The organism is Oscillospiraceae bacterium (assembly GCA_015068645.1).
In the GTDB taxonomy this organism is placed as follows: Bacteria; Bacillota; Clostridia; order UMGS1840; family UMGS1840; genus SIG452.
Map to the genome: position 1 here is coordinate 1 of SVKD01000014.1, position 57,671 is coordinate 57,671.

Annotated in this window: 39 protein-coding genes; 12 read left to right on the plus strand and 27 right to left on the minus strand. The window is 42.9% G+C overall.

The window, feature by feature from the left end:
- Both E7413_07255 and E7413_07260 read right to left on the minus strand, forming a co-directional pair.
- On the minus strand, positions 1 to 1,177 hold a 1,177-nt coding region (locus E7413_07255; protein ID MBE7019654.1), incomplete at its 3' end, for a hypothetical protein.
- Positions 1,178 to 1,233: 56 nt separating this feature from the next.
- Positions 1,234 to 1,470, minus strand: a complete 237-nt coding sequence (locus E7413_07260) for a hypothetical protein (protein ID MBE7019655.1) — start codon at positions 1,468 to 1,470, stop codon at positions 1,234 to 1,236.
- A 143-nt stretch (positions 1,471 to 1,613) separates the two neighbouring features.
- Here E7413_07260 and E7413_07265 point away from each other — a divergent pair, with 143 nt between their 5' ends.
- Entirely contained in the window at positions 1,614 to 2,381 is a 768-nt protein-coding gene (locus E7413_07265) for a MerR family transcriptional regulator (GenBank protein ID MBE7019656.1), read from the plus strand.
- A gap of 110 nt (positions 2,382 to 2,491) precedes the next feature.
- Here E7413_07265 and E7413_07270 read toward each other — a convergent pair whose 3' ends face one another.
- The 4 genes from E7413_07270 to E7413_07285 all read right to left on the minus strand — a co-directional run bounded on the left by E7413_07270 (position 2,492) and on the right by E7413_07285 (position 10,096).
- A complete protein-coding gene (locus E7413_07270) occupies positions 2,492 to 4,663 on the minus strand; it encodes an S-layer homology domain-containing protein (GenBank protein ID MBE7019657.1) in 2,172 nt (723 codons plus the stop codon).
- A gap of 22 nt (positions 4,664 to 4,685) precedes the next feature.
- Positions 4,686 to 8,348 (minus strand): hypothetical protein, encoded by a 3,663-nt coding sequence (locus E7413_07275; protein MBE7019658.1) that lies wholly within the window; start codon positions 8,346 to 8,348, stop codon positions 4,686 to 4,688.
- A gap of 301 nt (positions 8,349 to 8,649) precedes the next feature.
- Positions 8,650 to 9,222, minus strand: a complete 573-nt coding sequence (locus tag E7413_07280) for a dipicolinate synthase subunit B (GenBank protein MBE7019659.1) — start codon at positions 9,220 to 9,222, stop codon at positions 8,650 to 8,652.
- A 7-nt stretch (positions 9,223 to 9,229) separates the two neighbouring features.
- Positions 9,230 to 10,096 (minus strand): dipicolinate synthase, encoded by an 867-nt coding sequence (locus E7413_07285; GenBank protein MBE7019660.1) that lies wholly within the window; start codon positions 10,094 to 10,096, stop codon positions 9,230 to 9,232.
- Between the two features lie 265 nt (positions 10,097 to 10,361).
- Between E7413_07285 and E7413_07290 the strand changes: the two genes are divergently transcribed.
- Together E7413_07290 and E7413_07295 are read left to right on the plus strand one after the other, a co-directional pair.
- Positions 10,362 to 10,709 carry a 50S ribosomal protein L19 gene (locus tag E7413_07290; protein ID MBE7019661.1) on the plus strand — a complete coding sequence of 116 codons (348 nt, stop codon included), beginning with the start codon at positions 10,362 to 10,364 and terminating at the stop codon, positions 10,707 to 10,709.
- 205 nt (positions 10,710 to 10,914) lie between these two features.
- A complete protein-coding gene (locus tag E7413_07295; GenBank protein MBE7019662.1) occupies positions 10,915 to 11,502 on the plus strand; it encodes a copper amine oxidase N-terminal domain-containing protein in 588 nt (195 codons plus the stop codon).
- A gap of 304 nt (positions 11,503 to 11,806) precedes the next feature.
- On the opposite strand, the gene E7413_07300 is transcribed toward E7413_07295, so the two are convergent.
- From E7413_07300 to typA, 5 genes are all read right to left on the minus strand, one after another.
- Positions 11,807 to 14,929: a DUF4981 domain-containing protein gene (locus tag E7413_07300; GenBank protein MBE7019663.1), complete on the minus strand. Its 3,123-nt coding sequence runs from the start codon at positions 14,927 to 14,929 to the stop codon at positions 11,807 to 11,809.
- Positions 14,930 to 14,954: 25 nt separating this feature from the next.
- Positions 14,955 to 17,489, minus strand: a complete 2,535-nt coding sequence (locus E7413_07305; protein MBE7019664.1) for an AMP-dependent synthetase — start codon at positions 17,487 to 17,489, stop codon at positions 14,955 to 14,957.
- A gap of 294 nt (positions 17,490 to 17,783) precedes the next feature.
- On the minus strand, positions 17,784 to 18,662 hold the full coding sequence (gene argB / locus E7413_07310) for an acetylglutamate kinase (protein ID MBE7019665.1): 879 nt from the start codon (positions 18,660 to 18,662) through the stop codon (positions 17,784 to 17,786).
- An 18-nt stretch (positions 18,663 to 18,680) separates the two neighbouring features.
- The gene (locus E7413_07315; GenBank protein ID MBE7019666.1) at positions 18,681 to 19,721 is read right to left on the minus strand and encodes an N-acetyl-gamma-glutamyl-phosphate reductase; all 1,041 of its coding nucleotides are present in this window, start codon (positions 19,719 to 19,721) and stop codon (positions 18,681 to 18,683) included.
- A 13-nt stretch (positions 19,722 to 19,734) separates the two neighbouring features.
- Positions 19,735 to 21,552, minus strand: coding sequence for a translational GTPase TypA (gene typA, locus E7413_07320; protein MBE7019667.1), 1,818 nt, complete (start codon positions 21,550 to 21,552; stop codon positions 19,735 to 19,737).
- A gap of 279 nt (positions 21,553 to 21,831) precedes the next feature.
- Between typA and E7413_07325 the strand changes: the two genes are divergently transcribed.
- Positions 21,832 to 23,238: an MATE family efflux transporter gene (locus E7413_07325; protein ID MBE7019668.1), complete on the plus strand. Its 1,407-nt coding sequence runs from the start codon at positions 21,832 to 21,834 to the stop codon at positions 23,236 to 23,238.
- Between the two features lie 39 nt (positions 23,239 to 23,277).
- On the opposite strand, the gene E7413_07330 is transcribed toward E7413_07325, so the two are convergent.
- On the minus strand, positions 23,278 to 23,499 hold the full coding sequence (locus E7413_07330) for a hypothetical protein (protein MBE7019669.1): 222 nt from the start codon (positions 23,497 to 23,499) through the stop codon (positions 23,278 to 23,280).
- A gap of 340 nt (positions 23,500 to 23,839) precedes the next feature.
- On the opposite strand from E7413_07330, the gene E7413_07335 reads away from it, so the two are divergent.
- Positions 23,840 to 24,328 (plus strand): hypothetical protein, encoded by a 489-nt coding sequence (locus tag E7413_07335; GenBank protein MBE7019670.1) that lies wholly within the window; start codon positions 23,840 to 23,842, stop codon positions 24,326 to 24,328.
- A 330-nt stretch (positions 24,329 to 24,658) separates the two neighbouring features.
- Here the strand turns inward: E7413_07335 and tuf are convergent, their stop codons facing one another.
- From tuf to rpoB, 7 genes are all read right to left on the minus strand, one after another.
- Positions 24,659 to 25,861 (minus strand): elongation factor Tu, encoded by a 1,203-nt coding sequence (gene tuf / locus E7413_07340; protein ID MBE7019671.1) that lies wholly within the window; start codon positions 25,859 to 25,861, stop codon positions 24,659 to 24,661.
- Positions 25,862 to 25,933: 72 nt separating this feature from the next.
- Positions 25,934 to 28,024, minus strand: a complete 2,091-nt coding sequence (gene fusA / locus E7413_07345; GenBank protein MBE7019672.1) for an elongation factor G — start codon at positions 28,022 to 28,024, stop codon at positions 25,934 to 25,936.
- 85 nt (positions 28,025 to 28,109) lie between these two features.
- Positions 28,110 to 28,580, minus strand: a complete 471-nt coding sequence (gene rpsG, locus E7413_07350; protein ID MBE7019673.1) for a 30S ribosomal protein S7 — start codon at positions 28,578 to 28,580, stop codon at positions 28,110 to 28,112.
- A gap of 207 nt (positions 28,581 to 28,787) precedes the next feature.
- On the minus strand, positions 28,788 to 29,210 hold the full coding sequence (locus tag E7413_07355) for a 30S ribosomal protein S12 (GenBank protein MBE7019674.1): 423 nt from the start codon (positions 29,208 to 29,210) through the stop codon (positions 28,788 to 28,790).
- A gap of 163 nt (positions 29,211 to 29,373) precedes the next feature.
- Positions 29,374 to 29,619 (minus strand): 50S ribosomal protein L7ae-like protein, encoded by a 246-nt coding sequence (locus tag E7413_07360; GenBank protein MBE7019675.1) that lies wholly within the window; start codon positions 29,617 to 29,619, stop codon positions 29,374 to 29,376.
- Positions 29,620 to 29,777: 158 nt separating this feature from the next.
- Complete coding sequence (rpoC, locus tag E7413_07365; GenBank protein MBE7019676.1) at positions 29,778 to 33,359, minus strand: DNA-directed RNA polymerase subunit beta'; 3,582 nt, start codon at positions 33,357 to 33,359, stop codon at positions 29,778 to 29,780.
- A gap of 102 nt (positions 33,360 to 33,461) precedes the next feature.
- Positions 33,462 to 37,358, minus strand: coding sequence for a DNA-directed RNA polymerase subunit beta (gene rpoB / locus E7413_07370; protein MBE7019677.1), 3,897 nt, complete (start codon positions 37,356 to 37,358; stop codon positions 33,462 to 33,464).
- A gap of 575 nt (positions 37,359 to 37,933) precedes the next feature.
- On the opposite strand from rpoB, the gene E7413_07375 reads away from it, so the two are divergent.
- Positions 37,934 to 40,006, plus strand: coding sequence for an elongation factor G (locus tag E7413_07375; GenBank protein ID MBE7019678.1), 2,073 nt, complete (start codon positions 37,934 to 37,936; stop codon positions 40,004 to 40,006).
- Between the two features lie 414 nt (positions 40,007 to 40,420).
- On the opposite strand, the gene E7413_07380 is transcribed toward E7413_07375, so the two are convergent.
- The 5 genes from E7413_07380 to pgk form a co-directional block, all read right to left on the minus strand.
- Positions 40,421 to 41,845: an amidophosphoribosyltransferase gene (locus E7413_07380; protein MBE7019679.1), complete on the minus strand. Its 1,425-nt coding sequence runs from the start codon at positions 41,843 to 41,845 to the stop codon at positions 40,421 to 40,423.
- Positions 41,846 to 42,288: 443 nt separating this feature from the next.
- Entirely contained in the window at positions 42,289 to 42,684 is a 396-nt protein-coding gene (locus tag E7413_07385; GenBank protein ID MBE7019680.1) for a GtrA family protein, read from the minus strand.
- 1 nt (position 42,685) lies between these two features.
- A complete protein-coding gene (locus tag E7413_07390) occupies positions 42,686 to 44,200 on the minus strand; it encodes a 2,3-bisphosphoglycerate-independent phosphoglycerate mutase (protein MBE7019681.1) in 1,515 nt (504 codons plus the stop codon).
- A 275-nt stretch (positions 44,201 to 44,475) separates the two neighbouring features.
- On the minus strand, positions 44,476 to 45,228 hold the full coding sequence (locus E7413_07395; protein ID MBE7019682.1) for a triose-phosphate isomerase: 753 nt from the start codon (positions 45,226 to 45,228) through the stop codon (positions 44,476 to 44,478).
- Between the two features lie 61 nt (positions 45,229 to 45,289).
- Positions 45,290 to 46,471: a phosphoglycerate kinase gene (pgk, locus tag E7413_07400; protein ID MBE7019683.1), complete on the minus strand. Its 1,182-nt coding sequence runs from the start codon at positions 46,469 to 46,471 to the stop codon at positions 45,290 to 45,292.
- 283 nt (positions 46,472 to 46,754) lie between these two features.
- On the opposite strand from pgk, the gene E7413_07405 reads away from it, so the two are divergent.
- The 5 genes from E7413_07405 to E7413_07425 all read left to right on the plus strand — a co-directional run bounded on the left by E7413_07405 (position 46,755) and on the right by E7413_07425 (position 53,325).
- The gene (locus E7413_07405; GenBank protein ID MBE7019684.1) at positions 46,755 to 47,729 is read left to right on the plus strand and encodes an RluA family pseudouridine synthase; all 975 of its coding nucleotides are present in this window, start codon (positions 46,755 to 46,757) and stop codon (positions 47,727 to 47,729) included.
- Between the two features lie 132 nt (positions 47,730 to 47,861).
- Positions 47,862 to 48,566 (plus strand): 16S rRNA (guanine(527)-N(7))-methyltransferase RsmG, encoded by a 705-nt coding sequence (gene rsmG / locus E7413_07410; protein MBE7019685.1) that lies wholly within the window; start codon positions 47,862 to 47,864, stop codon positions 48,564 to 48,566.
- Positions 48,567 to 48,581: 15 nt separating this feature from the next.
- Positions 48,582 to 50,063, plus strand: a complete 1,482-nt coding sequence (locus tag E7413_07415; GenBank protein ID MBE7019686.1) for a hypothetical protein — start codon at positions 48,582 to 48,584, stop codon at positions 50,061 to 50,063.
- 46 nt (positions 50,064 to 50,109) lie between these two features.
- On the plus strand, positions 50,110 to 51,591 hold the full coding sequence (locus E7413_07420) for a hypothetical protein (protein MBE7019687.1): 1,482 nt from the start codon (positions 50,110 to 50,112) through the stop codon (positions 51,589 to 51,591).
- A 21-nt stretch (positions 51,592 to 51,612) separates the two neighbouring features.
- Positions 51,613 to 53,325: a hypothetical protein gene (locus E7413_07425; protein MBE7019688.1), complete on the plus strand. Its 1,713-nt coding sequence runs from the start codon at positions 51,613 to 51,615 to the stop codon at positions 53,323 to 53,325.
- Positions 53,326 to 53,394: 69 nt separating this feature from the next.
- Here E7413_07425 and E7413_07430 read toward each other — a convergent pair whose 3' ends face one another.
- The 3 genes from E7413_07430 to E7413_07440 form a co-directional block, all read right to left on the minus strand.
- Positions 53,395 to 54,234 carry a DegV family protein gene (locus tag E7413_07430; GenBank protein ID MBE7019689.1) on the minus strand — a complete coding sequence of 280 codons (840 nt, stop codon included), beginning with the start codon at positions 54,232 to 54,234 and terminating at the stop codon, positions 53,395 to 53,397.
- A gap of 16 nt (positions 54,235 to 54,250) precedes the next feature.
- A complete protein-coding gene (locus E7413_07435; protein ID MBE7019690.1) occupies positions 54,251 to 54,697 on the minus strand; it encodes a winged helix-turn-helix transcriptional regulator in 447 nt (148 codons plus the stop codon).
- 123 nt (positions 54,698 to 54,820) lie between these two features.
- Positions 54,821 to 55,255 (minus strand): hypothetical protein, encoded by a 435-nt coding sequence (locus E7413_07440; GenBank protein MBE7019691.1) that lies wholly within the window; start codon positions 55,253 to 55,255, stop codon positions 54,821 to 54,823.
- 244 nt (positions 55,256 to 55,499) lie between these two features.
- Between E7413_07440 and E7413_07445 the strand changes: the two genes are divergently transcribed.
- Entirely contained in the window at positions 55,500 to 57,125 is a 1,626-nt protein-coding gene (locus E7413_07445) for a hypothetical protein (protein ID MBE7019692.1), read from the plus strand.
- Positions 57,126 to 57,671: the final 546 nt, after the last annotated feature.

The following is a 57,671-nucleotide window of genomic DNA, read 5'->3' on the forward strand; positions in this document are numbered from 1 at the left end:
CCGTCATTGTAAATGTGCTTTGTGTCCATACACCTGCACCGTGTTGTGCGAAGTTTTTGATGATATTACCACCGGTCATATAGAAGTTTTTACCCTGATTCCATAGACCACCGCCACATTTCGATGCAATGTTTTCTCTGATTTCTCCGCCTTGCATTTCTATATTACCATTATCATTATTCCACACACCTGCACCATAGGCAGCCTCATTTTTCTTAATGCTTCCGCCGAAGATAATCATTTTAGCATCGCCGCTGTTTGCGTTCCAGATACCACCGCCGTAGCTGGCTTTGTTATGGCATATTGTTCCGCCATACATAGCAAAATTGTAGTTGTTCCACAAGCCGGCGCCGTAACCACCTCCGTTATCAATAATCTTTCCGCCATACATAACGAATGTACCGCCATTATGAATACCCGCTCCCTGTTCGTGTGAGCCTCCGGTTATCATACCCGTTTGCATTGCAGAGCAGTCACAAAGACGAAGCTTTCCGCCCGATGAGATATTTATCACTCTGCCATTGCCCGTTTTTTTGATGCTGTTACCATTAAGGCAAATAGTGAGAGTTTTATCTCCTGCAACATTTAATGTTTCTGTTCTTGAAACATCTCCGATAAGATATACATACGCAACATTATCTACATAAGGGATAGCACTTGTGCCATCCCACGGCTGAAATTGCTGCGGTTTATGACTTTGGTGTTCACCAAGAAGAATATCCCCGCCGCAAATGCAATGATTCTGATGGGGCATACCGAGGTTTTCATACTTGAATGTGATTGTACCCTCAATAAGTGAATCGCCTTTATATGCAAAAGTTCCCACTTTCCCATTTATAAAGATGGTTCCATCGGCATACCAGTTATCAATTGTTTTGTTCAATCCGGGGTTAATTGCAACTCCAACTGTTACAGTATAAGATCCACCGGCTTTAAAACATCCGTTTTCATCAAAATCTCCGTCCCAGCTTATACCTGTAATATAGGTACTTGCACCTTCACGCATTGTTCCTGTGGTTGCAGGAGTATCTCCGACCGCAGGCTCTTTTATAGTAACATATATTGAATATATAACCGCTGAATCTGTAGCTGCCGTATTCTCCTCAGCCTGTACGCTGACAGACACAAGGGAAAATATCATACATAGGCATATAATAGAGCTTAAAAATTTTTTCATTTTCTCTCCTTCTTTCCCTGTTTAAATTTATTTTACAAACGGATAAGTAACAGGAGCTAAATTATTTTCCCATATGTAACCTTTCCGGACTCATCAAGTTCCCCGTTCCATTCAACCTTGGATACATAGGTACTTGCAGTTTCGGGAACAGATGCTTCATAAGAAAGTGCTTCTCCGGTTTTAGGTTCTTTTACGGTAACATTAAAAATGGTAATGTTGGTCGCAAATACATCTGTCGGCAGTATGCAAAGAAGCATACATAAGCACAAAAGCAAACTGAATATTTTTTTCATAAAACCCCTTCTTTCTGACAAAATTCTTGCAATTTTGGAATTATTATGCTATACTGATTATACATCGTATCCTAATGGTCGATGCAATAGTTTTTTGAAATTTTTGTAATTTTTTTGATTTTAGAAAGCTTGAGGACATTTTTATGGAGCAAAAATACTTATTTTCTATCGGAGAAGTGGCAAAAGCCGTAGGAATTACCCGAAAAACAATTTTAAATTATGAAACCAAAGGGCTCATTAAGCCCGACAAAAAAGAGGGTGCCACCGCCAACAGATACTACACCATTGACACCTTTACCCAAATTCGTACCATTCGTGTATTTCAGAATCTGGGCCTTTCTCTCGATGAAATTCGTACATATTTTAACGAATCTGCCGATTTGCATCCGATGATCAACCGACTGGAAAAAATGAGAGATGAACTGAATCTCACCATAGAAAAACTCAAAGAACGCACCAATACACACGGCAACATCATCAAGGAAATTACCATTGAACCCCAAGCCATCTATCAACGTACTTATCACGCCGGTAGCATAGCAGATAAAACCAACCTGCTTCGGGATACAGCATTAGAGGCATTCCGACAATACGGAACAGATACCACCAAACGAATGTATTTTACAGAGCATACCCTAAAGTCTCCCGATGAGGTTGCCTACTGTGTTGCTGTTCCGCCGGAAAGCAAGGGAGAATTCATTCAATATCTTCCTACCTTAAAAGCAATTTCCTTCTTTCATCACGGTGCCTATGAGGAAATTCCAAAAGCCAGACAGAGTCTGATTGTCTACGCAGAAGAAAACAACCTGAAGCTGTCAGGAGTATTCCGTAATCTTTATTTAGAAGGACCACCCCAGCATAAAGACCCAAACAAATTTATCACCCAAATTATCGCTATATTAGAAGATTAACCTAAAAGAAACTCTCGTCTGAAAATCAGACGAGAGTTTTCTTATTGTGAATACAACAAGGTTCCGGGGTACCCGACCGCAATCTTTGATTGCGTCATCGGGTCGGGTTCTTATGATTTGAACGCTCTGTATAAGAAGGTTACAATCTGTGCTCTGGTGCAACTATCATCGGGAGAGAAAGTGACGGGAGTTGTACCGGTGGTGATACCGGTTTCCAATGCCCAGGCAACTGCATCTCGGTAGTTTGCATCCTCGGGAATATCGGTAAAGGGAAGACCCTTTCTGTTCACCTGAGGGCTACCTGCCGCAATCCACATATAGCGGATGGCTGCAGCACGACTGCAATAGTGATTGGGAGAAAAGGCAGCTGTCCGTTCCATTTTTAGTTCCCATGCCCAACGGGTTGCATCATAGAAATAATCGGAGGGCTTGGTATCTGCAAAATAGAAGCCGTCGGTTTCGGGGCTTCCGTGCATACGGTAAAGGAAGGTTACCACCTGCCCTCTTAAACATTTTTCATCGGGAGAGAAGGTAACGTCGGTGGTACCGGTGGTAATTCCCTTTTCCACCGCCCATTTCACGGGTTCTAAGTAATACGCATCTGCCGCAACATCAATAAACTTGGTGGGCATTGCGGCATTTTGGTTTACCACACCGCCTTCTTCCACCGCAATATCGGCATATTCCTCTGCCTGATTTAAAATGATTTCGGCTGCGCCTTCCATATTGAGAATCCCTTTTACATAAGCACCGGCACCCACGGAACCGTAGTTAGAAACAATGCCGGCGTTCCCGGAAAGTCTGGCAGTACCGGGTCCTACCATTTTGTCTTCATACTGGATATAGATGCCGGCACCGCCTACCGCTTCGTTTTCTGCGATAACACCGCTTGACATCACGAATTCACTGCCGTCGTTGACCCAAACGCCACCGCCAACGTAGGAACGGTTAAAGGTGATTTCGCCGCCCGACATATGAAACAGACCGCCGTTATTCCACACACCGCCGGCGTAGCCATCCAGTTCATAGGGGTCGGAGCTTCCGATATTTTTGGAAATGTTGCCGCTCTTTAAGAAAAATGTGCCGCCGTTATTCCAAACGCCACCACCGTTACGGGAAATATTCTCTAACAACATCGCACCGTCAATCTCTAAAGTGCCGCCGTTGTTCCAGATACCACCGCCGGCGGTGGAAGCAATATTTTGCTGGATTACCCCACCTTTTAAGGTGAGAACGGCATTGTCATTATTCCAGATACCGCCACCGCATACCGCAGTATTTAAGGTGATAGTGCCTTCATACATCTCAAAATTCCAATTGGAATCGTTGGCATTCCAAACACCGCCGCCATAGAGTGCTTCGTTGTCATAAATGTCGCCGCCGTACATATAGAAGTTGGCATGGTTATACACACCGCCACCGTATCCGCCTTTGTTTTTGGTGATAACGCCACCGTACATATAAACGGTTCCGTAGCTGTGAATCCCTGCACCATATTCTTCCCAACCGCCGGTGATTTGACCGCCGGCATCACGGGTACAGTTACAAAGATACAGCTTACCGCCGGTTTTCACATTGATAACGCTACCTGCTTCCGATCCTTTTTTCAGAGCGTGACCATTTAAGCAAAGATACAATGTTTTGTTGCCGCCGATATTTAAGGTATCTGCGAGAACGATGTCTTCGGTCAAATACACATACGCAACATTCTGAGTATAGGTGATTTTCGTATCCGCTGCACTGATGGGCGAATAGGTAACCTCAGTGTGTGAGGTATGGTCACCGATATTGATATAACCGCCGCAGTAACAATGTTTATGCTTTAATGCTTCTTCCTCTGCCGCAGTAATCATTTCTCCCGTGGCATCGGTTTTTACGATGAAATGCAGTTTTACGTTTTTACGAATTACAGACTGCAAATTCAATCTGCTTACCTTGTCCAAATTGGTGGTTTGCACATCTTCAACACCAAAATCCTCGGAAAAATTGGCATCCACTCCGCTTTTCACCTTCACCGTTACAAAAAGGTTATATTCCTTTTTCGCATAAAAGGTATCCTGAGCGGTTTTTGTGCCAACCCAGCTTACCTCCGAAATTTCCAAACGGTCATCGGAAACGCTGAAGGTAACATCTTCCTCGGTTACGCCGCTATGAAAACCGTTCATGGTGATGCCAAAGGTTTCAATGGTTTCTGCAGCTTCTCCCAAGGCAGCAAAGGTCGCTGTGGGAAATGCCGCCATTAACATACAAAAACATAACAAAAGACCAATTAGTTTTTTCATATTTTATGCACTCCGTTTTTTATTATTTGGTGAATGCTCGGTATAAGAAGGTTGCAATCTGACCTCTGGTGCAGGTTGCATCGGGAGAGAATGTGGTGTCGGAGGTACCGGAGGTAACACCCATATATAACGCCCATTCTACTGCTGCCGCACATTCGGAATCCTTGGAAACGTCTGCAAATTTTCCGTCATAAGAGAATGCGGGGCAAAATGCGTTCTTCCACATATAAATAACGGTTTCCGAACGGGTACAGGGAGTGTTTCCTGCAAAAACAGGTCCTTTCACCATATCCATACCGTATGCCCAAAGTGCCGCATCATAATAGTAATCGGATTGAGACACATCACTAAAGGGATTGGCAATATTCTCCTTGGGGCTTCCTGCCGCACGCCAGAGGAAGGTTAAAATCTGTGCACGGGTACAGGTTGCATCGGGACTAAAGGTGGTTGCAGAAGTACCTGTGGTGATTTTTTTCTTTACAGCCCATTCCACCGCATTGGCATACCAGGTATCTGTTTTTACGTCCGTAAAGGAACCAACATTGCCTGCCACAAAATGGTAAGGTCCGTTTGGCATATTGTCTTCAGGAATTGCAGCAAGCACTTTTCTTCCCAAAGCGGAAGAATTTTTCCACATAGAGCCGGAAACGGCGTTACCGTTGGAGGAGCAGTTTCTGATATATTCCGTTCCGTATTGACTTACTGCCGCAAGAGAAGACACGGTTTCTGCCGTGGTGGGATAGCCGGTGCTTGCGTCATACTGATTTCCGTGGATTGTTCCCACATTATAACAGTTTTCAATATGAATATCCGATGCAGAGAACATGAAAATACCTGCTGCGGCTCTTCCCGTAATATTACCGGAGTTATAACAATTCTGAATGAAGGATGCACCTTCCGGCGGTTTGTGATAAATACCGGGAATTTCAGGGATAGCGGCGTAGGAGCAAATACCGGCTGCCAACGATTCGTGCCAGGAGCCTTCGAGGTCTCCTTCTCTCACGGGCAGAGTAATATCCCCGCTGTTAAAGCATTCGTGAATGTGGGTGGTGTCGATGGAACCCATAATACCTGCCACATAAAGGAAGTAATTCGCTTCGTTCACATTTACGGTGATATCCGAATCGTTGAAGCATTTTTCAATGTGCAGATAGGTATGTTTGGGATTACCCGGACCGCCAAACACACCGCCACCGGAGGAACAGATACCGCCGGCATTGATATTCACACTACCGGGTCCGCTAATATTAAATTTGATGTTTCCGCCTTTGGAATAACAGTTATAAATATCCATACCGTTATTCATACCGCCGCAAATAGCACCGGCATAAAGGTCAAGTTGTTTTTTAATATTGTGATAAGTTACATCAATATTGAAATCCACAACACCAAGATTCTTAATTCTGTTAGTGTCGGGACTGGTTGCTAAGTTTGCAAATAATCCGTATGCTCTCCAGTTACCCGTTTCGGTTAAAAACGGAGTTTCTTCGTTAATCACAATCTGCATACCGGAGATCACATGTCCGTTTCCGTCGAAGGAACCGAGGAAGGAGCAAGCGCCCACTTCCGCCTTATTGTAACCGCCGCCCATAAAGCCGTAGGCAGGAGTTCCGCCGATGGGAACCCAGTTACCCCAATTGGAAAGGTCAATATCGGCAATCAATTTATAGTGCATGGTCATACCGAAGCGAACGGCATTTAACTGGTCTGCGGTTTCAATTAAGAAGGGGTCTTCCAAGGTACCGCTACCACCTGCAAAGGCGTACTGCATATTTTTCCAATGTCCGGGTGCACCCGGCATATAAGTATCTAAGTATTCAATTTCACCGATAAATGCCGCCGGCATATAGCGAACGGTAGGGCTGATTTCGGAATTGGAAACCGCATACCACTGTCCGTCTAAGCCGGGAACTTTATAGCTTACGGCTTCATCGTGGATATACACTTCTTCCCCGGGGTCGATTGCACTTGAACCCATGTGCGGATACTCATACATCTTGGCATTTCCGCCCATAGAATTCACTTTTGCCTTTGCATAACCGCGGTTAATGGGACCTGCCGCTATTTTTTCGGTTGCTCTCATCAGCTCGGATGAGGGTCTTGCGTCATTCTTGTCACCATTGCCGGTAAATGCAGTATAACGAACTACCGCACGGTCTTCGGTAACGCTTAAAATTTCACCGTTTTTTGCTTCCATGTCGTTTGCAAAATAGTAATCAACGGCAACCGTATCCACGGGAACAAAGGTGATATCCGCAGTTACAAAGCTGAATTTTTCTGTCACATACTCTGTGCTATACACAATGGATTCTGCTTTCAAGTAGCTAAGGTCCGCAGGAACCACTTCCGGCTTGGTGCCGTATTCTGCGGTAAAGCTTCTGATTAAAACATCAATATCTCTTCTGTCTTTTGAACCGAAATCGGGAGTTAAATTTGCGGAGGAATTGGCACCGTAGGCACCTGCCACCTTGATTTTCATTAAATACTTACTGCTCGGATCGTTCAAATTTTCTCTGGCTCTGATATAACCGATTCCGCCGTTGTATTCAATCATATGCATCACGGGGTGATTGTAACCGTTCACATAAGAACGAACAACTTTAACGGTATCGTTATACTGAATCTGTCCGAGGACGGTGCTTCCGGTGTTTGCCTGTGCAAACACATTCAGCCGTTCTTTTGCGATACCGGTTCCGCACTGGTCAATCTGAAAATCTAAATCATCATCACAATGGAAGGTGTAGCTTCCTTTTACCGCATACAAAGAAAGCTCTGTAATATCGCAGTAATAGTGATTGTAGTCCTGCAAAACGCTGAATTCAAATTTCAATACACCTGGAGTGGTATCAAAGTAATTCTTGTTTCTGTACTTTTCCTTAAAGGTATATTCTGCGGTCAGGGTGTAGTCCTCCCCTGCGATAAAGCAACCATTGGCGTCAAAATTACCGCTCCACTTCTGCATGGTAATATCGCCTTCGCTGTCACTCTCGGTTAAGGAACAGGGTTTTTCACCTGCAGTGGGGAATTTTTCAAGATATAAGGTTTTTTGAAAGAATCCGCCGGAAAGATAAGGCGTAGTAGTGGTGGTGGTAGTAGTGGTGGTAGAAGAACCTCCTCGGGTCTGCACTGTTTTTTCCGCAGTGAAGGTAAGAGAGCTGCTTGTAAACTCTGATTTTGAAAAAAAGTAACCTGCACCGAATTCATTATACTGGTCAGCCACAAAAAGTGCACAACCTTTACTGTCATCCACACAAACGAGAACGCCGTATGCAACGTGCTTGCCGTAGGGGTCGGTCAGCTTGTGAATCACAACGGTATTCACATCCGATATGTTATATTGACTCGCAATTGATTTTACCACGGGAGCAAGATTGGAAGACGGAGCCGGTGAAACACTTCCGATTTCACCATAGGTGCCAACATCGGTCAGCGTCCATTCTCCTGCACATGTGTCGTAACGAAATACGCCGCCGGTGGCAGAAGCACCGTTTCTTAAGGGCGCCTGAGGTCTGGACACACTAATTTCGCCCCCTTGTTTTGTCTGATACGCCGGACTTCTCTGAACATCATACGCATAGTTAAAAGTCATTTCCTGAGAACTTTGAGCTGCGTTTGCTGCCAAGGCAGCCGGTAATATGCTAAGAAGCATACATAAGCACAAAAGCAAACTGAATATTTTTTTCATAAAACCCCTTCTTTCTGACAAAATTCTTGCAATTTTGGAATTATTATGCTATACTGATTATACATCGTACCTTAATGGTCGATGCAATAGTTTTTTGAAATTTTTGTAATTTTTTTGTTTTTTTATCAAAAGAGAGGGTACCGCTACGAACCATCTGAACCTTACAAGCACATTCTGAATCCAATACTCGGAAGGTCCGCCACAGCACAAAGAACCCGATAAATTCATCACCCAAATGATTGCCATTTTAGCAGAATAACCTAAAAGACCGCTATCTGTTAGAATAGCGGTCTTTTTTAGTCTATTTGATTACCGGCTGGATTTGTGTTCCTTCCAATGCTAATTTGATGGTATCCTTCACTTTGGTAAAATCGCATACCAAAGAAGTGGGTTTCTTCACGGGGTCATCCTGGGATAACGGCACAAAATACACGTTTTTCACAGGAAGCATCACACCCAAACTTTTGGCAGACTGGCCCAGTCCGTCATTGGTGGCAAGAGCAAGCACCACCGGAATACCGTTACGTAAAGACGCTTTTACCGCCATCGTGGCAGCAGTGTCGGTAATGCCGTTTGCCAGTTTGGATAAGGTGTTACCCGTGCAGGGAGAAACCACCATCACGTCAATGTACTTTTTCGGACCGATAGGCTCCACCTCGCTGATGGTAGCCAGCACTTTTTTTCCTGTCGTTTGCTCAATTTTTTCGATAAATTCAGATGCTTTTCCAAAGCGGGTATCGGTTTTGTAAGCGTTTTCACTCATCATGGGGAACACCTCAAAACCGTCCTCCAAAAGCCCGGAAAGCACTGCCAATGATTTTTGGAAGGTACAATAGGAACCGGTCAGACAATAGCCAACCTTAATTGAATTCATCGTTATTTCATTCCTTATTGCCGATTTTATTGGAAAGCAGGCGAATTACGGTATCCGCCACAACTTTTCCTGAGGAAACAGGGGCAACCTTGCCGGGAAGAGATAAGGCATGTGTGACCTCCACTCCCAGCTTTTGTGCAGCTTCCCGGTCAACACCGCCCGGAAGAGATGCCAAATCCACAAACAGACAGTTTTTGGGTATTTTCTTTAGCAAATCTTCTGAAAAAACCATAAAGGGAACGGTGTTAAATATGATATCCATTTTGGGTAATTCATCGGAAAGCACATCATAGGACACAGGAATGCATCCATCCAGCTTCATTTTCGTAAGATGGGCAGGGCTTCGGGATGCCACATAGGTAACGGCTCCCAAAGAACACATCATCTTTGCCAGAAAGTACCCGATTCTGCCGTATCCGGTAATTAAAACAGATGCGCCCAGCAATGAAATAGGCGTTTTTGCAATTGCCAGTTCCAAGGCTGCCTCTGCGGTAAGATAGGCATTTTGTAATAAAAAACCTTCGTCATCGGCATAATCGGTTACCCGGTTTTGAAAACAATCCGGAAGTTTTTGTGCCATTCCGCAAAAAACAGTTGTGTGTTTTGGTATTTTGAAAAACAGCTCGTGTAAAGAAATTTCTCCTTCCCAAAGGGGAGTATTCAGCAATTTCCCGTCCCGTGTAACCGGAAGTGGTAACATGACACAATCGGAATCGGATAGCATTTCCGACAAATCAGCAGGTTCGGATAACCCCATAAGATAGTCCTCATGAAAACCATATACCCTTACGTCAAACCCCTGCTCCTTACAATGTTTTGCAGCAAAAATCTGCCGTAAGTCACCACCGATAACCAAAATTTTTTTACCCATCATATCCCATCCCTTTCCCGTTTTAACACAAAGTTATAAGGCGGTTGCCCCACTAACAAGGTATGCAAATACGTTCGGTTTGACACCCCAGAAAAAATTGTTAAATTTTTCTCAAAAAAACTTGACTTTTTTGTTTTTATATGTTAGAATATGTTCCTGTAGTGTAAAAGGAGCGGTCCGCTTACACGGGAAAGCAGCTCCCAAGTGGAAAAAGTAAGAAGGGTTTTCCTATCGTGTAAAGAACGCTTATCAAGAAAGGAGATTCGACATGGACGTTTTAAAAGCCATTACTATGGATCAGTTAAGAACTGACATGCCTAACATCCAGATCGGTGATACCGTGAAAGTGTATGTTAAGGTAAGAGAAGGTGCGAAAGAAAGAATTCAGATGTACGAAGGCACCGTTATCAAGAAAAAAGGCGGCGGAATCCAGGAAACCTTCACCGTTAGAAGATTATCTTCCGGTATCGGTGTTGAAAGAACCTTCCCGGTTAACTCCCCCATCATCGACAAAGTTGTAGTTGTAAGACACGGTAAAGTAAGAAGAGCAAAACTGTTCTACTTAAGAAAACGTGTTGGTAAAGCTGCAAAAGTTAGAGAAAGACTGGGCGACTAATTCCCTCTTTCCAAACAAATTGTCACAGAAAGAACCAAATCTTTTTGATTTGGTTCTTTTTTGTTTTTCTTTGAAAAATTCTATCAAAAATAAATGAAAAATCTATAGACAAATAAAAACATGTGTGCTATAATGAATTTGATGGCAGAGGTGCTTTTTTTGAACATCCTGACGCCGTTTATTTTATCAGAAAGGACGTACCGTTATGAAACAAAAATTTTTAAGTTTGTTACTCCTGTTTAACATCCTCTTTTCATGCGCTGTCTTGCCGACAGTTTCTGCTTCCTCGCAGAACGACCTTTCCCAAATCGATAAAACACAAACCATCAGTGTTATAGTAGACGGTGATGCAATTTTATTTGATCAGCCCCCTGTTTTGATTGAGGGCAGAGTAATGGTTCCCATTCGTGCCATTGCAGAAAAAATGGGCGATCAGGTGCTCTGGAGCACGGAAGACCAGTCTACCTTAGTGATTCATGCGGATAAAATGGTGGTATTTAAAAATAATATTACTCATATAACGGTTGCATCAGGATATGCGATGGAAGACTGGGAAACCTATCACACAGATGTTCCGCCTCAAATCGTGGGAGACAGAACCTTAACTCCGGTAAGAGCTATTGCAGAATGCCTGGGAGCTACTGTGGCATGGGATGATGCTACAAAAACAGTTACCATCACCACCTCCCCAAAAGCAGAAACCACCATCACCGAACAAACCTTAAAATATTTCAGCGCAGAATATCAGTGGTTATATGATATTGATTCCAATTCGGAAATTCTGTGGAAATAACATCATTTACAGTACAAAAAAAGCAACGGATTTTAAAATCCGTTGCTTTTTTTTGCTATCTAAGGCGAGGAAAAATGGATGTAGAATTCACAAACCGAACCCGAAGCTGTATATGCTATACTGCGAGCGGTGAAATTGGGAGATTGTGCTTCATTTTTCAAGCCTCTACTCCATATAATGGGGTGCAGAAAAACGGATGGATAATCAAGAAACCGAATCAAGGCAACGCCTTGACAAGCCGAAGGCGTACCCGAGTGTACGCCAAGCGGTGAGGTTCATTGATTAGACGCCATTTTTCAAACCCTTACTCTACAGTGATGGAGAAGCCGAACAAGTACTTATCCGCATTCACACGATTTTCCGGATAGAGAGAAGAAATCCAAACCATTTCTCCACCAATACCGGCGTGTTTTGCGTCGATGTGCAGATAGCTTTCCGGTCTTCTTTTCAGACGATGTTCGTAACCTGCGGTTAAATAGTCTTCTACGGTGTTGTGATGAATGTCAAAGTGGAAGGGTAAGTCGCCTTCAAATCGCATTTTATGGCCGTTATCATCAGAAATTTCCAGCCATTCGGTGGATTCGTGCCCACCGTTTTCCACGGGAGGATTGAAGGGGAAATGTTCTTGTTCCACTTGGCTTTCGTAAACCGCTTTCACGGGAGAGAGCATTCTGTCACAGTAAGCTTCGTTTCTGCCATAGCCAAAGAATTTGATATGTTCAAATCCTGCGGGAATTACCAATTCTTCCCCGATTCTGGGCAGGTCGCCGATATCTTTATCCATATCGTAGCAAACATCTACGTGCACTTTATCTTTTAACACGGTATAAGTCAATTTGGAATAAATGTTGTAGCCGGTGGCACCGGTGGTGCAATGTTCTGCAGTTACCACCACTCTGCCGTCGGAACCCTGATAATAGGAAACGCCCAAGCAATTGGTGGTGGGGGTTTTCATTTCATCCCAAATCACGTTTCTGCCCCAGGGCATACCCGGACAGTTGGTACCGCAGGCAGGACGATAGAACTGATGTCCCCAACCTTCCATCAGGTAGGTGGTGCCGTCTTTTACCATGGTTTTTATGGTACCATTGTCTTTTGAGAATACCACAGTAAAGCTTCCGTCAGTTACAGTGATGTTATTATTTTCTTCACTCACAGTGTAGTTGGAAGAAATTTCGGGAACAAAGGTTCTTTGGGTTTTGCCGTGTTCCAATTCAAACTGGGCATAGCCGATTTCGTAACCTGCCTCATAAGATTTGGTTGCGTCTTTGGCATTTACAGTGAAAAGAATGTGATATTTGCAGTTGGGTTTGGATTCGTAATCCACTTCGTAGGTCCAATCAATGGTTTCACCCGGTTTTAACAAGGGTAAATCCACAGAAACAGTTTTGATGGGATAACCGTTTTCATACACAGTGGCAAACACATCGTAATGGCTGGTATCCAATGCCATATTGGTGTTGGACACTAAGTATCTGTTTTCAAATTTGGTAATTTCACGATGGTCATAATGGGGCTTTCTGAAGATAATGGGCATATATCCCATTTTTAATTCGTATGCACCGGGTTTCCAAGTGTAATCACCCAGCATCACACCGTTGTTGGTGAAGAAAGGTGCACATTCTCTTTCTCTGATAGACTCGTTGAAAGCACCTGCATAACCGTAAAATTCCACGCCGTTTTCATCTTTGGTAGCAATGCCTTTGTCGATTAAATCCCAGGCAAAACCACCCTGGAAACGGGGATATTTTAGGATGCAATCCACATAACGCTGCACGCCGGAGCCGGCATTTAGCATCTGATAGAGCATTTCAATTAAGATGATGGGTCTGTCATCATCCACATCGGAAATCATATCCCGAATCATAAACTGCTGAGCGTACATAAAGGGACGGGTATCACTCATCCGTTTGCTCACGTCTAAAATTTCGCCGCCTTCGTACTGACACAGTCTTGTGGGGTCGTATTCTTTGATCCAGCCATACATTGCTGCGTGAGCAGGACCAACACCACTTTCGTTTCCTAAGGACCAGCAATATATTGAAGCGTGGTTTTTATAGAAAGTAGCCATACGAGCAGCACGGTTGACAAATTCAGCCGCCCATTCGGGACTACGGGTAAGCTGTCCATATACGCCATGAGTTTCCACGTTACATTCCAGCATTACCATCAAGCCGTATTCATCACATAATTCATAAAATTCACGGCAAGCAGGATAATGACAGGTTCTAACAGCGTTAATATTCATCCGCTTCATATTTTCCACTTCACGGATAATGATTTCGCGGCTTAAGGTACGACCTGTGTAAACGTGATGTTCGTGACGGTTCATCCCTTTTACAATCATTCTCTGACCGTTTAAGTGAACCACACCTTTGATAATTTCAACACGTTTGAAACCGATGCGATAGGATTCCATATCCAACACATTGCCGTTTTCATCCGATAAGGTGCAAATCACGGTGTAAAGCTTGGGTGTTTCGGGAGTCCAGGGTTCCACTTCGCCAACGGTTTCTCTGATCAAACAAGCATTACAGTCGGGAATGCGGTCATCGTGTCTGGATTCGATACCGATTTCGGGAGTTTTTTGATAAATCAGTTTATCCCCGTCAAAAATTTCCAGGGTCACAGAACAGTTTGCAAAACCGTTCACACGATTTAATAAAATGTTGGAACGAATACTTCCGATTCCTCGTTCGTAATCGGTTAACACTTTCACGTCCACAATTCGTTTTCTGGGTTTGGAAATTAAGTAAACGGGACGGTAAATCCCTGCTAAATACCAGTAGTCCTGGTCTTCTAAGTAGGAAGAAGATGCAATCTTCATTACCTGAACGGTCAGGGTATTTTCACCGGGTTTTACAAATGCAGTAATATCAAAGGTGGAGGGCAATTTGCTGTCTTCTGCATAGCCCACTTCCTTGTCGTTTACCCACAAAATATAAGAGGTTTCCACCCCGTCAAACTGAATGAAGGTGTCTTTTTTGCACCAATCTTCGTCCACGGTAAAGGTGGTTTCGTAAATGCCGGTAGGATTTTTCTTGGGAATTTCGGGAGCATTTACCACAGTAAATTCTCCGTCGTCGGTGGGATATACCACGCAACCTTCAGTTTCATAATATCTCCAGGGATACGTGAAGTTGGTGTAAACGGGTTCGCCAAAACCAAAATATTCCCAGTTGCCGGGCACTGCAATTTCGGAGGTGAAGTTTTTGTCTAAGTGGGCACCATATTCGGGCACTTCATCATAATAACGGAACTTCCAGTTGCCGTTTAAGGACTTCACATTGGAAGATTTTAAAATATCGCAGGTAAAAGCTTCTTCTTTGGTGGCATAAGCACCCCACTGAGAATGGGGAGCTTCACGGTTTACCTGAGTAACATCCATGTCTGTCCAAGGCATCTTGGTATGAATTTTCTGATACATAGCGTGTTCTCCTTTTTTCGCTTTATTATGCAGTTTCGATGGCGTTATCCTTATGCAGGTTCAATTTTTCCACAGCCATTTCTCTCATCTTATATTTTAAGATTTTGCCTGCCGCATTCATGGGGAAAGCTTCCACAAAATCAACATATCTGGGAGTTTTGTGTTTTGCCATATGGGTGGAAACATATTCTTTCATTTCATCCTCGGTCATAGTTTCGCCCTCTTTTAAGATGACGCACGCCATAATTTCTTCCCCGTACTGACGGTCAGGAACACCGATGACCTGAACATCAGATACCTTAGGATGGGTATAAATGAAGTCTTCAATTTCCTTGGGATATATATTTTCGCCACCACGGATAATCATATCTTTGATACGGCCTGTGATTTTATAATAACCATTTTCGTCACGGCGTGCAAGGTCGCCGGTGTGGAGCCATCCGTTTTCGTCAATGGCTGCGGCGGTTGCTTGAGGCATTTTGTAGTAACCTTTCATAATGTTGTAGCCTTTTGCCACAAATTCACCGTCCACATTGTCGGGCAATTCTTCGCCGGTTTCGGGATCCACAATTTTACAGTCGATGCCATACATCGCTGCACCAACAGTGTTCACTCGGGTTTCCACAGAGTCGGTAATCTTAGACATGGTGCATCCGGGAGACGCTTCAGTCTGACCGTATACGATACAGATTTCACTCATATTCATTTTTTCGATAACGTCTTCCATTACCTTAATGGGACAGGGACTTCCTGCCATAATACCGGTTCTCATCTGAGAGAAATCAGTTTTTTCGAAGTCATCATGCCCCAACATTGCAATAAACATGGTAGGCACACCGTGAAAACAGGTGATTTTTTCTTTATTGATGCAGTCTAACCCACGTTTGGGAGAAAATGCAGGAATGGGAGACATAGTTACCCCGTGGGTCATAGATGCGGTCATTGCCAATACCATACCGAAACAATGGAACATGGGCACCTGAATCATCATACGGTCTGCGGTGGATAAATCCATACAGTCCCCGATGTTTTTGCCGTTGTTTACCACATTATAGTGAGTCAACATAACGCCTTTGGGGAAGCCGGTGGTACCGGAGGTGTATTGCATGTTGCATACATCGTGTTTGTTAATCGCTGCTTGACGGCGGTATACTTCTTCAATGGATACCTTATCCTTTAAAGCAACACTTTCTTCCCAGCTTAAGCAACCGGGATATTTCTTTTCACCCACCACCACAACATTGCGCAAGAAAGGTAATTTTTTAATGTGCAAGGGTTTCCCTGCTTCGTGGGTTGCAAGTTCAGGGCAAAGCTCCTGAATAATTCCCACATAGTCAGAGTCCTTATACCCCTCGGTCATAACCAACGTGTGAGTATCGGACTGGCGGAGCAGATATTCTGCTTCGTGAATTTTATAAGCGGTGTTCACGGTAACCAAAACCGCACCGATTTTGGTAGTTGCCCAGAAGGTGATATACCACTGAGGAACATTGGTTGCCCAAATGGCCACATGATCTCCGGCTTTCACTCCCATCGCAATTAAAGCTCTCGCAAACTCGTCAACATCGTCACGGAATTCGCTGTAAGTTCTGGTATAATCCAATGTGGTGTAACGGAATGCATACTGGTCCGGGAATTCTTCTACCATACGGTCCAACACCTGCGGGAAGGTCAAATCAATCAGATGTTCTTTTGGCCACACGTACTTCCCTGTTTTTCTGATATTATCCTGCAGTTTTCCGCGGGTATCACCGTCAGTACCGTAAGCTGCCATAAAGTTTACATAATGAGGGAACACAATCCCTGCATCGTTTAAATCGGGGGCATAGGATTTTAACCATTCTAACGAAACAAAGCCTTCGTAGTTAATGGAACGAAGAGAAAACATTGCTGCATCCAAGGGCAGGTCCCCTTCTCCCATCATACGATAAGAAAGCTTCCCATTTTCCATCACAGAATCTTTCACATGGATGTATTTTATATAGGCACCTAAATTCTGCACGGTTTCTTCGGGAGATTCGTTCATAAAACGGTAAGGATGATGCACATCCCAAAGGGCACCAACATTGTCGCTTGCCACGCTGTTTAACAAATTAGCCAGACGTTTGGTGTCTGCATATACGCCGTTGGTTTCTACCAATAAAGTAACATCATAATCTTCTGCATAGGTAACCAGTTCGGTTAAGATGGGTAAAATAGCATCATCATCTACTTCCCCGTCCACCTCTGCATTACGGTCTGCTAAGATGCGAAGATAGGGAGTCCCCAAAGCATTTGCCAGGTGAATATATTCTTTGATTTCTTTTTTGGTTTCTTCCGCTTTGTCCTGATATTTTAACGCACAGCCTGTGGACAGACAAGGAATCTCCAAATGCATTTTCTGAAGTTTTTTAATGGTTTCTTCTCTATTTTCTTTGGATAAGGGATTTCCTTTAATGTTTTTAAAGCCTTCTCCCATCCCTCTCACTTCAATGCCGTGAAAGCCGCAGTCTTTTGCCATTGCGGTGATTTCTGACCAAGAGAAATCAGGACACCCTAAAGTGGAAAAAGCAAGCTTCATATTATATCAATCCTTTCTTTGAAAGAGGTTTATCAAAATAAGTAGTTTTTGAATTTGTGGCTGATAGGCCGATTCAATCGCCATAAGTAGTCGGAAAATTGGATGATTTTTTCGATTTTTATGACTGCCGTACTTCTCTGTAAAGCAGAAGGAAAATTGCGAAGATTTTTTGTTTCTGTGACTGCCGCTTCCTCACGGTAAAGGTAAAGGAAAATTGGATGATTTTTTCGATTTTTATGACCGTCGCGTACTTTGGATGTACGCAAGGGAGTAAAAGCGGAAAAAGCGCCAATTTTACTCTGCTTTAAACATGGTACCGATACCATCTGTTGTGAATATCTCAAGCAATAAACAGTGCGGAATACGTCCGTCTAAGATATGGACGGATTTTACGCCACTGTCAATAGCATCTAAACAGCCTAGCACTTTGGGTATCATACCGCCGGTGATGATGCCGTCATCAATCAGTTTTAAGGTGTCCGCTTTGGTAATTTCAGAAATTACTTCCGGAGCATCCACATCCATCTTTAATCCTTCAATATCGGTTAACAAAATCAGTTTTTCTGCTTCTAAGGCACCTGCCAAAACACCTGCAGCGGTATCTGCATTGATGTTGTAGCTATGGCCGTTTTCATCCACGCCAATGGGTGCGATAACGGGAATGTAACCGTTTTCCGCTAAGTTACGAACCAGTTTGGAGTTTACTTTCACAATATCGCCCACATAGCCGATGTCCACTTCTTCTCCATCCACCATAGTGGTATGTTTTTCACAGGTGAACAAACAGGAGTCCATCCCGGAAATCCCAACAGCGTTACCACCGTTCACATTTAAGAGGGAAACCACTTCTTTATTGGTTTTTCCGATTAACACCATCTGTGCTACCTGCATGGTGGTTTCATCGGTGACACGAAGACCGTTTACAAATTCGCTCTGCACATCGTAGGTTTTTAAAGCGCTGGAAATATCGGGGCCACCGCCGTGCACCACAATCGGATGCATGCCGATGTATTTTAAAAGCGTGATATCTTCCATGACGGAGTTTTTTAATTCTCCGTTAATCATGGCGTTACCGCCGTATTTGATGACAACGGTTTTATCATAGAATTTCTGGATGTAGGGCATTGCTTCCACCAGAATTTTCGCTTTATGAATCAGTTTTTCCATATCCATTTTCTTTGGCACCTCTTCTTATAAGTAGAATCCGGGACTTGCCAGCCCGGTGGTTTCGGGTAAATCAAACATCAGGTTCATATTCTGCACTGCCTGACCTGCAGCGCCTTTGTTTAAATTATCGGTGGTGGAAATCACAACCACACGGCGCAAACGTTTATCCACGGTCAGACCAATATCAATATAGTTAGACCCTGCTACGTGATTAGATTCGGGAATTTTGCCTGCATCGTAAATTCGAACGAAGGGACAGTTTTCGTAAAACTTACGGTAAACATCCAAAAGCTGTTCTTCGGTGTAATCATCGGTCATATTCATGTAAATGGTGGCATAGATCCCGCGTTTCATGGGTACTAAGTGAGGAGTGAAACTGATCATCACGTCCTGACCTGCCAGTTTGGAATATTCCTGCTCAATTTCAGAGGTGTGGCGGTGGGTTGCGATTTTATAGGCTTTCATATTTTCGGTACACTCACAGAAATGGTAATCCAGATGGATTCCTCTGCCTGCACCGGTTACCCCTGATTTCGCATCTACAATAATATTTTCATGGGAAACAAATCCGCCTCTGATAAGGGGTGCTGCACCTAAAATAGAGGTGGTAGTGTAGCAACCGGGGTTTCCGATTAAACGAGCTTTTTTTATTTTTTCACGGTACAGTTCACATAAACCGTACACCGATTCTTTTAACAGTTCGGGATTTTTATGAGTGGTTTTATACCATTCTTCATACACTTTCACGTCATCGTAACGGTAGTCACCGCTTAAATCGATCACACGAAGACCTGCATTATATAAATTGCCGATGACCATATCGGAAGCACCGTGCGGCAGAGAGGTAAACACCACATCACATTTTTTTGCAATTTCTTCCACATTGAGTTCTTCCAACACGATATCACAAATTCCTTTTAAATGGGGGTAGATGGTGGAAATCTTTTCCCCTGCAGTACTGCCGGAAACCAAAGTGGTCACTTCCACTTCGGGATGATTTAACAGTAATCTTAATAATTCAATTCCTGCATATCCTGTTACGCCTAAAATACCGGCTCTAATCATAACTATATTCCTCCTATGCTTTGCTACGGGCTTTCGCTCTTAATTGGTTGTTTAAAATTCGTTTACGGATACGAAGACTTTCGGGAGTAACTTCCAGAAGTTCGTCATCTGCCAAGAATTCCAAAGATGCTTCTAAGCTATACACGGTAGGCGGTGTAAGCTTTAAGGCATCATCACTACCGGATGCGCGGGTGTTGGTCAGCTGTTTTTTCTTACAAACATTTACGTTGATATCTTCCTGCTTGGGAGTGAAACCAACTACCATCCCTTCATACACCTTGGTACCTGCTCCGATAAAGAGAGTACCTCTCTCCTGAGCGTTGTATAAACCGTAGGTTACAGCGGTGCCTGTTTCAAAAGCTACTAAGGAACCTGTGAAACGTTTGGTGATATCACCTTTATGTTCCTGATACTCGTGGAAGATGGTGTTTAAAATCCCCTCACCCTTGGTATCGGTTAAAAATTCGCTTCTGTAGCCGAATAAGCCACGGGAAGGAATGATAAATTCAATTCTCATACGGTTGCCAACGGGCGCCATATGGGTCAATTCCGCTTTGCGAAGACCCATTTTTTCCATCACGGAACCAACACAGTCTTCCGGAACATCAATCACTAATTTTTCGGTGGGTTCATAAATTTTTCCGTCAATTTCTTTTAACAGTACTCTGGGAGTGGAAACGGCAAATTCAAAACCTTCACGTCTCATCGTTTCAATCAAAATGGAAAGATGCATTTCGCCGCGTCCCGATACTAAGAAGCAGTCGGTGGTTTCCCCGTCTCTTACTCTTAAGGAAACGTCTTTTAACAGTTCTTTTTGCAGACGGTCACGAATCTGACGGGTGGTAACAAATTTACCCTCCTGCCCTGCAAAGGGACTATCATTTACCGAAAAAGTCATTTCTACGGTGGGTTCCCCGATTTTTACGAATTCCACCGGTTCCGGATTGGATACTGCGGCAATGGTTTCACCGATGGTGATATCTTCGATACCGGAGAAGTAAATAATATCCCCCACTTTGGCATCGGTAACCTGTTTTCTGTTTAAGCCGTCAAACTGGTAGAGATTTACCACTTTTCCTTTTCGGGGAGCACGACGATTGTGATAGTCGCAAACCATAACCTCCTGATTCTGTTTCACGGCACCACGTTCTACTCTGCCGATGGCAACACGACCTACATAGTCGTTATAGTCGATAGAAGAAACCAGCACCTGCAAATCACCGTTTTCATCCCCTTCGGGAGCGGGAATGTAACTAACGATTTTTTCGAACAACACAGACAAGTCTTTTCCTGCAACGTTGGGAGAATAGGAGGCAGTTCCGGCACGGCCTGAGCAGTAAATAATGGGGCTGTCCAACTGTTCATCGTTAGCATCCAGTTCCAACAGAAGTTCTAAAACTTCTTCTCCTACTTCGTCCAAACGAGCGTCGGGTTTGTCAATTTTATTGATGACTACGATAATTCTATGTCCTAATTCCAGTGCTTTTTGCAATACAAAACGGGTCTGCGGCATGGGGCCTTCTGCAGCGTCAACCAACAGAACAACACCGTTTACCATTTTTAACACTCGTTCCACTTCCCCGGAAAAGTCCGCGTGACCGGGAGTGTCTATAATATTGATTTTGGTGTCCTTATAATGCACAGCAGTATTTTTTGCCAAAATAGTGATACCGCGTTCTCTTTCCAGGGCATTATTATCCATAACACGTTCTTCCACAACCTGGTTTTCACGGTATACGCCACCCTGCTTTAACATCTCGTCAACCAAGGTGGTTTTCCCGTGGTCAACGTGAGCAATAATGGCGATATTTCTTAAATCTTCTCGAATCATAAGAGCACCTCTTTTTCAAATTCAAACGGTCTTGGGGTAACAAATATACAAATTACCCCATAATAAACTTATACAAATACAATTATAGCATACTCTTCCCGAAAATTCCAGTATTTTTTGCAGAAAATACTGGAATTTTTTGAATTTTTTTCATAGTTTTTTTACTTTTTAAAAAACATCGTTTAAAAAAAGATTTTTTTCTTGATAAATTGACAAATCAAATAAATTGGTATATACTGATTTTATGTTTTATTTTTTTAACTAGAAAGAAGGTACCTGATTTTGCAAGCACTACAACGGCTTTTTTCCACAAAGTATATGGTCAAAGAAAAAGACCGTGTGGGAGAAATTCCTTCTTCAAAAGAAGCATACAAAAAAACATTTAACCTTGCCTGGCCATCTATGACTGAATCGGTATTGGTTTGCTTAACCGGCGCAGTAGACACCATGATGGTTGGCTCCATCAGCCCTCAGGCGATTTCAGCAGTTGGGATTACCAATCAGCCGAAGTTTATCTTATTGGCTCTGATTTTCTCATTAAATGTGGGCATCACAGCCGTTATCGCCCGCAGAAAAGGGGAAGAAAATCAAGAGGGTGCTAACCGATGTATGAAGCAATCTTTGATGATTGCTACCATCTTAGCAATTCTGTTATTTGCTATTGGAAATCTAATTGCAGAACCCTTGCTTCGATTTGCAGGAGCCGGCAATGATATTATCGGAGATTCGGTCACTTACTTCCGTATCATTATGGTAGGTATTTTCTTTAACTCCATCGGCCTTGCCATCAATGCGGCACAGCGTGGAGTGGGTAACACCAAAATTTCGATGACCACAAATCTAACAGCAAATATCGTGAATGTGATATTCAACTATTTTCTCATCAATGGTGCCTGCGGTTTTCCGAAATGGGGTGTCATGGGGGCGGCAGTTGCCACTGCACTTGGAAATTTTGTTGCGTTTTTAATGGCGCTTGCCTCTATTCTTCCCAAAAGACGCTATTTGTCGCTGTTTTCCGAAGCAAAATGGAGATTTGACCGTCATACCATGGGTTCTGTGACCAAGGTCGGCTTAAGTGCCTGTGCCGAACAGGTTGCCATGCGAATCGGATTTTTCCTCTATGCCAAAATTGTTGCAGGACTGGGAACTATCCCCTTTGCAACCCATCAGGTTTGTATGAGCATTATGAGCATTTCTTTTGGCTTTGGAGACGGCTTCAGTGTAGCATCAGCAACACTGGTAGGTCAGTGCTTAGGATCCAAACGACCGGATATGTCAAGAATTTATGCAAGCATCTGCCAGAGGATTGCTCTCATTATTTCCACAGTACTCTTTGTGCTGTTTATCCTATTTCGCCACGAAATTGTAGGACTGTTTACCACCGATCAAACCATTATCCAAGAGGGTGCGGTACTGATGATTATAATGGCATTTACCACCCACGCTCAGACCTCTCAGGTAATTATCACGGGAGCGCTTCGCGGTGCAGGAGATGCCATGTATGTGGCGTTGACTTCTCTATTAAGCATTGCCATTGTGCGACCGTTTCTCACATATCTTCTCTGCTATCCTGTGGGATTGGGACTTCCCGGCGCCTGGATTGGGGTAATGCTGGACCAGTTTATGAGGCTGGGTATCAACTGGTCTCATTTTAAAAGAGGTAAATGGACAACCATAAAGTTGTAGAAAAAAAATCCTATGTGTTATAAAGCACATAGGATTTTTTTACTGCATATGAAATCTGGTATCTTCTGTATTCAGAATATTTCTCGGACATTTGATATGATCACAATCATCACAATTATGAGGACCTCTATAATTCAGGCAACAACACAGGTAATTACATTCATCGCAACAGATTTCATTTCCGTTTTCACCGTTTCCGGGACAGTCTTTTCCGCCATTTCCGGGAATCAGTTCAATCCCGGTGGGTCCATCAATAATCATAATTTTCCCCTCCTTCCTAAATCAAAATACACAATGTAGGGGACGATGCCCATCCCGTTGTATAATTTTTCAATACTGTTAACATCATTATATCATATCTTTTTTAAAATTGCAATACATTTGCTATGCATACAATTAAAATATTTTTATATATAATTGTATTGCAGAGGTGATATTATGAAAAACTTTAAAATACCGTCAATTCCACCAACAACCAACAAATGTATCCGATTTCCCAACGATATTATTGCAAATGTTGAAAAAGCGATTGAAGGAAAAAATTGCACATTTACAGCTTTTGTGGTAGAAGCTGTACGAGTGGCACTGGAAAACATTGAAGATGAAAAATGATTTTCCAAAACGAAAACCGAATAGACTCCGAGAATATGATTATTCTACACCAGGCGCATATTTCATTACAATCTGTGTAAAAGGCAGAAAACAACTGTTAGGAAAAATCGTAGGGGACGATGCCCACATCGTCCCGAAAAACTATTTGTCAAATTATGGTTTAATATGTGATAAATATATTAACAGCATAAATGTTAAATATGAAAATGTAACGGTTGATAAATATGTGATAATGCCCAACCATATACATTTGATTATATTTCTTAACGGGACGATGTGGGCATCGTCTCCTACACTTAGTATAGAATCTATCATCCGATCCTTTAAAACGATGGTAACAAAACAAATCGGTAGTTCTATATGGCAACGTTCTTATCACGACCATATCATCCGTGATGAAAATGACTACCAAAAAATATGGGAATATATTGACAATAATGTAACACAATGGGAAATGGATTGTTTTTATGAAGAATGAAAAACTGCAGTAAGCCACTACTTACTGCAGTTTTTTTATTGTTGTGCATTTCTCCAACATTTTCAGAAAATCTCACACGGGACGATGTGGGCATCGTCCCCTACATTTTTCTCTATGACTTTAAATCCCCTGCAACGTGAGGTGCAGAGAAATCTTCGAGAATGAATCAACCGAGCCCGCAGGGGTTATCCGAAGGCGTACATAGGTACGCCGAGTGACGAGGTTGGTTCATAGCAGAAGAATACTTCTGCGGTCTCGGTGATTTATCCAGCGCCATTTATAAAAAAAGAGTTGCCAAATTCTTGGCAACTCTCTTTTTATAAACGGTTATTATTCGATAACGGAAGTAACAGCGCCGGAACCTACGGTTCTACCACCTTCACGGATAGCGAATCTTAAACCTTCTTCGATAGCGATAGGTTTAATTAATTCAACTTCCATTTCAACGTTATCACCAGGCATGCACATTTCGGTGCCTGCGGGTAATTTGATCTGACCGGTTACGTCGGTAGTTCTGAAATAGAACTGGGGTCTGTAATCATTGAAGAAAGGAGTATGTCTACCACCTTCTTCTTTGGTTAAAACGTAAACCTGAGCTTTGAATTTGGTGTGGGGTTTAATGGTACCGGGTTTTGCTAATACCTGACCTCTTTCGATTTCAGTTCTCTGAACACCACGGAGCAGTAAACCAACGTTATCACCAGCTTCAGCGTAGTCCAGTAATTTTCTGAACATTTCGATACCGGTAACAACGATTTTTCTAGCTTCTTCAGCTAAACCAACCAGTTCAACTTCGTCGTTTAATTTTAACTGACCTCTTTCTACTCTACCGGTAGCAACAGTACCACGACCGGTAATGGTGAATACGTCTTCAACAGGCATTAAGAAAGGCAGGTCAGCTTTTCTTTCCGGAGTAGGAATGTAAGCGTCAACCTGATCCATCAGAGCCAGGATGGGAGCATATTCAGGAGCAGAAGGATCGGTAGCAGCACATTCTAATGCCATTAAAGCAGAACCGCTTACGATCGGAATATCGTCGCCGGGGAATTCATATTCATTTAACAGTTCTCTGATTTCCATTTCAACTAATTCCAGTAATTCGGGATCGTCAACCTGGTCAGCTTTGTTCATGAATACAACAATGTAGGGAACGCCTACCTGACGGGATAACAGGATGTGTTCTCTGGTCTGAGGCATCGGACCGTCAGCAGCAGATACAACTAAGATAGCGCCGTCCATCTGAGCAGCACCGGTGATCATGTTTTTAACATAGTCAGCATGGCCGGGGCAGTCAACGTGAGCGTAGTGTCTGGTATCGGTTTCATATTCTACGTGAGCGGTAGAAATGGTGATACCTCTTTCTCTTTCTTCGGGAGCTTTGTCGATCATGTCGTAAGCTTCGTACTGAGCCTGACCTTTCATAGCCAGAACTTTGGTAATAGCTGCGGTTAAGGAAGTTTTACCGTGGTCAACGTGGCCGATAGTACCAATGTTAACGTGCGGTTTGCTTCTTTCGAATTTAGCTTTTGCCATTGATAGTTTCCTCCTTCGTGAAGCTATGCTTCAAGATTTTTGTATAAATAATTTTTTTAACAAGAATAAAGATTATTCTTCGTCCTTTTTCGCTCTGGTAGCAACAATTTTTTCTGCAATGGATTTCGGCACTTCATCGAAGTGAGAGGGTTCCATTGTGTACTGACCTCTACCCTGAGTTTTAGAACGTAAGTCAGTTGCGTAACCAAACATTTCAGACAGCGGAACGTGTGCAGTAATGTTCTGAACACCGCCGTTTCTTGCTTCCATACCCTGGATCTGACCACGACGGGAGTTTAAGTCACCCATAACGTCGCCCATATAATCTTCGGGTACTACTACTACAACCTTCATAATGGGTTCTAACAGAACAGCTTTACCTCTTCTACAAGCTTCTTTGAATGCCATAGAACCGGCAATCTTAAATGCCATTTCAGAGGAGTCAACTTCGTGGTAAGAACCATCGTATAAAGTTACTTTAACGTCTACAACGTTGTAACCTGCCAATACACCGGTCTGCATTGCGCCCTGGATACCAGCATCAACTGCGGGGATATATTCCTTGGGAATAGCACCACCAACGATTTTGTTAACAAATTCGTAACCAAAACCGGGTTCCATGGGTTCAACAATAATTTTACAGTGACCGTACTGACCTTTACCACCGGACTGTCTTGCATATTTCTGTTCAACGTCAACCTGTTCACGGATGGTTTCTTTGTAGGATACCTGAGGTTTACCAACATCAGCTTCTACTTTGAATTCACGTAACAGACGGTCAACGATGATTTCTAAGTGTAATTCACCCATACCTGCGATAATGGTCTGACCGGTTTCTTCATCGGTGTAGGTTTTGAAGGTGGGGTCTTCTTCAGCCAGTTTTGCTAAAGCGATACCCATTTTTTCCTGACCAGCTTTGGTTTTGGGTTCAATTGCTACACGGATAACGGGATCCGGGAATTCCATAGATTCTAAGATAACAGGTGCAGAATCAACACACAGAGTGTCACCGGTAGTGGTATTTTTCAAACCAACTGCAGCAGCAATATCACCGGAATATACTTTTTCAATATCCTGTCTGTGATTTGCGTGCATCTGCAGAATTCTACCGATTCTTTCTTTATGACCTTTGGTAGAGTTCAATACAGTGGAACCTGCATCGATGGTACCGGAATAAACTCTGAAGAAGCAGAGTTTACCAACAAAGGGGTCGGTCATAATCTTGAACGCCAATGCAGAGAAAGGTTCTTCGTCAGAAGAAGGTCTGCAGGTGGGTTCGTCGGTATCGGGATCGATACCTTTAATTGCTTCGATATCAGTCGGAGCGGGCATATAATCGATAACAGCGTCTAACAGAAGCTGTACACCTTTATTTCTGTAAGAAGTACCGCACAGTACAGGAACGATGGTGTTATCCAGAGTACCCTGTCTTAAAGCACCTTTAATGTCTGCAACGGTTAATTCTTCACCTTCCAGATATTTTTCCATTAACTCTTCAGAAGTTTCTGCAACAGCTTCTAATAAGTTGCTGCGATATTCTTCTGCTTTGTCTTTCATATCTGCAGGAATTTCTTCAATTCTTAAGTCCTGACCCATGTCATCATAGTATACATGAGCATTCATTTCTACCAGGTCGATAATACCAACAAAGGTATCTTCAGCACCGATAGGCAACTGAATCGGAACAGCATTACAGCCAAGTCTGTCTTTCATCATGTCAACAACGTTGTAGAAGTTGGCACCCATGATATCCATCTTGTTTACATAAGCCATTCTCGGAACTTTGTAATCGTCAGCCTGTCTCCATACGGTTTCAGACTGAGGTTCAACGCCGCCTTTTGCACAGAATACGGTAACGGAACCGTCCAATACTCTTAAAGAACGCTGTACTTCAACGGTGAAGTCAACGTGACCGGGAGTATCGATGATGTTGATTCTGTGACCTTTCCACTGAGCAGTGGTAGCAGCGGAGGTAATGGTAATACCTCTTTCCTGTTCCTGAGCCATCCAGTCCATAGTTGCGGAACCTTCGTGGGTTTCACCAATTTTATGAACACGACCGGTATAGTATAAAATACGTTCGGTAGTAGTGGTCTTACCTGCATCGATATGAGCCATAATACCGATATTTCTGGTTTTTTCTAAAGAAAATTCTCTTGCCATGCTTTACTCACTTCCTTTCTTGGAGTAAAGGCAAACGGGAAAATCATTCCCGCTGTGCCCAAATTACTAACTCGCTAATAAAAAATTAGAATCTGTAATGAGAGAATGCTTTGTTAGCTTCTGCCATTTTATGCATTTCGTCTCTTTTCTTAACTGCACCGCCGGTGCTGTTGATAGCGTCTAAGATTTCGTTAGCCAGTCTTTCTTTCATGGTTCTTTCGCTACGTTTTCTGGAATACAGAGTGATCCATCTTAAGCCTAAAGTCTGTCTTCTGTCAGGACGAACTTCGATGGGCACCTGATAGGTAGCACCACCCACACGTCTTGCTTTAACTTCTAAAACAGGCATAACATTGTTCATTGCTTCTAAGAACACGGATAAGGGTTCTTTTCCGGTTTTTTCCTGAACAATTTCAAACGCACCATAAACAATTTTCTGGGCTACACCTTTTTTACCGTCGATCATAACGTTGTTGATTAATCTGGTTACGATTTTATCATTGTACAACGGATCCGGTAAAACGTCTCTTTTTACTACATTACCTCTTCTCGGCACTGTACTTCCCCCTTTCTAAGGATAAATCATAAAATTTTATCGGGTACTCAAGCTTCACCAAATTTTTCACTCATTTGGCTTATCTTGTTAGTGCTGGTGACGAACATCTTAATTATAATGAAAAATAATGAAGATTCGCACTTGCACTATTTAGTTGGTTCTCGTACAAAGTACGAATAAACATTCCAAATAAATTAAGCAGCTTTATTATTTTGCAGCTTTTTTCGGTCTTTTCGCGCCGTATTTGGATCTGGACTGATTTCTGTTTGCAACACCCTGAGTATCTAAGGTACCACGGATGATATGATATCTAACACCGGGTAAGTCTTTTACTCTACCGCCTCTGATCATAACAACGCTATGTTCCTGCAGGTTATGACCGATGCCGGGGATGTACGCAGACACTTCAATACCATTGGTCAGTCTAACTCTGGCAATTTTACGGAGTGCAGAGTTCGGTTTTTTAGGCGTCATGGTTTTAACAGCTGTACATACTCCTCTTTTCTGGGGGGAGGAAATGTCGGTAGCCTGCTTTTTCAAGGTGTTTAAACCTTTCTGAAGAGCAGGTGCAGTAGACTTGGTAACAGCTACCTGTCTGCCTTTTCTAACTAATTGGCTAAATGTAGGCATTTTGTTTCTCCTTTCATTAAAATTAAAATGTTCTACCAGGCAATCTGCCTGTTTTCACAGTTTTTCATGGGAGAAAAACCGCAAAAACAAACGGATTGGCACAAATAAAAATAGGTGCAAGGGCAGACTACTCCCCTTACAATTTTGCATATTTTTCATAAAATTACTGCTGCAACACCACTGCAACCGATGCCTTTACGTCGATACCGCAAAGCTCACCCAATTCCTTTTTGGTGGGAATTTCAGTAACCGGAATGTTCTTATGAGAACACAGTCGTAGGAAGGGTTCCACGATAGAAGGAGCCACATCTCTCGCCACATAAGCCAAAGACACAATTCCCTCTTCCACTGCCTTGGTACACTGTTTTATTCCAACTAATTTTTGCTCACCGGATAATTCCGAAAGCATAAGAACACACCACTTTCTAATATGATATATTAGCACGAAAAAGTCAAAATGTCAATATCTTTATGAATTTTTTTATTTTTTTCTTTTGCAGGAAAAAATAGGATTCCATCATCGGAAATCCTCAAAAAAAGATTTCCGATGATGGATAAAATGTTTCGTTACGCTTCTTCTGCTACGAGAACAGGTTCTTCTTCCTCAACGGTTTTTACGGCTGCTTCATATGCAGTATCCTGATATTTCTGCATGCCGGTACCTGCGGGAATCAGTTTACCTAAGATAACGTTTTCTTTTAAGCCGTTAAGCGGGTCAGTTTTTCCTTTGATTGCTGCATCGGTTAAAACCTTGGTGGTTTCCTGGAAGGATGCTGCAGACAGGAAGGAATCGGTTGCCAAAGATGCTTTGGTAATACCTAACAAGGTAACTTCACCCACAGCTTCTTTGCCGCCCTCTGCTCTTACTTTTTCGTTCTGTTCGTTAAATTCTACCATATCCACTAAGGAACCGGGGAACAGGTTAGTATCCCCATTGTCGTCCACGCGGATTTTTCTCATCATCTGACGAACAATTACTTCGATATGTTTATCGTTGATATCAACCCCTTGCAGACGGTATACTCTCTGCACTTCGGAAATCAAGTATTCCCAAACGGAGAATTTGCCTTTGATGCGGAGTACATCGTGAGGATTGATGGGACCTTCGGTTAAGGGATCGCCGGCTTCAATGAAGCTGCCGTCCTGAACTTTAATCTGAGAACCGTAAGGAATTTTATAGGTTTTTGCTTCGCCCTCGTCGGACACAACAGTAACCTCTCTCTTATGGTCGGTTACAACGCTAACCTTACCGGACAGTTCGGAAATTTCGGTACAGCCCTTGGGTTTTCTTGCTTCGAAGAGTTCTTCGACTCTGGGAAGACCCTGGGTAATATCGCCACCCGCAACACCACCGGTGTGGAAGGTTCTCATAGTCAGCTGAGTACCGGGTTCCCCGATGGACTGTGCTGCAATGATACCAACTGCTTCCCCGATAGAAATGGGAGAACCGCTGGCAAGGTTTGCACCGTAACATTTTGCACAGACACCGATTTTGGATTTACAACCCAATACGGAACGGATTTTAACAGATTTGATGTTGTTTGCTTCGCAAACTTTTTCAATTTCCAATGCTTTTGCTTTGGAAATCATAGTATCGGTATCGCAGATGACTTCGCCGGTTGCAGGATCCACAAAGTCGCTGATTAAATATCTGCCAATCAGTCTTTCGTGTAAGGGTTCGATACCTTTGATTGCTTCCACGTCTAAACCGTCGTGAGAACCACAATCATCTTCACGAATGATCACATCCTGAGAAACGTCAACCAATCTCCTGGTCAAGTAACCGGAGTCAGCGGTACGAAGTGCGGTATCGGCAAGACCTTTACGAGCACCGTGAGAAGAAATGAAGTATTCCAATACGTTCAGACCTTCACGGAAGTTTGCACGGATGGGGATTTCAACGGTTTTACCGGAGGTATCCGCCATCAGACCACGCATACCTGCTAACTGACGAATCTGGCTCTTACTACCACGGGCACCGGAGTCCGCCATCATGAAGATGGGGTTGGTAGCTTTTAAGTTATCCATCAGCGCATCGGTAACATCGTCAATGGTGTTAGTCCACAGGTCGATTACCTTGTTGTATCTGTCGTCTTCGGTTAACAGACCGCGTTTGAATTTCTTTTCAACGTCTTTGATTTTGTCTTCAGTTTCATGAATCAGTTTCCATTTGGTAATGGGAACTTCCATATCGGCAACACCAACGGTGATTGCACCGCGAGTAGAGTATTTGTAACCGTTTGCTTTGATATCGTCCAACACTACAGCAGTTTCGGTGATACCGTGAACTTCAATACATTTTTCAATGATTTTACCCAGTGCTTTCTTATCGGCATTGAACTGAACTTCTAAGTCTAAAATAGTGTCTTCGCTGGTTCTGTCCACAAAGCCTAAATCCTGAGGAATGTAGCTGTTGAAGATGATTCTTCCCACGGTTACATCCAGCACTTTGGAATAGGTTTTGCCGTCGATTTCTTTGGTGCTTCTTACCTTGATGGGTGCATGCAGACCAACTACGCCGTTTTCATAAGCCAGCATAGCTTCATCGAAGCTGGAGAATGCTTTGCCCACACCGGGTTCATCTTCATTCACGATAGTCAGGTAATAGCTACCTAAAATCATATCCTGAGTAGGAACGGTAACAGGTTTACCGTCCTGAGGTTTTAACAGGTTGTTTGCAGAGAGCATTAAGAATCTTGCTTCTGCCTGAGCTTCTGCAGACAAGGGAACGTGAACAGCCATCTGGTCACCGTCGAAGTCCGCGTTGTATGCGGTACATACCAGCGGATGCAGACGGATTGCTTTGCCGTCTACCAGAACGGGTTCAAACGCCTGGATACCTAATCTATGCAGAGTGGGCGCACGGTTTAACAGAACGGGATGTTCTTTGATAACCTCTGCTAAAATATCCCACACTTCGTCATTCACACGTTCTACCATTCTCTTTGCAGATTTGATATTGTGTGCTTTACCGGAATCGTGCAAACGTTTCATAACGAAGGGTTTAAACAGTTCCAGCGCCATTTCTTTGGGCAGACCACACTGATAAATTTTCAGTTCGGGGCCAACAACGATAACGGAACGGCCAGAATAGTCAACACGTTTACCCAGTAAGTTCTGACGGAAACGACCTTGTTTCCCTTTTAATAAATCGGAAAGAGATTTTAAGGGACGGTTGCCGGGACCGGTTACGGGTTTACCGCGACGGCCGTTATCAATCAAGGCATCAACCGCTTCCTGAAGCATTCTCTTTTCGTTTCTAACGATAATTTCAGGTGCATTTAATTCCAACAGTTTTTTCAGACGGTTATTACGATTGATAACACGTCTGTATAAATCGTTTAAGTCCGACGCTGCAAATCTGCCGCCGTCTAACTGCACCATGGGTCTTAAATCAGGCGGAATTACAGGCAGAACTTCCAAAATCATCCATTCGGGCTTGTTGCCAGACAGACGGAAAGATTCCACTGCTTCCAGACGTTTCATCTGTTTGGTACGCTTCTGACCCTGACCGGTGGTGGAAGCGATTTCGTCTTTTAATTCCTGAGATAATTTATCTAAATCTAAGTTGCGAAGCAGCGTCTGAACTGCTTCTGCACCCATACCTGCCTGGAATTTATCACCGTATTTTTCTCTGGCTTCCTGATATTCTGCATTAGACAGAATCTGGTTTAACTGCAGATCGGTGTTTTTACCGGGGTCGGTAACGATATAAGATGCAAAATATAATACGTTTTCTAAATATTTGGGGGAGATATCCAGTAAAAGTCCCATTCTGGAGGGAATACCTTTAAAGTACCAGATGTGAGAAACGGGAGTTGCTAAGGTAATATGACCCATTCTTTCACGTCTTACTTTGGATTTGGTTACCTCAACGCCACAACGGTCACAAACTACGCCTTTATAACGAATTCTTTTGTACTTACCGCAGTGACATTCCCAGTCTCTGGTGGGGCCAAAGATTCTTTCACAGAATAAACCGTCTTTTTCCGGTTTCTGAGTTCTGTAGTTAATGGTTTCGGGTTTTTTTACTTCCCCGTAAGACCATTCCAACACATCCTCGGGAGAACACAAACCAACCTTGATGGACTCAAAGCTGTTGAATTCTACTTTGGTGTCTTTTTTTACTTCGCTTGTATTTAATTCCATATTTGACATTGACTCTCATCCTTTACTAAAGTTTTACCCGATTTTCCTGTAATCATGTAAGCACCTGCCCCGAAGAAAAGTCCTCGGGGACAGGTAAAGTCATTACGATTCAATATCGTCTAAAATATCATCAATGCTTTCTTCGTGTTCTGCTAAAATGGTGTCGATATCTTCATCGTCCTCAATAAAGTCGGATTCGTCTTCGGGAATCAGATGGTCATCTTCGGGTAAATCGGTTACCTCGATTAAATCGTCATCCTCATCCTCGTCTTCTTTTGCGAAGTCGTTTCGTTCCGCATACTGAATCAAGTCGTCTTCGTTCTCAATCTGTCTGATCGGATGAGTGTCATCATCATTGTAGGTGTCTTTCAGATTGATTTCTTCATTATCTTTATCATACACCTTCATATTCAGACCTAAGGACTGAAGTTCCTTGATCAATACTTTAAAGGATTCCGGTACGCCCGGCTTGGGAACATTCACACCGCGAACGATAGACTCGTAAGTCTTCACACGTCCCACAATATCGTCGGACTTCACGGTAAGGATTTCCTGCAAGGTGTGTGCAGCGCCGTATGCTTCCAGCGCCCAAACTTCCATTTCCCCGAATCTCTGACCGCCGAACTGAGCTTTACCGCCCAGAGGCTGCTGAGTTACCAAGGAATAGGGACCGGTGGAACGGGCATGAATCTTATCGTCAACCAAGTGATGCAACTTCAGGTAATACATATAACCAACAGTTACACGGTTGTCGAAGGGTTCCCCGGTTCTACCGTCGTATAAAACGGTTTTCCCGTCATAAACCTTGCCTTTGAATTCTTTTAATTCAGTCTCCTTCAGCATAATTTCCATTTCTGCTTCTTTGAATTCTTCCGGAGACATATTTGCTTTTGCTTTTTCGAATGCTTCTTTTTCCTGACGGAACTGAGCTTCTCTCTGTTCGTATTCAGGCAACAGTTCTTCATTATAACCGATACCTGCCTGCTCAAATGCAGCTACGATATCTTCTTCCACCGCACCGTCAAATACAGGAGTTGCAATCTTCCAGCCCAACGCTTTTGCTGCATAGCCCAAATGCACTTCCAATACCTGACCGATGTTCATACGGGAAGGTACGCCCAAGGGATTCAACACGATATCCAGCGGTCTTCCGTCGGGTAAGAAAGGCATATCTTCTTCGGGAAGCACTCTGGAAATAACCCCTTTGTTACCGTGACGACCCGCCATTTTATCCCCAACGGAGATTTTTCTCTTCTGGGCGATGTTGACACGGACAATCATATTAACACCGGGAGACATTTCGTCACCGTTTTCACGGGTAAATACGTTAACGTCAATAATGGTACCGCATTCGCCGTGAGGTACTCTTAAGGAAGTATCTCTCACTTCTCTTGCTTTTTCACCGAAGATTGCACGAAGCAGACGTTCTTCACTGGTCAGCTCGGTTTCACCCTTGGGAGAAACTTTACCAACTAACACGTCACCGGGTTTTACTTCGGCACCAATGCGGATGATACCTCTTTCGTCCAGATCTTTTAAAGCATCTTCCCCAACATTGGGAATATCTCTGGTGATTTCTTCAGGACCAAGTTTGGTATCCCTTGCTTCAATTTCATATTTTTCAATATGAATGGAAGTATATACGTCATCTCTGATGAGTCTTTCGTTAATTAAGATAGCATCTTCGTAGTTATAACCTTCCCAGGTCATAAAGCCGATCAATGCATTTTTACCCAGCGCAGTTTCACCGTGGTCGGTGGAAGGACCGTCTGCGATAACGGTTCCTTTGGTCACTCTGTCACCGGTAGCAACAACAGGACGCTGGTTTAAACAGGTACTCTGGTTGGAACGTTTGAACTTAATGAGTTCGTAGTTCTTTTCTTCTCCTTCGTCGGTTTTTACCACAACGTGATCACCGTCTACGGAGGTAACAATACCGTCTTCCTGTGCCACAACTACAACACCGGAGTCAACAGCTGCATTGTATTCCATACCGGTACCTACAATGGGGCTATCGGGTTTTAACAGCGGAACAGCCTGTCTCTGCATGTTGGAACCCATCAGCGCACGGTTCGCGTCATCGTTTTCCAGGAAGGGAATCATTGCAGTTGCAACAGATACCAGCTGTTTAGGAGAAACGTCCATATAGTCAACGCGGTCACGGTCTACTTCGATGATGTTTTCTCTGAATCTTGCAGTTACCTTTTCGTTTACAAAATAACCGTTTTCATCAAGAGGTTCGGTAGCCTGCGCAATGATGTAGTTATCTTCCACATCTGCGGTTAAGTATTCAACGATGTTGGTAATTTTTTTCTTTTTCTTATCAATTTTACGGTAGGGAGATTCCATAAAACCGTATTCGTTCACTTTTGCATAAGTGGACAGACAGTTGATCAGACCGATGTTGGGTCCTTCAGGGGTTTCAATGGGACACATTCTGCCGTAATGAGAATGGTGAACGTCACGCACTTCGAAACCAGCACGGTCTCTGGACAAACCGCCGGGACCTAATGCAGAAAGTCTTCTCTTATGAGTTAACTCTGCCAAGGGGTTGGTCTGGTCCATGAACTGAGACAGCTGAGAGCTTCCGAAGAATTCTTTCATTGCCGCATATACGGGACGTACGTTTACTAAAGTCTGGGGAGTTAAGATGTCGGTTTCCTGCTGAACGGTCATTCTTTCACGAACCACACGTTCCAGTCTTGCCAAACCAACTCTTACCTGGTTCTGGAGCAGTTCGCCCACAGAACGGATTCTACGGTTACCCAAATGGTCAATATCATCGGTGGTACCAACGCCTTTTGCGATACAAATGTGATAGCTTACGGTACCCACGATATCATCAGTGGTAACGGTTCTGGTAATCAAAGTGGTTTTCTGACGGTAAACTTCCTGCAATTTTTCTTCGTCAGACAAATCAGAATCCAAAATGGGTTTTAACAGTCCGTAATGAACTTTTTCGTTGATAATTTTGGTGTCTGCCTTGGGGAAGAAATAGGTAATATCACAGGTGTTGTTGGAGATTACCTTCAGTTCGGAACCGTCATCCAATTTTAAGTAAACAGCGTTTACGGGAGAACGGTCAAATTCCTTCGCCATTTCGTCGGTGATTAAGTCACCTGCGGAGCCTAAAATTTCACCGGTTTCAGGGCAAACAACATCTCTTGCCAATACTCTGCCACAAACACGCAGATAGTAAGACAGTTTTTTATCGAATTTATATCTGCCCACTCTCGCAATATCATAACGTTTGGGGTCAGACAGTAAATCTAAAATCAGTTTTTTCGCATTTTCAAAGGAAGCGGGTTCACCGGGTCTTAATTTTTCATAAATCTTGATGATTGCTTCTTCGGTGTTTTTCGCCGGGTCTTTTTCTAAAGTGTTCACGATTAACGGATCATGGTCAAAGAGTTCAGCAATCTCATGATTGGTTGCATAACCAAGTGCTTTTAAAAGGATGGTGGCAACCAGTTTTCTGGTTCTGTCAATACGAACAGATAACACATCGTTGGAATCGGTTTCAAATTCAATCCACGCACCACGGTTGGGAATCATGGTAGAAAGATAGAGTTCTTTCCCGGATTTGTCTCTCTGCATTTCAAAATAGATGCTGGGAGAACGCACAACCTGGCTAACGATAACACGTTCGGCACCGTTAATGATAAAGGTACCGGAATCGGTCATTTTCGGAAATTCGCCCATGTAAATTTCCTGTTCCTTCACTTCGCCTGTTTCCTTGTTGATTAATCTCATCAACACGCGAAGGGGTACGGAATAGGTAGATTCTCTCTTCTTAGACTCTGCAACGGAGTACTTCGGCTTGTCATCGAATCTGTAGTCAACAAATTCCAGCACGTATTTGTCCATATGATCCACAATCGGGGAAACGCTCTCAAACACATCTCTTATGCCCTGGTTAATAAACCATTCATAAGAATCCTTCTGAATTTCAATCAGATTGGGGAATTCCAGAACGTTTTCGATTTTGGAGTAATTCATTCTCTCTACATTGCCGTAGCGGACCGGATGTACCACAAAAATCACCTCTTCTAAAAATTTACCTCATGGAAACCACCGATTCCTGCAGAAATCACTTTCGCTTTTTCTTTAGGACCGACCGATGTTTTCGTGCACAATTGCCAGTTATTTCACCTGATATTCTAAGAATATCTTGTAAAATATACTTATAAATAGGAACACTTTTCCATTAAAATGCGGTTATACCATATTATCATTAAAAGTCAAGATTGTCAACCCTTTTTTTCAAATTTTTTTCGATTGTGAAACTCTTTTTTTTATCCTGAAAACAAAATTTGTTAAAGTTGCACAAAAAAACAGAAAAATATCGTACAAATTTCAGTTGATTTTTTCAAACGGATATTGTATAATAAAACTATCATCAATCAAATACCGTTTCTCCCCAACCAAATCGGCTTTCGCCTCCACCGATGCTTGGCATCAAAGCGAAAGAATACGCATATTTTTGGATGAGAGCAAAGACCGATTTCCTGCGGGATTTGAATTTTGTATTTTATTGGATTGCAAAAAGACCAAAAAAGAGAGGATGAGTTCATTTGGACTACAATGTAAAAAACATCAGAAACATCGCATTGGCAGCACACGGCGGCTGCGGAAAAACCGCATTGGCAGAAGCTATGCTTCTTAATATGAAGGAAATTGACAGACTGGGTAAAATTGTGGACGGTAACACCGTAATGGACTATAACCCGGAAGAAATCAAACGCGGTATTTCAATCTCTACTGCAATTTCCAGCGGCGAATGGAAAGATACGAAAATTAATATTATAGATACTCCCGGATTCTTCGATTTTGAAGGTGAATTGGCTTGCGGTCTTCGTGCTGCAGATGCAGTGGTAATTTTGGTAAGCGGTAAATCCGGCGTTGGCGTTGGTTCTGAAAATGCATGGGACTACGCAGAACGAAAAAACATGCCCAAAATTATTTACATCAACGATATTGATGATGAACACGCAAACTACACACAGGTGGTAAATCAGTTAAAAGAAGTATTCGGTAAATCCGTTGCTCCTTTCTATGTACCCTTAAAAGTTGATAATTTCGTAACCGGTTATGTGGATTTGATTCACGACCGTGCAAGAGACTTTACCACCAAAGAAAACATTCCGATTACCGATCCTATGAGAGCTGCTTGTGCAGATATCAAAGACCAGATGTTTGAAGCAATCGCAGAAACCGATGAAGCTTTGATGGAAAAATATTTCTCCGGCGAAGAATTTACTTCCGAAGAAATTTTAACTGCCGTTAGAAAAGGTGTGGAAAACTGTGAAATCACTCCCGTTATGTTTGGTTCCAGTACCCATGACATCGGTATCAAAGGGTTATTGAATGCAATTAAAGACTATTTCCCCTCTCCCGATGAAGCAAAACCTGAAAAAGCTATCAACTTAGATACGGAAGAAGAAGTTGTTTTAGAAATGAAAGAATCTGATCCCACCAGATTATTCGTATTTAAAACCATTTCCGACCCCTTTATCGGAAAACTTTCTATCTTTAAAGTATTATCCGGTAAATTGACTGCCGATACCACCTTATATAATATCACACGTGATAAAGAAGAAAAAATCGGCAAACTGTACTTACCCAAAGGTAAAAAACAAGTAGAAACCAAAGAGTTGATCGCAGGGGATATCGGTTGTGTGGCAAAACTTGCCGTTACCAAAACCGGCGACACTTTGGCTGCTAAAAACGATAAATTAGAAGTTAAGAAAATTAAATTACCCACTCCTCACGTGAAGATGGCTATCATCTCCAAAGAAAAAGGAGACGAAGAAAAAATCGGTTCCGGTCTTTCCAAACTCCGTGAAGAAGATCCCACCATCAGCTATTATAATGATGCAGAAACCCGTCAGTTTATCTTATGTGGCGTGGGCGAACAACATTTGGAAGTGATCCAGAGCAAATTAAAAACCAGATTTGGTGTTGACTTTACGTTGCAGGAACCCATTGTTCCCTACCGCGAAAAAATCAAACGTAAAGTTTCCGCGGAAGGAAAACATAAAAAACAGTCCGGCGGTCACGGTCAGTTCGGTCATTGCTGGATTGAATTTGAACCCCACGAAGAAGACGATTTAATCTTTGGCGAAAGAGTTGTGGGCGGTGCCGTTCCCAAAAACTACTTCCCCGCTGTGGAAAAAGGGTTAAGAGAAAGTATCTTACACGGCGTGCTGGCAGGTTATCCTGTGGTTGGCTTGAAAGCGACTCTGTTTGACGGCTCTTACCATCCCGTTGACTCTTCTGAAATGGCGTTCAAGATGGCTGCTCATAAAGCATATATGAAAGGCTTAGCTGATGCAATGCCCTGCATCTTAGAACCCATTGGTTCCTTAAAGGTTATCGTTCCCAACGATTACATGGGTGACGTTATCGGTGATATCAACAAACGCCGCGGACGTATTATGGGTATGACTCCCGTAAACTCCAAGCTTCAGGAAATTGATGCAGAAGTGCCCATTTCCGAAATGGCAAAATACTCCACTGACCTGCGCTCCATGACTCAGGGCAGAGGTAAATTTGAATTTGACTTTGTTCGTTACGAAGAAGCTCCTGCAAACGTGGCTGAAAAAGTTATCGCAGACAGTAAGTTCGTACGTTCCGAAGAAGACTAATTTGGACAATCAATTTTGCGCAGAACATTTTATTATGAACGAAACAAACCCTCGACGTACCTTTGTACGCCTTCGGGCTTATGGGCTTCGCCTTTGTTTCGTTCATTCTGCATCAAAATTTCTTAGCCCAACAACTTACCAAGATTCAGTACCAAAAGACAAAACACCCGTCCGATTTCGGACGGGTGTTTTGTTACTATAATATAGTATAGAATTTTTCTGTAACTTTTCGTTATCTCTCCTTCCGTCTTTTGCTTTGCAAAAGCCACCTTCCTCATCAGAGGAAGGCAAGGAAGATATCTCTTACATCACACATTAAGTGTAACGGAAAAATGGATGCAAAATGGAGAAATCGGACCCGAAGCTGTATATTTTATACTGCGAGCGGGACGATTCATTCATTTGGCGCCATTTTTACTTACACTTCCCGGGACATTCTTTGCCGTCCCAACAATATGTGCAAACCTTACATTTGTCTAAACCGATAGATTCCACCATATCATCCAGGCGATGATATCTCAGAGTGGTGAAGCCCATTTCTTTGCGGATGGCTTCCACCATTTCTTTGTAGTTATCGTGGTCGGGGTTAGTGTAGGTTTCCATTGTTTTTTCATCCACGTTGTCGCCTTCTCTTAAAGCAATCATACGGCGGGCAATTAAGTCCATATCGGAGCCGGAACGGGAGAAATTCAGATATTTACAACCAAACATAATGGGAGGACAAGCAGGACGGATATGAACCTGTTTGGCACCTCTTTGATATAAGAAGTCGGCAGTTTCCCGAAGCTGAGTGCCACGAACGATGGAGTCGTCAATTAACACCATATCTTTGTTGCGGATCAGTTCTTCCACGGGAATCAGCTTCATTTTTGCAATTTTGTTTCGTTCGGTCTGCACCTGAGGCATAAAGGAACGCGCCCAGGTGGGAGTGTATTTAATGAAGGGTCTTGCAAAGGGAATTTCAGATTGGTTGGCATAACCGATGGCGTGGGGAGTTCCCGAATCGGGTACCCCTGCTACCATATGTGCCTGCACATCGTCACGCTTGGCAAGAAGTTCCCCGCATTTATAACGCATCTGTTCCACGTTTACCCCTTCGTAGGTGGAGGTGGGATAACCAAAATATACCCATAAGAAGCTACAGATTTTCATTTCTTCGCCGGGTGCTTGTAAGGTTTGAATACCGTCGGGAGTAACCAGGACGATTTCGCCGGGTCCCAATTCTTTTTCTTTGGTATATCCTAAGTTAAAATAAGCAAAGCTTTCAAAGGTGACACAGCGTGCACCGTCTTTTTTTCCGATGATTAAAGGAGTTCTGCCCACACGGTCACGAGCTGCATAGATGCCTTTGGTAGTCAGCACCAGCATAGACATGGAGCCTTCGATTTTTTCCTGTGCAAAACGAATCCCTTCCACAATGGAATCGCACTGGTTGATTAAAGAAGCCACCAGCTCAGTCTGGTTAATCTGACCGCCGCTCATTTCCAGGAAATGAGGATTCCCTTTGGAGAACGCCAGTTTTACCAATTCATCGGTGTTGTTGATTCTGCCCACGGTGGTGATGGCAAAATTGCCTAAGTGACTGCGGACAATTAAGGGCTGAGGGTCGGTGTCGGAAATACAACCGATGCCGAAATTTCCTTCCATTTCTTCTAAGTCACGACCGAATTTAATACGGAAAGGAGAGTTTTCAATGTTATGAATGGCTCTGTTGAAACCGTTTTTGCCCAAAACGGCAAGTCCGCCGCGTTTGGTGCCTAAGTGAGAATGGTAGTCGGTGCCGAAAAATAAGTCCAGTACGCAATCCGATTTGGATGCTACGCCAAAAATTCCACCCATATTTTAAATCTCCTTTTTTATTCAGATTTGCTCAACTTTTAAAAAAATACCGCATATTATCATACGATACTTGTATTATATACGATTTTTTTTAAAATTGCAACCCTATTTCCAAAAAAACACCCACGAATCTTTGGTAATTTCTCCGATGTTTTTTAGGAAAAACAGACAATTCTTAAAATAAGAACCCGACCCGATGACGCAATCAAAGATTGCGGTCGGTTGCCCCGGAACCTTGTTGTATTCACAATAAAAAACTCGCAAAAATATTTTTGCGAGTTTTTTCGTTGATTGATACATTTGTTAAAAAGAAAAAAATGATGCAGAATTAACAAACCGAGCCGCGAAGACGAAAAGATTCGCGGGTTATCCGAAGCTGTACAAAGGTACAGCGAGCGACGAGGTTTGTTGATAGCAAGAGATTCTTGCGGTCTGCGCTGTTTTTACTTTTTAAATGTGAAAAACTTCTGGAGCAAAAATGTGACAGGTACGCCGATTGCCGCCGCTAACACAGATGCAATGATGTTGTGCCATCCCAGAAGGTTATAAACGATAAAGACCACGCCATTCTGAATTAAAAAGTTGGGAACGGTTGCAATGGCATATTTTATCAATTTTCCCCATGCAAGTTTTTCACAAAAGGTGAAGTGGCTGTTTAACAGATAGGATACCAGAAAACCTGCAAGATATCCCACCACATAGGCAACATTTACCCCCAGTAACCCTGCCAGCAATGCGGACAGTACAATGGTGGTTAACGTGTTTATCACGCCGATTGCCACAAAGATGATAAAATCCTTTTTTAAGAAAAGATTTTTTATTTTTTCTAAAATTTTCATCTTACTTTACAATCAAGGATTTACCGGTCATTTCTTCCGGCTGGGGCAGTTCCATCAGTTCCAGCATGGTGGGGCAAACGTCTGCTAAGCATCCGCCTTCAGACAGTTTTAAATCCCCTGCTCCGCAAATGATAAAGGGCACTGCATTGGTGGTGTGTGCAGTTACGATGCCTTCTTCGTCGGAGAACATTAAGTCTGCATTACCGTGGTCTGCAGTAATCACCGCGATACCTCCTTTTGCCAATACCGCTTCCACAGTTTCTTTCATACATTCGTCCACTGCTTTTACTGCTGCGGTTGCTGCATCAAACACACCGGTGTGACCAACCATATCGCAGTTTGCATAGTTTAAGATGATTACATCGTATTTGTCGGAATTGATGCGGTTTAACACTTCGTCTTTTACTTCGTATGCAGACATTTCAGGCTGCAGGTCATAAGTTGCAACTTTGGGAGATGCAATTAAGGCTCTGTCTTCACCGTCAAATTCTGCTTCCACGCCGCCGTTAAAGAAGAAGGTAACGTGTGCATATTTTTCGGTTTCCGCAATTCTTAACTGTTTTAAACCTTTATCGGAAATATATTCCCCAAAAGTATTTTTTAAGCTCTGGGGTTTATATGCAACAGATACGTTGGGCATAGTTGCATCGTACTGGGTCATACAAACGTAGAATAAGGGGAAGAAGGTTCTGTCAAATCCTGAAAAATCTTCATCCACAAAGGTACGGGTGATTTCTCTTGCTCTGTCGGGACGGAAGTTAAAGAAAATCACGCTGTCATTTTCGGAAATGGTTTTTGCACCGTCAATCACGGTGGGCAGAACGAACTCGTCCACCACTTCTTTTGCATAAGATGCAGTGATTGCTTCGTCTGCAGAAGATGCGGTTTCGCCAACGCCTTTTACCATAGCACTGTATGCTTTTTCCACACGTTCCCAACGGTTGTCTCTGTCCATTGCGTAGTATCTGCCCATAATGGTGGCAATTTTACCTACGCCGATTTTTTTCATTTCGTCTTCCAACTGTGCTAAATATTCTTTTGCGGAAGAAGGAGGAACGTCACGGCCGTCTAAGAAGCAATGCACATACACATCGGTTAAACCGTTTTTCTTTGCCATTTCCAGTAAGCCGTATAAATGGGTGTTGTGGCTATGCACACCACCGTCGGACAGTAAGCCCATCAAGTGCAGAGCGGTGCCGTTCTTCTTGCAATTTTCCATTGCAGCTAAAAGAACATCATTTTGGAAAAAATCGCCGTCTTTGATGGCTTTGGTGATACGGGTTAATTCCTGATATACGATTCTTCCTGCGCCGATATTGGTGTGACCAACTTCAGAGTTTCCCATCTGACCGTCGGGCAGGCCAACTGCCATACCGCTGGCATCAATTAAGGTGTTGGGATATTTTTCTAATAAGGTATCGATATATTTATTGGGAACGGCTTTGATGGCGTTACCCTTTTCTTCGGGGTTGTAGCCGTAACCGTCCATAATCAGTAATGCGATAGGTTTTTTCATACCGTTTTCCTTTCTCTTGGAAAATGGCAAGTGTTTTTTGATATCACTTGCCATTTTCTTGGATTGTTTACAAATATGTTTCGTCTTCTGATGCGGACATCAGATAATTGAGCGACATTCGCCCGATAGGGGGCACCCGCCGTTTCTGAGATGGAAATTTTTCGCAAGAGAAGGCAAAAGCACAGCAAATACTTTGTGTATTTGCGAGCATTTTAACGCACTATTGCGTAAAATTTACTCACAGAAACCGAATACGAGTTCAATTTTCTGATGTCTTACTTACAAGCGTTGATGATAGTAGTAAAATCTTCGCCTTTTAAGGAAGCACCGCCGATTAAACCGCCGTCAATGTTGGGCATAGCCAGTAAACCTGCTGCATTTTTCGCATTCATGCTGCCGCCGTATAAGATTTTGATAACGTCAGCAACGTCAGCGGAATACAGGTCAGCTAAACATGCGCGGATGAATGCACAAACTTCTTCTGCCTGTTCGTCAGTTGCGGTTTTGCCGGTACCGATTGCCCAGATGGGTTCGTAAGCAACAACCACTTTTTTCGCATCGTCAGCAGAAATACCAGCGAAAGCTTTGATAACCTGATCTTTAATCAAATCGTTGGTGATACCTTTTTCACGGTCTTCTAATTTTTCACCCACGCAAACAACGGGGATGATGTTTTTTTCTAATGCTTTGATGGTTTTTTTGTTAACGGTTTCATCGGTTTCTGCAAAGTATTCTCTTCTTTCGGAGTGACCGATAACAACATAGGTAACACCTAAGTCTAATAACATATCTGCGCTAACTTCACCGGTGTATGCACCGCTTTCCATAAAATGCAGATTCTGTGCACCGATGTTTAATTTGGTGCCTTTTGCAGCTTCCACTGCGTTTGCAATACAAACGAAGGGAACGCAAGCCAAAACGTCACAGTTTGCACCGTCAACTGCACCTTTAAAGGAGTTGATCAGTTCTGCGGTTTCGGAGGGTTTTTTATTCATTTTCCAGTTGCCTGCAATTAATTTAGTTCTCATTGTATAAATCTCACTTTCTATAAATTATGCTATACGCAAAAATTATGCTGTACGCAGTACCTTATTTATCGTTTAAGCAATCGATACCGGGCAGAACGATACCTTCCAAGAATTCTAAGGAAGCGCCGCCACCGGTAGAGATGTGGGTAACTTTATCGCCGAAGCCAAACTGTTCCACAGCTGCTGCAGAGTCACCACCGCCGATGATGGAGATGGAATCGCTCGCTGCAATTGCTTCTGCCACGGAGATGGTACCTTTTGCAAAGTTGGACATTTCAAATACGCCCATAGGTCCGTTCCAGATAACGGTTTTTGCATTTTTTACAACGTCGGAGAATAATGCGATGGTTTTTTCACCGATGTCCAAACCTTCCCAGTCAGCGGGAATTGCTTTGGAATCAACGGTTTTGAAGTTTGCATCGTTGGAGAAGCCGTCTGCAACAACGGTGTCAACAGGCAGATACATTTTTACATTTTTTGCTTCTGCTTTTGCCAGCAGTTCTTTTGCTAAGTCTAATTTATCGTTTTCGCAGATGGATTTACCGATTTCATAGCCCTGTGCTTTTAAGAAGGTGTATGCCATACCGCCGCCGATGATTAAGGAATCAACTTTTTCAATCAGGTTGTTGATCACGCCGATTTTATCGGAAACTTTTGCACCGCCTAAAATTGCAACGAAAGGTCTTTCGGGGTTGGATAATGCTTTACCCATGATGTCGATTTCTTTCTGAATCAGGTAACCGCAAACTGCAGGTAAGTAATCAGCAACACCTGCGGTGGAAGCGTGTGCTCTGTGTGCGGTACCGAATGCATCGTTTACATAAACTTCTGCTAAAGAAGCCAATGCTTTTGCAAATTCGGGATCGTTCTTTTCTTCTTCTTTATGGAAACGAACGTTTTCTAAGCAGATTACGTCGCCGTCTTTCATATCAGCTACTAATGCTTTTGCGCTGTCGCCAATAACATCTTCAGCTAATTTTACTTCTTTGCCTAAGATTTCGGATAATCTTTTGGTAACGGGAGCTAAGCTATATTTCATATTGAATTCGCCCTTGGGTCTGCCCATGTGAGAGCACAGAATTACTTTTGCGCCCTGACCCATTAAGTATTTGATGGTGGGTAATGCACCGTTGATTCTGTTTTCGTCGGTGATATTTTTGTTTTCATCCAGGGGAACGTTAAAGTCACAACGAACCAGGACTTTTTTGCCTGCTACCTGAATATCTTCGATAGTCTTTTTCATGAGAGTGTGTCTCCTTCTGTCTTATATAATATAAATTTTTATGCATTCCAAACAAGCAGACAAAATCTGCCATATACTATATTACTACATTTTTTTATAATTTTCAAGTGGAAATTTTAATTTTTTAAAATTTTGTTACCATTTTATCAATATTTTGGTTTCGGGACAGAAAAATTATACAAAAGTCCCGAAAAAACAGCGTGTATTTTTACACCTTTTCTATTGATTTTTTTGGGAAAATCTGTTATAATAAAACCAACTATGTAATCAATACGAGGATGCTATGAGAAAATTCACCGTTAACCGCAATGATGCGGGCTTACGACTTGATAAATTCATCAAAAAAGTGCTGAAATTTGCTCCCGATTCGCTGATCTATAAATACCTTCGCAAAAAACGGATTAAAGTGAACGGCAAAAAGGAAGAAATCTCCTATAAATTAACTGAGGGAGACGTGCTGGAATTCTACGTGAATGACGAGCTGTTTTTTGATGCCGAGGAAAACGAAAATTCTTTCTTAAAAATCAAACCTGACTTAGATATTGTGTATGAAGATGAAAATATTATGCTTCTGCACAAAAAAGTGGGGGTTGTGGTACATACCGACGAGAAGGAAAATTTCAATACTTTAATTTCTCACATTCTCTCCTACTTATACCAAAAAGGTGAGTATAACCCCGACGAGGAGCTCTCCTTCCGCCCTGCCCTTTGCAACCGCATCGACCGAAACACGGGCGGCATTGTGATTGCTGCAAAAAATGCAGTGGCACTAAGAGCAGTGAATGAAGCCATCAAGCAAAATGAAACCGAGAAAAAATACTTATGCTTGGTCAACGGTTTTCTAAAAAAGAAAGAAGCCACTATGACTGCTTATCACTATAAAGACGAAGTGAAAAAACAAGTCTTTGTGTCTGATCATAAAAAAGACGGCTACAAGGAAATGATTACCAGATATCGGGTGCTAAAAGAAACCAACTTACATAATTGCCCCGTGTCTTTGGTGGAAGTTCACTTAATCACGGGCAGAACCCATCAGATTCGTGCCCATTTTGCCCATATCGGACATCCCTTAATCGGAGACGGAAAGTACGGCAGAAACGAAACCAACAAAAAGTTCAACGCCAAATATCAGTATCTTTATGCCTATCGGTTCCGTTTCACCCTAAAAGACAAGGAAAATCCGCTTTACTATTTGAACGGACGGATTTTTGAGATTGATAAAATTCCCTTTATGGAATGGGAAGGACTAAAAAAATAATCTTTGATGATTTTTCACCTTCAGCATAGGAATGTAGAGGCTGACGTCCCCGACAGCCCGCTGATGTAACCTACGGGACGCCCGGGAGGTCGTCCCCTACAATATGAACTTTCCGAAAGGAATTACCAAAAAATGTTAGAACGCTTACAGGATTATTTAACAAAGCAAAATATCACCCCGACGGACGAAATGATGAATCGTTTTCAGAAGTTCTCAGATTTGCTCAGAGAATGGAACGAAAAAATCAATTTGACCGCCATTACCGAACCCGATGAAATTGAACTCAAGCATTTCATCGACAGCCTGACCATTTTGGAAACAGGAAAGGTGCAAGGTTCGATGATTGATATCGGATGCGGTGCAGGATTCCCCTCCTTTCCGTTAAAAATCGCACGTCCCGATTTAGACGTCACTTTACTGGATTCGTTAAATAAAAGGGTGCTGTTCCAGAATGAAGTCATCAAGGAATTAAACCTTACCGACATCCACACCGTTCACTCCCGCGGAGAAGACGGTGGCAAAAATCCCGACTTAAGAGAACAGTTTGATATTGCCACTGCAAGAGCAGTTTCCTCTCTTCCCTCGCTGATTGAACTGTGTATCCCCTTTGTGAAGGTGGGCGGATATTTTATTGCTTTAAAAGGTTCCAGTGTGGAAGAGGAAATTGCCGCTTCCAAAAAGGCATTAAAAGAACTGAATGCCGAAATTGAAACGGTACTTTCCTTTACTCTTCCCCACTCGGAAGACAAACGAAACATCGTGGTGATAAAAAAGCTGGCAAAAACCTTGCCAAAATACCCCCGAAACGCCCCAAAACCCATTAAGCAACCGCTATAAGAAAGGACTACTATTATGTTTATTGATATTAAAAACAGACGAGAAGTGTTCTGGGAAGATTCTATGATTATTCCCGAACATACCACCGCAGAGCTGAAACTACATAACCCCGTAAAAAAAGAACACATTCTCACCTTTGATGCACCCTGGGAAACCGCAGGGGTTGGCTATGCAATCACCGTAAAAGACGGCGACTTATTCCGAATGTATTATGTGTGTGAAGTTCCTGAAACCTTCGGCGTGTATTCCACCCGTGTGGTTTGTATGATGGAATCTTATGATGGCAGAACCTGGACCCGTCCCAACTTAGGTCTGCACGAATGCAACGGAAGCAAAGAAAACAACATTATTTTGGTGGCTCAAAAAAGCGAAACCTTAGAAGAACCCTTTGATAACTTCTTTGTGTTTATTGACGAAAATCCCGATTGTAAGCCGGAAGAAAAGTTTAAAGCCCTGGCTCTTTGCCGCAACTTAGAGGAAAAAGAACACATTCACTGGTTAAGCCCCCGTGAACTGTGGTTATACACTTCTGCCGACGGCATCCATTTTACAAGAAACCGCTTGGTGGTGGATTCCGACTTTGTGGGCAGAGGCGGATTTGACAGCATCAATACCGCTTGGTGGGACAAAGACGACAACAAATACCATTGCTTTGTGCGTGTGTTTATGAAAGACAGAGTTCGTGACATCAAGTATATGGAATCTACTGATTTTCAAAACTGGTCCGAACCCATCCTTTTAAACTACGGCGAAAGCGAAGAATACGAATTATACACCAATCACATTATGAAATATTACCGTGCACCTCACATGTTTATCGGGTTCCCCGAACGGTATATTGAAAGACCGTCTTTGGGCAAAAACTTTGAGCAGATGAACGGCGAAGAAGGGGCTCGTTTACGAAAAGAACGTGCCGAAAATTTATCCCTTCGCATCGGTACCGCTGTGACGGAAGGTATCTTTATGTGTTCCCGTGACGGTTTAAACTGGAAACGCTATGACGATATGTTCTTCCCTCTGCAGCAGGAACATACCCATAACTGGGCATACGGGGACTACAGTTGCCCTATGTATCCTTTCTTAGAAACCGATATGCCTGCCCCCTGGGATGGCAAGGAAATCTCCTTCTATGTACCCGAGGGTTCCTTCTCTCCCAATCCTCATAAATTATACCGTCATTCGATCCGTTTGGACGGTTTTGCATCTTACCATGCAGACTATGACGTGAAACAGGTTACCACCAAATCCATTCTGTTTACGGGAAATGAGCTCCACTTGAACTTCTCCACCTCCGCTTTAGGCTGGATTTACGTGGATGTGCTGGATGCCAACAACAAACCCTTAGAAGGTTGGCACAGCTGTGAATTATTTGGCAACACCACCGACAGAACCGTATATTTTGGTGATTCCAAAGACGTATCGTCCTTACAGGGCAAAGTCATCCGTCTGCGCTTTACCATGCGTCAGGCAGACATTTACTCCTACAAATTTGAATAACTGATCAAATTACTATACCTAACAAGACAAAAGAAAGGGACACACTATGTTTATTGACATCAAAAACAGACGAGAAGTTTTTTGGGATGATTCCATGATTATTCCCGAACACACCACCGCAGAATTAAAACTGCATCACCCTGTGAAAAAAGAATTTGCACTTGCCTTTGATGCTCCCTGGGAAGCAGCAGGCGTGGCTTATCCCATGACCGTAAAAGACGGCGACATCTACCGTATGTATTACGTTGCATCCCGCCCCAATATGCACGGGGCAGTGGGTACCCGTATTGTTTGTATGATGGAATCCACCGACTATGTCAACTGGACCCGTCCCAACGTTGGTCTTCACGAATACGAGGGCAGCACCGACAACAATATTATTTTGGTAAACTCCAATAACGATGACTACGGCGAACCCTTTGATAACTTCTTCGTGTTTATTGACGAAAATCCCGCTTGCTTACCCGAAGAAAAATACAAAGCCATTGCACTCTGCTACGATTACCACAAGCACAACCGTACCCATTGGCTGAGCCAACGTGAAATGTGGTGCTACACTTCTCCCGACGGCATCCATTTTAAACGAAGCTTTTTGGTAATGGATTCCGACACTGCAGTCCGTGGCGGATTTGACAGTCAGAACGTGGCATGGTGGGATAAAGAAGACCAAAAATATCACTGCTTTATCCGTGTGTTTATGAAAGATAGAGTGCGAGACATCAAATATATGCACTCCACCGATTTTAAAAACTGGTCAGAGCCGGTGCTGTTAAACTATGGCGAAAGCGAAGAATATCAGCTTTATACCAACGAAATTATGAAATACCCCAGAGCGCCCCATATGTTTATCGGGTTCCCCATGCGCTATGTGGAACGAACCTCTTTAGGCAAAAACTTTGAGCAGATGGGTGGCGAAGAAGGAAAACGTCTCCGCTGGGATCGTGCCGAAACCAAAGAATTAAGAATGGGTACCGCTATCACCGACTGTCTGTTTATGTGTTCCCGTGACGGGATGAACTGGAAACGTTATGACGAAATGTTTTTAGAACGGGAAGAAGAACATCCCTATAACTGGTCCTATGGTGATTTTTCCACCCCCGTTTATCCCTTTATTGAAACCAAAATGCCCGAACCCTGGGAAGGAAACGAACTTTCTTTCTTTGTGCAGGAATTTGCGCGTCCCGGGCTCCCGGCAAACTTGTACCGTCATTGTATCCGTTTAGACGGCTTTGCTTCCTACCACGCAGATTATGATGTGAAACAAGTTACCACCAAATCCATCTTATTTACAGGTAACGAACTCCACTTAAACTTCTCCACCTCCGCACTTGGCTGGATTTATGTGGATGTGTTAGACGCCAACAACAAGCCCTTAGAAGGCTGGCATAGCTGTGAATTATTTGGTAACACTACGGACAGAACCGTGTATTTTGGCGATTCCAAAGATGTGTCATCCCTGCAGGGCAAAGTAATCCGTTTAAGATTCACCATGCGCAGTGCAGATATTTATTCTTATAAATTTGAGTAATCCAAAAAAAGGAGAAAAACCATGCTTCATTTAATACCCACCCCGAAAACTCTGGTGGAAATTCCCGTTATTTTGAAAAAGAAAGAGCTCTCTTTGGCTTGTGCATTAGCCGATGCAAGACTCCAAAAAGCTGCAGAAAAACTGCCTTTGGCAGAAGGTGGAATTCCCCTCTATATTTCTTATGAAGAAAAAGGCACCGAAGGTTACACCTTAACCTTAACCAACGAAAAGGCTGAAATTATCGGTGAAAGTGCTCAGGCTGCTTTCTACGGTATTCAGACTTTACGTCAGATTTTCACCCATGATAGCATCAACGAATTAACCATTTCCGATGCTCCCGATATGGGATACCGCGGGTTCTATCACGACACCACCCGAGGCAAAGTGCCCAAAGTGGAAACCTTAAAAACATTGATTGACCAGATGGCATACTACAAATTAAACTCTCTGCAGTTTTATGTGGAGCATTCCTTTGATTTCAAAGAATATGCAGGCACCAAAGAAAAAACAGGTTACTTTACCGCAGAAGAAATCAAAGAACTTGATGACTACTGCTGGGAAAACTTTATTGAGTTTATTCCCTCCTTATCCTGCTTTGGTCACTTATATGAACTATTGCAACAGCCCGAATATCAGCATTTAAGAGAATTAGACACTTTCGAGCAGGAATATATGACCTGGTGGGAACGAATGGCGCATCACACCATTGACCCCACTAACCCCGAAAGCTTTGAGCTGATTAAAAGCTTAATCGACCAATATATGCCCTTATTCCGCAGTAACAAATTCAATATCTGTTGCGACGAAACCTTTGACTTGCAGATTGGCCGTCACTGGAATGGCAATGCAGGAAATCTTTACATTGAGTTTGTAAAGAAACTGGTAAATTACCTGCAGTCCAAAGGCAAAACCGTGATGATGTGGGCAGATATTCTGCTCCATCACCCCGAAGTGATTTCCGAATTACCTGCCGATGGTATTGAATACTTAAACTGGTGGTATGAACCCGAAATCCACGAAAACGATATTGAGCTCTTTGAAAAAATGCAAAAACCCCAAATCGTTTGTCCTGCTACCTGGAGCTGGGAAGGCGTTGTGGAATGGGTGGAAAAAGAAGAAGGCAACATCTGCAATATGATTAACGCAGGTTACCGCCACGGTGCTGACGGTGTGTTAAACACCAACTGGGGCGACTTCGGAAACCCCTGCACCATCGAACTGGCTCTTTACGGTATGGTGTTGGGCGGTGCAAAAGGCTGGACCGTTGCTACCGAACCCACCGACGAATTTAAAGCAGATGTGAACCATTTGCTTTACGAAAATGAAAAAGGTTATCACTACTTAAGAACCTTAAGTGACTGTCAGAAAGATTTACGTTTCACCTTTGTGGCAAACGCTTATTCCAACATTTTATACACCAAAAAACGTCTGTTTGACGCTCCCTCTCCCGAACGTGTGGAAGAAATCAGAACCATCTGCAAAAATGTGATGGACGAATTATCCAAACAGAGCTGGAAGCAGGATGAATTCCGCAAACAGATGGTCATCTCCGCAGAAGGTATTATGGTGATGGACGAACTTCTTGCCAAAGCGGCAGGATACGCCATCGAAAGAAAATCCGATACCAAAGCTTGGCTGGAAAAATTCTCGGAAGACTGGCTCAAAAAGAACAAAAAGAGCGAGTTAGACGCAGTAATGGATATTTTCTTAACCTTAGACAAACACTATAACTAAACACAACAAAATACATTTAAAAAAATATCCACCCGCTATGCGAGTGGATATTTTTTTATATCAAATCAATTATTTTGAAAAAAATGCAATGGCAACAATGCCGGGGCCTGCGTGGGTACCGATGGTGCTGCCCATTAAGATGGATTCTTTGGGAGCGTTGCCGTCTTTCCAAAAATCTTTGGTCTGTTCCAAGAATAATTTTACCCCTTCGTCACTCTGACCGCTATGTCCGAATAACACAGGTTTGGTGTAATCAATTTCACCCACTTTTTTAATTTCTTCAATCAGTGCCTGATTCCCCAGTTTCGCACCTCTTGCTTTAGAAATCTGATGAATGGCACCGTCATATACTTTTACGATGGGTTTAATATTTAATAAACCGCCCACCAAGGATACCACGCCGGAAATTCTGCCACCCATTTTTAAGTATTTTAAGGTGTCTACCATCGCAATGATATATAATTTATCTTTGATGGAATCCAAAATATCTTTGATTTCTTTGGCAGATTTTCCTTCTTCTACCAAACGAAGAGCATATTCAACCATAACGCCGGAGCCAACTGCAACATTACCGGAATCTACTAAGTAAATATTGTCGAATTCTTTGGACGCAATATGAGCACTCTGGCAGGTGCCGGAAAGACCTGATGCCACAGTAATTACCACAGCTTCGTCTCCTGCATCAGTAACTTTCTGAAACTCATCCCGAAAGGCTTCAGGAGTTACCTGAGAAGTGGTAGGAAGAGTTTCCACGGTTTCTAATCTTTTATAAAATTCTTCGTTGGTAATTGTTACGCCATCAATAAATTCTTCTTCACCAAAACGAACGGTCAAAGGAATTACGGTGGTCATCGCTCTGCGATCTGCCATTAAATTGGCGGTGGAATCAATAATAATTCTTGTTTTCATAACAATTTCTCCTATCTTACAATCCTTCTTTACTGATTGCCTGCAGATTTTTGGCAATCACCTGCAAGGCATAGTAAAAATGTTCACGCTCTTCGTCGCTAAGACCGCTGCCGCCCTTTTCTACGGCTAATTTAATACGTTCTCTGAGTTCATATGTGGCTTTTTTCCCTTCTTCGGTCAAACGGATTTTTGCGCGATAAGCGCTTCCGTTTTCCATCTCTCTTACCACCAAACCTTTTTTCTCCATCTCGGAAATTACACGGGAAGCCTCTGCTTTGTCCCGATGACAAATCTCACAAAGATTGGTGCAGGTAAGCCCTTCTTTACTTTTATAGAGAGCAATCATATATACCGCTGCTCTGCCCTTTAATCCAAGGCTTTTCAACTCTTCATTGGCGATTTTATTCCAAGAGGAAGTAAGTTGTGCCAAACCCAATGAAAAAATTTCAAAACGTCCGATCATAAGATTGTCGCCTCACAAAAATAGACTTGTTGATTTTTCAACAAGTCTATTCTAGCATACTAAAATTGAAATGTCAACATCTATACGCTAATTTCTTCCACTATTTTCAAAATTTTATAAGAATCATAAAAATTTGCGGATGTCCATTGCCAGTGTTTCCTCCAAATCAATGAGTCGCTTGGTGATTCTTTTGGATTCCTCATCTGCCGCCCGATACTGATTGAGATACATATGAAGAGATTTTACCCCCATATTACAACCGTCGGTCATCAAATCTGCGATGGTTTGATCAGAAGCGTTCATCATCAGCTTCACATTGGTTTTTAGCCAGGACATTCCTTTTGCAACAAAAGCAGGATCCTTTCCGTCATCCTGATATTTGTCCAACAGCTTTTCCAAATCGCTTTCCAATTCTTCGTGACGTTTTTTACACTGCTCCAACAGGGTTTTCAATTCCCCGTCCCCCACCAAAGGAAGCACATCCGCCAGCGAAGAAATCCCCATTTTCACTCCTGCATCACATTCCCGAAGAAGTTTTATGGTATCTTGTTCTACCATGTTCTCACAACCTTTTTTTATGGAGTATTCCACAGAATAAATTTTTTATTCTTCCTAGAAAAAAACAATTGCACTTTTTTATGCATCTGCTTCGGTAGGCGCATTTTTTCTGTTTTATAAGGGGAATCGGAAATATAAATCTGCTCTTTTCCTTCTCCGTATATATTGTTCATAGCAGTATTTTTTCATCTCATCCTGCCAAGTGTTCCCAAAAACACACTTTGCTTGACAACAAATTGCCGTTATGCTATACTTGTTTATGAAAGGAGTTGTTTTTATGAAACAGAAACTCAAAGGCCTTTTGATCGGACTCACCCTTGGTGCAGTTATTTCTTCCACAACTGCATTTGCAGCAAACGAAACCATTCCAAAAGATATCACCTACCGCAACATTAACATTGTGATAGACGGTAACGAAATCACCCCCACCGATGCCAACGGCAACTACGTGGAACCTTTTATTATGGACGGCACCACTTATCTTCCCGTAAGAGCAATCAGCAATGCCCTTGGGAAAGAAGTTTCCTGGGACGGCGACACCGCCACCGTTTATATTGGGGAACAACCTTCAGAAAACATTGATATTGTGGGGAATTACACACTGATAACAGCCGAAACAAACGGTCAACCTATTGAACTAACAAATGACATCATACAACTGTTAACCTTAAGAGCAGACGGCACAGGTGACTACGGTCCTGAAATGGCTCAGGTTCCCGTTTTCTGGACCAAGGATGGAAACAACATTACCTTAACCTCTCCTTTTGTATCCAAACCTTTTGTTCTAACTATGGAAGGTAATCAGTTAAAAGGTGAAACAGACAGTATCGTTATGACTTTTATCAAAACCGGCTATATTATCACCCAACCTGCCGAACCGAAAGAAACCACTTCTGGACCAAATGCCAATGTGCAGAAGGAACTTGCATACAGAGATATTAAAATCGTAGTAGACGGCAACGAAATCACCCCCACTGATGCCAACGGCAACTACGTGGAACCCTTTATTATGGACGGCACCACCTATCTGCCCGTAAGAGCAGTTGCCAATGCTTTTGGAAAAGAAGTTGGCTGGGATGATACCAACAGCACCGTTTACCTGGGAACACAACTCGCAGAAAGCAACAATGTTGTGGGAACCTATGTTATGGTAAACCCTGACCCCGCCTCCACTGAAAGATTCACTCTCATCTTAAAGGAAAACTATAAAGCTTCTATCTCAGACGGATATGATACAGCACATATAACCTGGTATCAAAGAGGAAACACCATTACGCTGGTACCCCCGAGTGGTAATGGCGACTCTATTACCCTGATCATAGACGGCGACCGATTGATCTCAGGGGAAGAAGGAGATGAAGGAGCTTTTATCAAAGCAGTTTCTCTTCCGAATCCGATGGCACAAGTTACCATGAAAACTGTTACCGTGGATAAAACCGATGCCAACAAACCCATCGTGACCATCGAAATGGAAAACGGCGGAATCATTAAAGCAGAGCTGTATCCCGATGTGGCTCCCATCACTGTGGAAAACTTTATTTCCTTAATTGAAAAAGGCTTCTATGACGGTTTAACCTTCCACAGAAACATTCCCGGCTTTGTGATTCAGGGTGGCTGTCCCGTTGGCAACGGTACCGGTGGACCCGGCTACACCATCAAAGGTGAATTTTCCTCCAACGGCGTGAAAAACGACCTGAAACATACCCGTGGCGTTCTGTCTATGGCAAGAGCAATGGATCCTGATTCTGCAGGCAGTCAGTTCTTTATTATGCATGCAGATGCGCCTCACTTAGACGGCGAATATGCAGCTTTCGGTAAAGTCATTGAGGGCATGAACGTGGTGGATACCATCGCCAACTCCGGCATGTAATATCAAATAAAACACAATCAAAAAAGCATCCTTTCGGATGCTTTTTTGTTGCCGATATTCATTATAAAATATGCGAGACTGCCACGCTCGTCTGTCTCATAACCCGATTATTTTTATGTAGGTTCGTTTCTTATAATGATATGTGAGCCTTGCCTAAGCAAAGCCACATAAACTTCTTCCCTATTCACTATTACTTATTACCTACAAAAAATCCTTACAACCATTTTTTAGGGAAGAGTGAAGAAGAAATAGGTAAAAAGTAAAAATCCCCATACTTTCGTATGAGGATTTTTTGGTTGCGGGAGGCGGATTTGAACCACCGACCTTCGGGTTATCACTTCGTGCCGGTTTGCGGTGCCCAAAACTGCCAACGCTTCGCTGCTCGCTCGACGCAGTTTTGACCGCTGCACCAATGGTCACTCTCTCGGACCGCCTCGCGGCGTTCGTGACCATTGCCCAACGAGCCACGCTCGTCGGTCTCATAACTTCCGTTTCTCATAAATCATAACCACTAGTAAACTAGTGGTTTGACCAGCCCCTAGAAGG

What these genes read in the sequence shown, in the direction of transcription:
- E7413_07415 (MBE7019686.1), top strand. Translation starts at nt 48,582, where the DNA reads ATGTTTATTGATATTAAAAACAGACGAGAAGTGTTCTGGGAAGATTCT.
- E7413_07280 (MBE7019659.1), bottom strand. Translation starts at nt 9,222, where the DNA reads ATGAATTCAATTAAGGTTGGCTATTGTCTGACCGGTTCCTATTGTACC.
- E7413_07315 (MBE7019666.1), bottom strand. Translation starts at nt 19,721, where the DNA reads ATGATTAGAGCCGGTATTTTAGGCGTAACAGGATATGCAGGAATTGAA.
- E7413_07265 (MBE7019656.1), top strand. Translation starts at nt 1,614, where the DNA reads ATGGAGCAAAAATACTTATTTTCTATCGGAGAAGTGGCAAAAGCCGTA.
- E7413_07420 (MBE7019687.1), top strand. Translation starts at nt 50,110, where the DNA reads ATGTTTATTGACATCAAAAACAGACGAGAAGTTTTTTGGGATGATTCC.
- argB (MBE7019665.1), bottom strand. Translation starts at nt 18,662, where the DNA reads ATGGATATGGAAAAACTGATTCATAAAGCGAAAATTCTGGTGGAAGCA.
- pgk (MBE7019683.1), bottom strand. Translation starts at nt 46,471, where the DNA reads ATGAAAAAGACTATCGAAGATATTCAGGTAGCAGGCAAAAAAGTCCTG.
- tuf (MBE7019671.1), bottom strand. Translation starts at nt 25,861, where the DNA reads ATGGCAAAAGCTAAATTCGAAAGAAGCAAACCGCACGTTAACATTGGT.
- E7413_07395 (MBE7019682.1), bottom strand. Translation starts at nt 45,228, where the DNA reads ATGAGAACTAAATTAATTGCAGGCAACTGGAAAATGAATAAAAAACCC.
- E7413_07405 (MBE7019684.1), top strand. Translation starts at nt 46,755, where the DNA reads ATGAGAAAATTCACCGTTAACCGCAATGATGCGGGCTTACGACTTGAT.
- E7413_07270 (MBE7019657.1), bottom strand. Translation starts at nt 4,663, where the DNA reads ATGAAAAAACTAATTGGTCTTTTGTTATGTTTTTGTATGTTAATGGCG.
- E7413_07335 (MBE7019670.1), top strand. Translation starts at nt 23,840, where the DNA reads ATGAAAAATGATTTTCCAAAACGAAAACCGAATAGACTCCGAGAATAT.
- fusA (MBE7019672.1), bottom strand. Translation starts at nt 28,024, where the DNA reads ATGGCAAGAGAATTTTCTTTAGAAAAAACCAGAAATATCGGTATTATG.
- E7413_07430 (MBE7019689.1), bottom strand. Translation starts at nt 54,234, where the DNA reads ATGAAAACAAGAATTATTATTGATTCCACCGCCAATTTAATGGCAGAT.
- E7413_07300 (MBE7019663.1), bottom strand. Translation starts at nt 14,929, where the DNA reads ATGTATCAGAAAATTCATACCAAGATGCCTTGGACAGACATGGATGTT.
- E7413_07305 (MBE7019664.1), bottom strand. Translation starts at nt 17,489, where the DNA reads ATGAAGCTTGCTTTTTCCACTTTAGGGTGTCCTGATTTCTCTTGGTCA.
- typA (MBE7019667.1), bottom strand. Translation starts at nt 21,552, where the DNA reads ATGATTCGAGAAGATTTAAGAAATATCGCCATTATTGCTCACGTTGAC.
- E7413_07425 (MBE7019688.1), top strand. Translation starts at nt 51,613, where the DNA reads ATGCTTCATTTAATACCCACCCCGAAAACTCTGGTGGAAATTCCCGTT.
- E7413_07435 (MBE7019690.1), bottom strand. Translation starts at nt 54,697, where the DNA reads ATGATCGGACGTTTTGAAATTTTTTCATTGGGTTTGGCACAACTTACT.
- E7413_07440 (MBE7019691.1), bottom strand. Translation starts at nt 55,255, where the DNA reads ATGGTAGAACAAGATACCATAAAACTTCTTCGGGAATGTGATGCAGGA.
- E7413_07380 (MBE7019679.1), bottom strand. Translation starts at nt 41,845, where the DNA reads ATGGGTGGAATTTTTGGCGTAGCATCCAAATCGGATTGCGTACTGGAC.
- rpoB (MBE7019677.1), bottom strand. Translation starts at nt 37,358, where the DNA reads ATGAATTACTCCAAAATCGAAAACGTTCTGGAATTCCCCAATCTGATT.
- rsmG (MBE7019685.1), top strand. Translation starts at nt 47,862, where the DNA reads ATGTTAGAACGCTTACAGGATTATTTAACAAAGCAAAATATCACCCCG.
- E7413_07260 (MBE7019655.1), bottom strand. Translation starts at nt 1,470, where the DNA reads ATGAAAAAAATATTCAGTTTGCTTTTGTGCTTATGTATGCTTCTTTGC.
- E7413_07275 (MBE7019658.1), bottom strand. Translation starts at nt 8,348, where the DNA reads ATGAAAAAAATATTCAGTTTGCTTTTGTGCTTATGTATGCTTCTTAGC.
- E7413_07390 (MBE7019681.1), bottom strand. Translation starts at nt 44,200, where the DNA reads ATGAAAAAACCTATCGCATTACTGATTATGGACGGTTACGGCTACAAC.
- E7413_07330 (MBE7019669.1), bottom strand. Translation starts at nt 23,499, where the DNA reads ATGATTATTGATGGACCCACCGGGATTGAACTGATTCCCGGAAATGGC.
- E7413_07285 (MBE7019660.1), bottom strand. Translation starts at nt 10,096, where the DNA reads ATGATGGGTAAAAAAATTTTGGTTATCGGTGGTGACTTACGGCAGATT.
- E7413_07360 (MBE7019675.1), bottom strand. Translation starts at nt 29,619, where the DNA reads ATGCTTTCGGAATTATCCGGTGAGCAAAAATTAGTTGGAATAAAACAG.
- E7413_07385 (MBE7019680.1), bottom strand. Translation starts at nt 42,684, where the DNA reads ATGAAAATTTTAGAAAAAATAAAAAATCTTTTCTTAAAAAAGGATTTT.
- E7413_07445 (MBE7019692.1), top strand. Translation starts at nt 55,500, where the DNA reads ATGCTATACTTGTTTATGAAAGGAGTTGTTTTTATGAAACAGAAACTC.
- E7413_07355 (MBE7019674.1), bottom strand. Translation starts at nt 29,210, where the DNA reads ATGCCTACATTTAGCCAATTAGTTAGAAAAGGCAGACAGGTAGCTGTT.
- E7413_07295 (MBE7019662.1), top strand. Translation starts at nt 10,915, where the DNA reads ATGAAACAAAAATTTTTAAGTTTGTTACTCCTGTTTAACATCCTCTTT.
- E7413_07290 (MBE7019661.1), top strand. Translation starts at nt 10,362, where the DNA reads ATGGACGTTTTAAAAGCCATTACTATGGATCAGTTAAGAACTGACATG.
- rpoC (MBE7019676.1), bottom strand. Translation starts at nt 33,359, where the DNA reads ATGGAATTAAATACAAGCGAAGTAAAAAAAGACACCAAAGTAGAATTC.